The organism is Isoptericola sp. NPDC019693 (assembly GCF_044389085.1).
Taxonomy (GTDB): domain Bacteria; phylum Actinomycetota; class Actinomycetes; order Actinomycetales; family Cellulomonadaceae; genus Isoptericola.
This window is the reverse complement of record NZ_JBIRXP010000006.1, coordinates 282379-337299: the sequence shown is the minus strand read 5'-3', so window position 1 is coordinate 337299 and position 54921 is coordinate 282379. Positions and strand designations below refer to the sequence as shown.

The 54921-nt window shown below is 72.8% G+C and carries 47 protein-coding genes; 19 read left to right on the top strand and 28 right to left on the bottom strand.

All coding sequences use genetic code 11. The annotated features are described in order from the left end of the window. The 4 genes from ACH436_RS18385 to ACH436_RS18370 all read right to left on the bottom strand — a co-directional run. The coding region (locus ACH436_RS18385; protein WP_430561637.1) for a carbohydrate ABC transporter permease at positions 1 to 897 on the bottom strand (897 nt) is incomplete at its 3' end. Then, the gene (locus tag ACH436_RS18380) at positions 894 to 2210 is read right to left on the bottom strand and encodes an ABC transporter substrate-binding protein (protein ID WP_430561636.1); all 1317 of its coding nucleotides are present in this window, start codon (positions 2208 to 2210) and stop codon (positions 894 to 896) included. The genes ACH436_RS18385 and ACH436_RS18380, both read right to left, overlap by 4 nt. A 376-nt stretch (positions 2211 to 2586) precedes the next feature. Further along, on the bottom strand, positions 2587 to 4068 hold the full coding sequence (locus ACH436_RS18375; protein ID WP_430561635.1) for a mannitol dehydrogenase family protein: 1482 nt from the start codon (positions 4066 to 4068) through the stop codon (positions 2587 to 2589). Between the two features lie 78 nt (positions 4069 to 4146). Continuing rightward, positions 4147 to 5151 carry a LacI family DNA-binding transcriptional regulator gene (locus ACH436_RS18370; protein ID WP_430561634.1) on the bottom strand — a complete coding sequence of 335 codons (1005 nt, stop codon included), beginning with the start codon at positions 5149 to 5151 and terminating at the stop codon, positions 4147 to 4149. A gap of 174 nt (positions 5152 to 5325) precedes the next feature. On the opposite strand from ACH436_RS18370, the gene uxaC reads away from it, so the two are divergent. The 5 genes from uxaC to ACH436_RS18345 all read left to right on the top strand — a co-directional run bounded on the left by uxaC (position 5326) and on the right by ACH436_RS18345 (position 13628). Continuing rightward, on the top strand, positions 5326 to 6744 hold the full coding sequence (gene uxaC / locus ACH436_RS18365; RefSeq protein ID WP_430561633.1) for a glucuronate isomerase: 1419 nt from the start codon (positions 5326 to 5328) through the stop codon (positions 6742 to 6744). 113 nt (positions 6745 to 6857) lie between these two features. Continuing rightward, a complete protein-coding gene (locus tag ACH436_RS18360) occupies positions 6858 to 8003 on the top strand; it encodes a mannonate dehydratase (protein WP_430561646.1) in 1146 nt (381 codons plus the stop codon). 91 nt (positions 8004 to 8094) lie between these two features. Beyond that, positions 8095 to 10194: an alpha-glucuronidase gene (locus ACH436_RS18355; RefSeq protein WP_430561632.1), complete on the top strand. Its 2100-nt coding sequence runs from the start codon at positions 8095 to 8097 to the stop codon at positions 10192 to 10194. A gap of 44 nt (positions 10195 to 10238) precedes the next feature. Next, on the top strand, positions 10239 to 11639 hold the full coding sequence (locus tag ACH436_RS18350) for a serine hydrolase domain-containing protein (RefSeq protein WP_430561631.1): 1401 nt from the start codon (positions 10239 to 10241) through the stop codon (positions 11637 to 11639). Between the two features lie 189 nt (positions 11640 to 11828). Then, positions 11829 to 13628: a cellulase family glycosylhydrolase gene (locus ACH436_RS18345; RefSeq protein WP_430561630.1), complete on the top strand. Its 1800-nt coding sequence runs from the start codon at positions 11829 to 11831 to the stop codon at positions 13626 to 13628. 56 nt (positions 13629 to 13684) lie between these two features. Here the strand turns inward: ACH436_RS18345 and ACH436_RS18340 are convergent, their stop codons facing one another. The 6 genes from ACH436_RS18340 to ACH436_RS18315 form a co-directional block, all read right to left on the bottom strand. Then, positions 13685 to 15793 (bottom strand): beta-galactosidase, encoded by a 2109-nt coding sequence (locus tag ACH436_RS18340; RefSeq protein WP_430561629.1) that lies wholly within the window; start codon positions 15791 to 15793, stop codon positions 13685 to 13687. Between the two features lie 23 nt (positions 15794 to 15816). Then, positions 15817 to 16503 (bottom strand): glycosyltransferase, encoded by a 687-nt coding sequence (locus ACH436_RS18335; protein WP_430561628.1) that lies wholly within the window; start codon positions 16501 to 16503, stop codon positions 15817 to 15819. Beyond that, a complete protein-coding gene (locus tag ACH436_RS18330; RefSeq protein WP_430561627.1) occupies positions 16503 to 18059 on the bottom strand; it encodes a xylan 1,4-beta-xylosidase in 1557 nt (518 codons plus the stop codon). The genes ACH436_RS18335 and ACH436_RS18330 overlap by 1 nt, the downstream gene beginning before the upstream one ends. A gap of 82 nt (positions 18060 to 18141) precedes the next feature. Next, a complete protein-coding gene (locus tag ACH436_RS18325) occupies positions 18142 to 19806 on the bottom strand; it encodes an extracellular solute-binding protein (protein WP_430561626.1) in 1665 nt (554 codons plus the stop codon). An 84-nt stretch (positions 19807 to 19890) separates the two neighbouring features. Next, a complete protein-coding gene (locus tag ACH436_RS18320) occupies positions 19891 to 20799 on the bottom strand; it encodes a carbohydrate ABC transporter permease (RefSeq protein WP_430561625.1) in 909 nt (302 codons plus the stop codon). Between the two features lie 5 nt (positions 20800 to 20804). Next, positions 20805 to 21800: an ABC transporter permease gene (locus ACH436_RS18315; protein WP_430561624.1), complete on the bottom strand. Its 996-nt coding sequence runs from the start codon at positions 21798 to 21800 to the stop codon at positions 20805 to 20807. Between the two features lie 264 nt (positions 21801 to 22064). On the opposite strand from ACH436_RS18315, the gene ACH436_RS18310 reads away from it, so the two are divergent. After that, entirely contained in the window at positions 22065 to 23093 is a 1029-nt protein-coding gene (locus ACH436_RS18310) for a LacI family DNA-binding transcriptional regulator (RefSeq protein ID WP_430561623.1), read from the top strand. An 84-nt stretch (positions 23094 to 23177) separates the two neighbouring features. On the opposite strand, the gene ACH436_RS18305 is transcribed toward ACH436_RS18310, so the two are convergent. Both ACH436_RS18305 and eda read right to left on the bottom strand, forming a co-directional pair. Then, positions 23178 to 24284: a sugar kinase gene (locus tag ACH436_RS18305; protein ID WP_430561622.1), complete on the bottom strand. Its 1107-nt coding sequence runs from the start codon at positions 24282 to 24284 to the stop codon at positions 23178 to 23180. 29 nt (positions 24285 to 24313) lie between these two features. After that, complete coding sequence (gene eda / locus ACH436_RS18300) at positions 24314 to 24967, bottom strand: bifunctional 4-hydroxy-2-oxoglutarate aldolase/2-dehydro-3-deoxy-phosphogluconate aldolase (protein ID WP_430561621.1); 654 nt, start codon at positions 24965 to 24967, stop codon at positions 24314 to 24316. A 67-nt stretch (positions 24968 to 25034) separates the two neighbouring features. Here eda and ACH436_RS18295 point away from each other — a divergent pair, with 67 nt between their 5' ends. Next, positions 25035 to 25781 carry an IclR family transcriptional regulator gene (locus ACH436_RS18295; protein ID WP_430561620.1) on the top strand — a complete coding sequence of 249 codons (747 nt, stop codon included), beginning with the start codon at positions 25035 to 25037 and terminating at the stop codon, positions 25779 to 25781. A 65-nt stretch (positions 25782 to 25846) separates the two neighbouring features. Here the strand turns inward: ACH436_RS18295 and ACH436_RS18290 are convergent, their stop codons facing one another. The 6 genes from ACH436_RS18290 to ACH436_RS18265 form a co-directional block, all read right to left on the bottom strand. After that, on the bottom strand, positions 25847 to 26605 hold the full coding sequence (locus ACH436_RS18290) for an SDR family oxidoreductase (RefSeq protein ID WP_430561645.1): 759 nt from the start codon (positions 26603 to 26605) through the stop codon (positions 25847 to 25849). A gap of 100 nt (positions 26606 to 26705) precedes the next feature. Beyond that, complete coding sequence (locus tag ACH436_RS18285; RefSeq protein WP_430561619.1) at positions 26706 to 27455, bottom strand: IclR family transcriptional regulator; 750 nt, start codon at positions 27453 to 27455, stop codon at positions 26706 to 26708. A 51-nt stretch (positions 27456 to 27506) separates the two neighbouring features. Then, positions 27507 to 28346 (bottom strand): 5-dehydro-4-deoxy-D-glucuronate isomerase, encoded by an 840-nt coding sequence (gene kduI / locus ACH436_RS18280; protein ID WP_430561618.1) that lies wholly within the window; start codon positions 28344 to 28346, stop codon positions 27507 to 27509. Positions 28347 to 28390: 44 nt separating this feature from the next. Beyond that, the gene (locus ACH436_RS18275) at positions 28391 to 29695 is read right to left on the bottom strand and encodes a TRAP transporter large permease (RefSeq protein ID WP_430561617.1); all 1305 of its coding nucleotides are present in this window, start codon (positions 29693 to 29695) and stop codon (positions 28391 to 28393) included. A 10-nt stretch (positions 29696 to 29705) separates the two neighbouring features. Further along, positions 29706 to 30209 (bottom strand): TRAP transporter small permease, encoded by a 504-nt coding sequence (locus tag ACH436_RS18270; RefSeq protein WP_430561616.1) that lies wholly within the window; start codon positions 30207 to 30209, stop codon positions 29706 to 29708. Further along, entirely contained in the window at positions 30209 to 31270 is a 1062-nt protein-coding gene (locus ACH436_RS18265; RefSeq protein WP_430561615.1) for a TRAP transporter substrate-binding protein, read from the bottom strand. Before ACH436_RS18265 ends, ACH436_RS18270 begins: the two co-directional genes overlap by 1 nt. Before the next feature lie 161 nt (positions 31271 to 31431). On the opposite strand from ACH436_RS18265, the gene ACH436_RS18260 reads away from it, so the two are divergent. Both ACH436_RS18260 and ACH436_RS18255 read left to right on the top strand, forming a co-directional pair. Further along, entirely contained in the window at positions 31432 to 32436 is a 1005-nt protein-coding gene (locus tag ACH436_RS18260; RefSeq protein WP_430561614.1) for an NAD-dependent epimerase/dehydratase family protein, read from the top strand. A 26-nt stretch (positions 32437 to 32462) separates the two neighbouring features. Continuing rightward, complete coding sequence (locus tag ACH436_RS18255; protein ID WP_430561613.1) at positions 32463 to 33143, top strand: HAD hydrolase-like protein; 681 nt, start codon at positions 32463 to 32465, stop codon at positions 33141 to 33143. Between the two features lie 95 nt (positions 33144 to 33238). Here ACH436_RS18255 and ACH436_RS18250 read toward each other — a convergent pair whose 3' ends face one another. Then, positions 33239 to 35806, bottom strand: coding sequence for an ATP-dependent Clp protease ATP-binding subunit (locus ACH436_RS18250; protein ID WP_430561612.1), 2568 nt, complete (start codon positions 35804 to 35806; stop codon positions 33239 to 33241). Between the two features lie 217 nt (positions 35807 to 36023). On the opposite strand from ACH436_RS18250, the gene ACH436_RS18245 reads away from it, so the two are divergent. Both ACH436_RS18245 and ACH436_RS18240 read left to right on the top strand, forming a co-directional pair. Further along, on the top strand, positions 36024 to 36734 hold the full coding sequence (locus ACH436_RS18245; RefSeq protein WP_430561611.1) for a hypothetical protein: 711 nt from the start codon (positions 36024 to 36026) through the stop codon (positions 36732 to 36734). Between the two features lie 119 nt (positions 36735 to 36853). Beyond that, complete coding sequence (locus ACH436_RS18240; RefSeq protein ID WP_430561610.1) at positions 36854 to 37735, top strand: universal stress protein; 882 nt, start codon at positions 36854 to 36856, stop codon at positions 37733 to 37735. A 28-nt stretch (positions 37736 to 37763) separates the two neighbouring features. On the opposite strand, the gene ACH436_RS18235 is transcribed toward ACH436_RS18240, so the two are convergent. Next, a complete protein-coding gene (locus tag ACH436_RS18235) occupies positions 37764 to 38969 on the bottom strand; it encodes a cystathionine gamma-synthase (RefSeq protein ID WP_430561609.1) in 1206 nt (401 codons plus the stop codon). Between the two features lie 25 nt (positions 38970 to 38994). Beyond that, a complete protein-coding gene (locus ACH436_RS18230; RefSeq protein ID WP_430561608.1) occupies positions 38995 to 40398 on the bottom strand; it encodes a cystathionine beta-synthase in 1404 nt (467 codons plus the stop codon). Positions 40399 to 40454: 56 nt separating this feature from the next. On the opposite strand from ACH436_RS18230, the gene ACH436_RS18225 reads away from it, so the two are divergent. After that, positions 40455 to 41741 carry a threonine/serine exporter ThrE family protein gene (locus ACH436_RS18225; RefSeq protein ID WP_430561607.1) on the top strand — a complete coding sequence of 429 codons (1287 nt, stop codon included), beginning with the start codon at positions 40455 to 40457 and terminating at the stop codon, positions 41739 to 41741. Between the two features lie 16 nt (positions 41742 to 41757). Here ACH436_RS18225 and ACH436_RS18220 read toward each other — a convergent pair whose 3' ends face one another. From ACH436_RS18220 to ACH436_RS18205, 4 genes are all read right to left on the bottom strand, one after another. Beyond that, positions 41758 to 42228: a hypothetical protein gene (locus ACH436_RS18220; protein ID WP_430561606.1), complete on the bottom strand. Its 471-nt coding sequence runs from the start codon at positions 42226 to 42228 to the stop codon at positions 41758 to 41760. Between the two features lie 182 nt (positions 42229 to 42410). Further along, entirely contained in the window at positions 42411 to 43763 is a 1353-nt protein-coding gene (locus ACH436_RS18215) for an oligosaccharide MFS transporter (RefSeq protein WP_430561605.1), read from the bottom strand. Continuing rightward, the gene (locus ACH436_RS18210; RefSeq protein ID WP_430561604.1) at positions 43763 to 44779 is read right to left on the bottom strand and encodes a family 43 glycosylhydrolase; all 1017 of its coding nucleotides are present in this window, start codon (positions 44777 to 44779) and stop codon (positions 43763 to 43765) included. The genes ACH436_RS18215 and ACH436_RS18210 overlap by 1 nt, the downstream gene beginning before the upstream one ends. 206 nt (positions 44780 to 44985) lie before the next feature. Beyond that, the gene (locus ACH436_RS18205; protein WP_430561603.1) at positions 44986 to 45606 is read right to left on the bottom strand and encodes a pentapeptide repeat-containing protein; all 621 of its coding nucleotides are present in this window, start codon (positions 45604 to 45606) and stop codon (positions 44986 to 44988) included. Positions 45607 to 45678: 72 nt separating this feature from the next. Here ACH436_RS18205 and ACH436_RS18200 point away from each other — a divergent pair, with 72 nt between their 5' ends. Together ACH436_RS18200 and ACH436_RS18195 are read left to right on the top strand one after the other, a co-directional pair. Next, positions 45679 to 46260: an alpha/beta family hydrolase gene (locus ACH436_RS18200; RefSeq protein ID WP_430561602.1), complete on the top strand. Its 582-nt coding sequence runs from the start codon at positions 45679 to 45681 to the stop codon at positions 46258 to 46260. Between the two features lie 134 nt (positions 46261 to 46394). After that, positions 46395 to 47687, top strand: a complete 1293-nt coding sequence (locus tag ACH436_RS18195) for an ABC transporter substrate-binding protein (RefSeq protein WP_430561601.1) — start codon at positions 46395 to 46397, stop codon at positions 47685 to 47687. A 92-nt stretch (positions 47688 to 47779) separates the two neighbouring features. Here ACH436_RS18195 and def read toward each other — a convergent pair whose 3' ends face one another. Then, complete coding sequence (def, locus tag ACH436_RS18190) at positions 47780 to 48466, bottom strand: peptide deformylase (protein ID WP_430561600.1); 687 nt, start codon at positions 48464 to 48466, stop codon at positions 47780 to 47782. A gap of 154 nt (positions 48467 to 48620) precedes the next feature. Here def and ACH436_RS18185 point away from each other — a divergent pair, with 154 nt between their 5' ends. Both ACH436_RS18185 and ACH436_RS18180 read left to right on the top strand, forming a co-directional pair. Then, the gene (locus ACH436_RS18185) at positions 48621 to 49349 is read left to right on the top strand and encodes an ABC transporter ATP-binding protein (protein ID WP_430561599.1); all 729 of its coding nucleotides are present in this window, start codon (positions 48621 to 48623) and stop codon (positions 49347 to 49349) included. Beyond that, positions 49346 to 50758 carry an FtsX-like permease family protein gene (locus tag ACH436_RS18180; RefSeq protein WP_430561598.1) on the top strand — a complete coding sequence of 471 codons (1413 nt, stop codon included), beginning with the start codon at positions 49346 to 49348 and terminating at the stop codon, positions 50756 to 50758. The genes ACH436_RS18185 and ACH436_RS18180 overlap by 4 nt, the downstream gene beginning before the upstream one ends. Positions 50759 to 50773: 15 nt before the next feature. Here the strand turns inward: ACH436_RS18180 and ACH436_RS18175 are convergent, their stop codons facing one another. After that, positions 50774 to 51082 (bottom strand): DUF3467 domain-containing protein, encoded by a 309-nt coding sequence (locus ACH436_RS18175; protein ID WP_430561597.1) that lies wholly within the window; start codon positions 51080 to 51082, stop codon positions 50774 to 50776. Further along, positions 51064 to 52293: a benzoate/H(+) symporter BenE family transporter gene (locus tag ACH436_RS18170; RefSeq protein ID WP_430561596.1), complete on the bottom strand. Its 1230-nt coding sequence runs from the start codon at positions 52291 to 52293 to the stop codon at positions 51064 to 51066. The genes ACH436_RS18175 and ACH436_RS18170 overlap by 19 nt, the downstream gene beginning before the upstream one ends. Positions 52294 to 52351: 58 nt before the next feature. Between ACH436_RS18170 and ACH436_RS18165 the strand changes: the two genes are divergently transcribed. The 3 genes from ACH436_RS18165 to ACH436_RS18155 all read left to right on the top strand — a co-directional run bounded on the left by ACH436_RS18165 (position 52352) and on the right by ACH436_RS18155 (position 54877). Then, a complete protein-coding gene (locus tag ACH436_RS18165; protein WP_430561595.1) occupies positions 52352 to 52891 on the top strand; it encodes a helix-turn-helix domain-containing protein in 540 nt (179 codons plus the stop codon). A gap of 101 nt (positions 52892 to 52992) precedes the next feature. Further along, entirely contained in the window at positions 52993 to 54135 is a 1143-nt protein-coding gene (locus ACH436_RS18160; protein WP_430561644.1) for a mandelate racemase/muconate lactonizing enzyme family protein, read from the top strand. Between the two features lie 31 nt (positions 54136 to 54166). Continuing rightward, positions 54167 to 54877: a FadR/GntR family transcriptional regulator gene (locus ACH436_RS18155; RefSeq protein ID WP_430561594.1), complete on the top strand. Its 711-nt coding sequence runs from the start codon at positions 54167 to 54169 to the stop codon at positions 54875 to 54877. Positions 54878 to 54921 lie beyond the last annotated feature (44 nt).

The following is a 54921-nucleotide window of genomic DNA, read 5'->3' as shown; positions in this document are numbered from 1 at the left end:
ACCCACGACGACGACCAGGACCCAGGCCATGGCCGAGGCGTACCCCATGTCGAACTGGGCGAAGCCCTTGATGTACAGGTACAGCGTGTAGAACAACGTGGAGTCCGCCGGACCGCCCGTGCCGCCGGAGATGATGAACGCCGACCCGAACACCTGGAACGCGCCGATCGTCTCCAGCAGCAGGTTGAAGAACAGCACCGGGCTCAGCATCGGGATCGTGATCCGCCAGAACTTGCGCACCGGGCCCGCACCATCCACGGACGCGGCCTCGTACAGCTCGGCCGGGATCTGCTTCAGCCCCGCGAGGAAGATGACCATCGGGGCGCCGAACGTCCACACCGCCAGCAGCACGAACATCGGCATCGTCTTGGACGGGTCACCCACCCAACCCCCGGCCGGCAGGCCGAACAGCTGCTGGATACGGTCCACGATGCCGTCATCGATGAACATCGCCTTCCACACGATCGCGATCGACACCGAAGCGCCGATCAGCGACGGGGCATAGAAGATCGACCGGTACGCCCCCTGACCGCGGTGCTTCATGTTCAGCACCATCGCGACCAGCAACGCCGCCGCCAGCTTGATCGGCGTACCGACCAGCACATAGATCGCCGTGACCTTCGCCGACGTCCAGAACCTGGGGTCCTCGAACAGCTTCGTGAAGTTCTCCAACCCCACCCACGACGGCGGACGGAACAAGTCATAATCCGTGAACGCCAGATACAACGACGCCACCATCGGGAACGCCGTCAACACCACAAAACCCACCAACCACGGCGACAAGAACGCGAACCCCGCACCCGCCTCACGACGGCGCTTGGCCCGCCCCCGCTCGGGGGACGCGTCCTGCGTCCCCCGAGCGGTGTCGAGCGTGGAACCCGAGGTCACCGCAGTCACGACTGCTTCACCGCGCCGTCCGCGAAGGAGAACCACTGCGTGACGAACTCGTCGACGGTGATGTTGCCGTACCCGAGCTCCTCGCCGAGGCGCTTGAACTCCGCCTCGATCTCGCCGAAGCCCTCGACCGGGACCGGCGCCGCCTCGGTGACGACGTCCGCCACGGACTCCTCGTACTGCACGACCTGCTCGTCGACCGAGCCGGGCTCGACGGCCATCGCGTCGATCTGCGCCTGCACGGCCGGGACGCCCTTCGACGTGCCGAAGATCGTGCCGACCTCGGGCTCGTTGATGAGGAAGTCGATGAGCGCCGCGGACGCCTCCGGCTGCTCGGTCTGGGCCGACGCCGACAGGAGCATCGACGGCTTCCAGAACTGGGCAGGGCCGTTCTCGCCGGACGGGATCGGGAGCATCTGGATGTCCTCGCCCGACTCGGCCACGTAGCCGGCCAGGAAGTTGTCCCAGGTGGACTCCGACGCGACCTCGTTGACGTGGAACCCGCCGAGCGGCTCGAGCTGCTTGTTCTTCTGGATCGGGTAGATCGACTCGGCGTCCCGCAGCTCCTGGCCCAGGTTCAGCCACTCGGTCATCTGCGCCTCGTCGAAGTTCAGCGTCCCGTCCTCGCTGAACGGCTCCACACCCTGCTGGACGAGCCACTGCAGGAAGAACCAGAACGTGGCGGTGAAGTCGCCGCCGCCGTACAGGGCCGGGTCCTCGCCGGCGCCCGCCTCGGTGACCTGCTGGATCCACTTGCTGTAGTCGTCCCACGTGTACCCCTCGGCGAGAGGCTCGACGCCCACCTTCTTGAGCAGGTCGGCGTTGTAGAACGTGGCGAGCGTGTTCGTGCTGGTCGGGATGCCGTACTGGGCCCCGTCGATCTGCCCGGACGACAGGAGCGAGTCCTCCACGCCGTCGGTGTTCAGGTTGACGCCCACCTGACCGCCGAGGTCCAGCAGCTGCCCCGTGCCGCCGTACTGGCGCAGGTAGGACAGGTCCATCTGGATGACGTCGGGCAGCGCACCGCCGGCCGCCTCGGTGGCCCGGGCGGTCCAGTAGCCGTCCCAGTCCTGGAACTGGGTCTGCACGGTGATGTTGGGGTGCTTCTCCTCGAAGAGGTCCACCGCCTTCTCGTACATCTCCGCACGGGCGGGCTCGCCCCACCAGGCGAGCGAGATGGTGATGTCCTCGTCGGTGCTCACCTTCTCCGCGGAGCCGGGCTCCGCGGGGTCGGCGCCGCCTCCGCAGGCGGTGAGGGTGAGGGCGACGGCGACCGCCGCCGCGGCCGCGCCGGCGGCCTTCCGCGTGATCCTCATGTGAGCCTCCTCGCTCGTCGATCGTCCACGATCGTCGGCGACGAGGACGCCCCGTTGACCCCTCGTACGGCTGCCGACTGAATCGATAAAACAGGATTCGGTAAGCGTTGTCCAGCCCCGGAGCGTTCCGAGTCTCATCACGATCTCGCAACGAGCCCCGACGTGTTCCCGGGGCGACGTGCCCGCCACGGCCGGCCGGGCCGGTCCCGTCCGCGAACGTGCGGTCGCTCACATCCGGCCGGCAGCCTACGCGGGGGCGCGTCCGCACGACGAACCCGCAGGCGACGACGTCCCCGCGACGCACGAGGCGGCAAGCGGCCCCTCGGACCCCTTGCCGCCTCGTCCCCGTCGGAGGTTCTCCGCCCCCGCGGACCCCTCAGACCCCGGCGAGCACCGGCACCTGGCCCAGCACCGCCTCCACGAGACGCGCGTCCGTGCCGGCCCCCTGGGGAAGCAGGCCGGGCAGCGCCAGCAGCGCTCGCGCGACGTCGCCCGGCGACGCGGCCCCCGCGTCCCCGTCGCCGGCCGCGGCCACGACGTCGGCGAGCTCCTGCGCCCGCGGGTCGTCCACGAGCCGCCCGGCGACCGCCTCCCGGCGCACGACCTCGCTCCATGCCGCCAGCGCGAACGCCGCGCCGGCGGGGACCGCGCCCGCCGCGAGCCGGTCGGCGACGACGCCACCCCACCGGAACGGGATCTTCTGGGTGCCGTCCATCGAGACCTGCACCGTGGTGTGGCCGGTCGCCGGGTTGGCGAACCGCTCCAGCAGCGACTCCGCGTACGCGCGCAGGTCGGCGCCGTCGGGCGGCGTGAGCGTCGGCAGCGCGTCGTCGAGCATGAAGGCACGGGCGCGCTCGTGCAGCACCGGGTCGGTCACGGCCTCCGCGAGCGTGGCGTGCCCCGCCAGCCGCCCCGCGTACGCGAGCAGCGAGTGCGTGCCGTTGAGCAGCCGCAGCTTGGCCTGCTCCCAGGGCGCGACGTCGTCGGTGAACGTCGCCCCCGCCTCCTCCCAGGCCGGCCGGGGGCCGGCGAACCGGTCCTCGATCACCCACTGGCGGAACGGCTCCCCGACGACGAGGCCCTCGTCGCGCGCGCCGAGCTCGCGCTCCACCGCGTCCCGCTGCTCCGGCGTCGTGGCGGGGACGATCCGGTCCACCATCGAGCACGGGAACGCGACGTCCGCCGCGAGCCACGACCGCAGCCCGTCCCCCTGCTCGCCCGGCAGCGCCGCGTCCACCGCCTCGCCCACGAGCCGCTCCAGGACGCGCCCGTTGTCGACCATGTTGTCGCAGGTCAGCACGGTGATCGGCCGCCGCTCCCCCGCCGCCTGCGCGGCCTGCCACCGGGCCGCGAGCCCGCGCACGAGCAGGCCGACCGCCGTCGCCCCCGGGGCGGCCCCGTCGCCGGCGGCGAGGGCGTCGAGGTCCGGGCGCACCCGCCCGACGTCGAGCCCGCCGTCCGCGCCGCGGGCGTACCCCTTCTCGGTGACGGTGAGCGTCACGACGTGCGTCGTGGGCGCCGCGATCGTCTCCAGGACCCGCGCGGTCTCCTCGGCGGGCCACGCGACGTCGAGCACCGCGCCTACCAGGTCGAGCCGCGTCTCGTGGGTGCCCGCGGTGAGGACCGCGTAGACGCCGCCCTGCGGGCGGAGCTGGTCGCGCACGGAAGCCGACCGCTGCGTGACGCCGAGGACGCCCCAGCGGCGGTCCCCCGTCGCGCGGGCGGCCAGCTCCGTGAACACGGCCTGGTGCGCCCGGTGGAACGCCCCGATCCCGAGGTGCACGATGCCCACCTGGTCGGGGGTCACCGGCGCCTCGAGGCGGGCGGGCAGGTGGGAGCGGTGCAGGCGGTCGGTCATGAGTCCCTCCGTGTCCCGGCGGCGGCGCCGGGAGGATGCTTCCGGATCGGTCAGGTCGGTCGGGTGGTCAGTGCCTGGTCAGTGCCGGTCGGCGGCGGCGCGCGGAGGCGCGGTCGACCCGCGCACGACGAGCTCGACGGGGAGCGTCACGTCGTCCTGCGGCGCCTCGCCGTCCTTGCCCGGGCGCGCGAGGAGTCGGTCCACGGCCGCCCGGCCGGAGTGCCGCAGGTCGGTCCGCAGCGTGGTGAGGGGCGGGTCCAGCAGCTCCGCGACGTACGCGTCGTCGCACCCCACCACGGACAGGTCGCCGGGCACGTCGAGGCCGCGCACCCGCAACCGCTCGACCAGGCCCACGGCGACGAGGTCGTTGAACGTCACCACGGCCGTGGCGCGGGAGGCGACGACGAGGTCGGCCGCCGCGTGGCCGCCGGCGACCTGCGGACGGTGCGGCCCGAGCTCGACGAGCTCGACGTCGCCGAGCCGGTCGGCGGCCGCACGGAGCCCGGCGCGGCGCCGCCCGTCCGACCACGACCGGGCGGGTCCGCCCACGTAGGCGACCTTCGCGTGCCCCAGGGCCCGCAGGTGCTCCAGCGCCCGCAGCATCCCGGCCTCGTGGTCGGCGACGACGGACGGCAGCCCGTCGACGTGGTGGTTGACCAGCACCACGGGGCGCCCCGCGAGCGCCTCGACGGTGCGCTCGACGGCGCGCGGCGAGCACAGGACGATGCCGTCGGTCTGCGGGGCCAGGCCGGAGACCGCCTCGGTCTCGAGCTCGGGGTCCTCGTCGGAGTCGACGACGAACAGCCCGACGCCCCGTTCCCGGGCCTGGGCCTGGGCGCCCTTGGCGATCGCCGCGAAGTAGGGGTTGGCGAGGTCGGGCACCACCAGCCCCAGCGCTCCGGAGCGGCCCGCCCGGAGCACGCTGGCGGCGCGGTTGGGCCGGTAGTCGAGCTCCCGCGCCGCGGCGGTCACCCGGTCGCGCGTCGCCGCCGCGACCCGCTGCGGGTCGGTGAGGGCGCGCGAGACCGTCGAGATCGACACCCCGGCCGCCCGCGCGACGTCGTGCACCGTGACCACGACCATCGTCTCCTCGTGCCCTCCGCCCGCACCCGGACGATGCGAACGTTTGCCAGATCGTCGCACATCTGCGGCCTCCGTGTCGCCCCTGCCGCGGGGAAGGTCGGGGATTCCTCGCCCCGGGGTCGGCAGGCTAGGATGCAAACGTTCGCATCCCGTCTCGACGTTGAGGAGCTCCCTGTGAGCGAGCGCTGGACCCTGCACCCCGACCGGGCGCTGCCCGCCGACCCCGGATCCAGGGCCCTGGCCCGGGAGATCTACACCGCGGTCCGGGACCTGCCGATCGTCTCGATGCACGGCCACGTCCCCGTCGAGTGGTTCGCCGACGACGCGCCGTTCGGCGACCCGGCACAGCTCGTCGTCGTGCCGGACCACTACCTCACGCGGATGCTGGTCTCCCAGGGCGAGACGCTGCCCCGGCTGGGCGTCGGCTCCACCGAGGACGAGGCCGTCGAGACCGACCCGCGGGAGGTCTGGCGCCGCTTCTGCTCCGGGTGGAAGCACTTCCGCGGCACGCCCACGCGGTACTGGCTGGAGCACGTGCTCGTCGAGGTCCTCGGGGTCACGCAGCGGCCGTCGGCCGAGACCGCGGACGCCCTGTACGACCAGGTGGCCGCCCGCCTCGCCGACCAGGAGTTCCGCCCCCGCGCCCTGCTCGACACGTTCAACATCGAGGTCATCGCCACGACCGACCCCGCCTGGTCGACGCTCGACGCGCACGCGAAGCTCGCCGCGGACGGCTACGGCGACCGGGTGCTGCCGACCTTCCGGCCCGACCCCCTGCTGCACCTCGACCGCCCGACCTGGCGCGACGACGTCGCGCGGCTGGGCGAGGCGGCCGGCGTCGACGTCACGTCGTACGACCGCTACCTCGAGGCTCTGCGCGCGCAGCGCGAGCGCTTCGTCGCCGCTGGTGCGCGGGCGACCGACCACGGCCACCTGTACGCCGACACGACGCCGCTGGACGACGCCGAGGCCGCACGCCTCCTCGACAAGGCGCTGGCGGGCACGGTGACCGCCGCCGAGGCGCAGGCGTTCAGCGGGCACATGCTGTTCCAGATGGCCGCAATGTCGGCCGAGGACGGCCTCGTGATGCAGCTGCACCCCGGGGTGCTGCGCGACCACGCGACCGCCCCGTTCGCCGCGTTCGGCCCGGACAAGGGCTACGACATCCCCGTGGTCACCGAGTTCACGCGCTCGCTGCGCCCCGTGCTGGACGCGTTCGGCCATCACCCGGGCTTCCGGATGATCGCGTTCACCGTGGACGAGGACGTGTACTCGCGCGAGCTCGCGCCCCTGGCCGGCGTCTACCCGGCGCTGCGCCTGGGCGCGCCGTGGTGGTTCCTCGACGCCCCCGACGCGATGCGGCGGTTCCGCGAGGCGGCCACCGAGACGGCCGGGTTCAGCAACATGAGCGGCTTCGTGGACGACACCCGCGCGTTCTGCTCCATCCCCGCGCGCCACGACCTGGCCCGGCGCGTCGACGCCGGCTACCTGGCCCGGCTCGTCGCGGAGCACCGCCTCGACCTGGACGAGGCGCTCGACGTCGCCGCCGACCTCACCTACCGCCTGCCGCAGGCGGCCTACTCCCGCCCCTGAACCGCTGTGAGCGCGATTTCGGGGACTTTGAGCCGTCGGATTCCCCCCGAAATCGCGCTCACAACGACTGAGGGCGACGACGCACGACGAGCACTTGGAGTCACGCAGTGAAGATGGGTTTCCGCTGGTACGGCGAGGGCAACGACACGGTCACGCTGGACCACGTCCGGCAGATCCCCGGCGTGGAGACGATCGTGTGGAGCCTGCACCACAAGCAGGCCGGGGAGGTGTGGGAGCAGGCGGAGATCGACGCCGAGGTCGCGCGCATCACCGGGCTCTCCGACGAGGCGCGGGCCCGCGGCGTGACGCGGACGCTCGACGCCGAGGTCGTCGAGTCGGTCAACGTCCACGAGTCGATCAAGCTCGGGCGCACCGTCCTGGGGATGAGCCGTGACGAGGCGATCGAGAACTACGTGACGACCATCCGCCGGCTGGGCCGGGCCGGCGTGAAGGTCGTCTGCTACAACTTCATGCCCGTCTTCGACTGGCTGCGCACGGACCTGTGGCACCCGCTGCCCGACGGCTCGACCGCGCTGTTCTTCGAGAAGGCGGTCGTCGACGAGATGACGCCCGAGGGGCTCATCGCCGACATGGCGGCCGGGTCGCACGGCCTCACCCTGCCGGGCTGGGAGCCGGAGCGGCTCGCGGGCTTCACGGAGCTCAACGCCGCGTACGAGGGCGTCACGCACGAGGACATGTACGCGAACTACCGCTACTTCCTCGACGCCGTGGTCCCCGCGGCGCAAGAGGCCGGGATCAGGCTGGGCGTGCACCCCGACGACCCGCCGTTCGACGTCTTCGGCTGGCCGCGCGTCGTCTCGACGCCGGACGACCTGCAGCGCGTGCTGGACCTGCACCCGAGCCCGCACCACGGCCTCACGCTGTGCCTCGGCAGCTTCTCGGCGAACCCGGACCAGGCGCCGCTCGCCGCGGACACCGTGCGGCGCTTCATGGACCGCATCCACTTCACCCACGTGCGCAACATCAAGCACTTCCCGAACGGCGACTTCACCGAGGTGGCGCACCGGGCGTGCGAGGGCGACGTCGACACCACGGGGATCATGAAGGCGTACGCCGAGGCCGGGTACACGGGCTACGTCCGCCCGGACCACGGCCGCCACCTGTGGGACGAGAACACCACCAACAAGCCGCGCCCCGGCTACGGCCTGTACGACCGGGCCCTGGGCATCCAGTACCTGCTCGGCGCCTGGGACGCGTTCCGCTACGCCGCTCCCCAGGCCCCGGGCGACGGACGCTGAGCACGCCCCGCTGAGCACCGCCGCGGGCCGGGCGCGATGCCCGGGCCCGCGGCGGCGCATCACACCCCCACGACCCCGAAGGGACCCGCCGATGCGTTCCGAAATCGTTGTCGATCCCGCGCCGCACGCGGCGTGGCTGCCGGACGGCGCGCTGGCCGCCGTCGGCCGTCGCCGCGTCGCGCTCCGCCTCCCCGACCTGTCAGGACCAGCGCAGGGTCATCCCCGCGCTCGACCTGACAACTCGGCGGAGGTGACCTCGACGCTGCGCACGGAGCTCACGCGCGCGACGTCCGCGCACGGTGGCGCCGTCGTCGACCCGGACGACTCCCCCGACGTCCTCCTCGCCCTCGTGCCCGAGTTGTCAGGGGACGGGTTCCGGTTCGTGCGCGACGACGGCCGGGTCACCGTCACGGCGGCCACGGCGACGGCGCTGCTGCACGGCTGGTTCCACGTCGTGCGGCTCCGCGAGGCGGCATTCACCGGCCCCGATGCCGAGGAGAGCCACGCGCCCGCGTTCGCGCTGCGGGTGCTGGACCACTGGGACAACGTCGACGTCCATCCGGTGATGGGGCAGGTCGAGCGCGGGTACGCCGGCGGCTCGATCTTCTACGCCGACGGCCGGGTGCGCGAGGACCTGTCGCGCGTCACTGCCTACGCGCGGCTGCTCGCCGCGACCGGCGTCGACCGCGTCTGCATCAACAACGTCAACGTGCACGCCCGCGAGGCGCGGCTGCTCACCGACGACCTGCCCGACGTCGCCCGCGTCGCCGCCGCGCTGCGCCCCTACGGCGTGCGCACCCACCTCGCGGTGAGCTTCGCCGCGCCGATGACGCTCGGCGGGCTGCCGACGTCCGACCCGCTCGACGACGACGTCCGCGCGTGGTGGCGCCGCGCTGCGGAGCGCGTCTGGGCCGCGGTCCCCGACTTCGGTGGCTTCGTCGTCAAGGCCGACTCGGAGGGTCAGCCCGGCCCGTTCGCCTACGGGCGCGACCACGCCGACGGCGCGAACCTGCTGGCCGAGGCCGTGGCCCCGCACGGCGGAGTGGTGCACTGGCGGGCGTTCGTCTACGACCACACCCAGGACTGGCGCGACCGCTCCACCGACCGCGCCCGGGCCGCGTACGACCACTTCGCCCCGCTCGACGGGCGCTTCGCCGAGAACGTCGTCGTGCAGGTCAAGCACGGGCCGATCGACTTCCAGACGCGGGAGGCCGTCTCGCCGGTCCTCGCGGGGATGCCCTCCACCCGGCTGGCACTCGAGCTGCAGGTGACGCAGGAGTACACGGGCCAGCAGCGGCACGCGTGCTATCTCGCGCCGTGGTGGAGCGAGAACCTCGGCTTCCGCCCCTGGGGGGAGGACGGGGACGGTACCGCGGTGCGCGACGTCGTCGCGGGCCTCGGCCCCAACGCCTCGGCGGCGGTGGCGTCCGCCGGGGGCGGCGGCATCGCCGCCGTCTCCAACGTGGGTGACGACCGGTTCTGGACCGGGCACCCGCTGGCCCAGGCGAACCTCTACGCCTTCGGCCGGCTGGCGTGGGACCCGACGCTCGACCCGACCGCGATCCTCGACGAGTGGATCGGGCTGACGTTCGCGGGCCCGGACGGCACGGTCCACGCGCGCGTCCGCGAGGTGCTGCACGCGGTCCTCGACGACTCGTGGCGCACGTACGAGTCGTACACCGCGCCGCTGGGCGTCGGCTTCATGGTGCGGCCGGGACACCACTACGGCCCGGACGTGGACGGCTACGAGTACACCCCGTGGGGCACGTACCACTTCGCCGACCGTGACGGCGTCGGCGTCGACCGCACGCGCGCCACCGGCACCGGGTTCACGGGCCAGTACCCGGCCCCGTGGCGCGACGTCTACGAGGACCGCGCGACCTGCCCCGACGAGCTGCTGCTGTTCTTCCACCACGTGCCGTACACGCACGTGCTCCGCTCGGGCGTGACGGTGATCCAGCACGTGTACGACACGCACTTCGCGGGCGTCGAGCGGGTGCGGGAGATGGTCGCGGCGTGGGAGTCCCTGGCCGGGCTGGCTCCCGGCGCCGTCGGGGCCGACCTCCATGCCCGGGTCCGCGAGCGCCTCGCCGAGCAGCTCCGGTCCGCCGTCGAGTGGCGCGACCAGATCAACACCTACTTCCTGCGCAAGTCCGGTGTTGCCGACGCCCGGGGTCGCACGATCTACTGACGCCGGCCCGCCCGCCCCGCCGCCGTACCGAAGGAGCTCCGCCGATGACGACGACCGACCCTGCACGGCACGGCATCCCCCCGCAGGCCGTGCTGGACCTGCTCGACGACCTCGAGCGGCCGGGCCTCGAGCCGCACGCGCTGGCGGTCGCGCGGCGCGGCGAGCCCGTGCTCGAGGCCACCTGGGCGCCCTACCGGGAGGACCTGCCGGGGCTGGTGTACTCCGTGTCGAAGACGTTCACGGCGGCCGCGGTCGGGCACCTGGTCGCGGAGGGCCGGCTGTCCGTCGACGACCTCGCGGGGAAGATCCTCGGGCTGCCCGACCCGACGGGGATCACGGTGCGGCACCTGCTCAGCATGAACACGGGGCACTCGGCCGAGCAGGTCGCGGGGCTCGGGTTCGACTCGGGCGAGCTGCTGGGTACGGTGCCGGACCACGCGCCCGGCAGCCACTTCGTGTACAACTCGCAGGCGTCGATGACGCTGTCGTCGGTCGTCACCACGCTCACCGGGCAGCGGCTGACGGAGTACCTGCGGCCGCGGATGCTCGAGCCGCTCGGGATCGAGGATCCGTGGTGGGTGCCGCACCCGGACGGCGGGCTCCGCATCGACCAGGGCTTCTCGGGCCTGCACCTCACGGTCGGGCAGCTCACGCGGCTCGCCGTCGCCCTGGCCGACGACGGCCGGTACGGCGGTGCGCAGGTCGTCCCGGCCGCCTGGGTGTCCGAGATGCGGCGCGCCTGGTCGGACAACGCCGACTCCCCCGGCGCGACCCACGACTGGGCGCTGGGCTACGGGTACCAGGTGTGGCGCAGCCGCCACGGGTTCCGCGCGGACGGGGCGTACGGCCAGCTCGGCCTCGCGCTCCCGGCGCACGGCCTCGCGATCGGGTACCTCGGCGCGACCCGGGCGACGCACGAGGTGCTCGACGCGTTCTGGCGGTTCGCCGACCGGGTCACGGACGGGCCGCTCGACGCCGACCCGGACGCCGCCGCCCGGCTGGCGGCGCGCCTCGGCGCGCTCGACACGTGGCCGCGGCGTCTCGACGACGACCCGGAGCCGACGCCGTCCGACGTGGTCTCCCCGGTGCCGTGGGTGCTGCACGAGCACGAGGGCGCCTGGCGGGTCGAGGTCGACGGGCACCTGCTCGACGTCGGCGAGGACACGTGGCGCACGCACGTCGTCGACTGGCCGCACCTGCCGCCCGCGGGCGAGCCGTACGGCGCGGGCTCGGTGGCGGACCCGGTGCTCGTCGTGGCGCTGCGGGCGCGGCGGGTCGGTGCCGCCGTGGAGGTGGACGCCGTCGTGCCGACGTCGCCCCACCGCCTCGTGGCCCGCGGCGAGCCGGGCGGGCGCCTCGTCCTGGCGTGGACGACGACGCCGCTGTGGCACCCGGGCCTGTCCACCCTGGCGGTGCCCGGCGCCCTGGCCGCGCCGGTCCGCTGACCCGCCCGCCCGGGCGCCGGCGGCGGTGGACGACGACCGGCGCCTCGGCGGAGCCCCGTAACGTTTCGCGCTCTTGACAGGGCCTCCTCGCGCCCGCGAGGGTTTCGAAGCGCTTCGACACCGCCGTCGACGACGACACCGGCGGACCGGGGCGCGACCACTCACCCGTGCGCGACGAAGGGCACCACCGTGAAACGACCGCTCAGGACGACGCTCACCGCCATCGCGGCCGGCCTGGCGCTGGCCGCCGGGCTCGCCGCCCCGGCCGGCGCCGCACCGGCGCACCCGCAGCACCCGGCGCATCCCGCTCACCCGACGCACCCCGCGCACCCGAAGCCGAAGCCCCCGGGGCACTCGAAGCCGAAGCCCCCAGGGCACCCGGGGCACCCGCACCGCGCCGCCGACGCGGCCGAGACGGTGGCCGCCATGCAACCGGGCTGGAACCTCGGCAACTCGCTCGACGCCGTCGGCGCGGACGAGACCGCCTGGGGCAACCCGCGCGTCACCCCCGAGCTGATCGCCGCCGTCAAGGACGAGGGCTTCCGCAGCATCCGTGTCCCGGTCACCTGGGACGACCACCAGGGCGGGGCCCCGGACTACGCCCTCGACGCGGCGTACCTCGACCGCGTGGAGGAGGTCGTGGACCAGGCGCTCGCCGAGGACCTGTACGTGCTGCTCGACATCCACCACGACTCGTGGCTCTGGGCGAACGCGATGCCCACGGACCCGGACGGCGTGCGCGACCGCTTCCGCGCCACGTGGGAGCAGCTCGCCGAGCGCTTCCGCGACCACCCGTCCGAGCTCCTGTTCGAGAGCCTCAACGAGCCGCAGTTCGCCGGCGTCGACGACGCCCAGGGCGACCTGCTGCTCGACGACCTCAACACCGTGTTCCACGAGGTGGTGCGCGCGTCCGGCGGCGGCAACGACGACCGGCTGCTCGTGCTGCCCACGCTGCACACCAACGCCGGGCAGGAACGGCTCGACGCCCTCGCCGGCACCATCGCGGAGCTCGACGACCCGCAGCTCGCCGCCACCGTGCACTACTACGGCTACTGGCCGTTCAGCGTGAACGTCGCGGGCGGCACCCGCTTCGACGAGACCTCCCGCGCCGACATGACGGGCACGTTCGACCGCGTGCGCGCCACGTTCGTCGACCAGGGGATCCCGGTGATCCTCGGCGAGTACGGGCTGCTGGGCTTCGACCGCCACACCGGCACCATCGAGCAGGGCGAGAAGCTGAAGTTCTTCGAGGAGCTGGGCCACCAGGCACGACAGGCCGGGGTCACGACCATGCTCTGGGACAACGGTCAGCACCTCGACCGCACCGGGTTCACCTGGAGCGACCCCGAGCTGTGGGCGCAGGTGTCGTCGAGCTGGACCACCCGGTCCGGCACGGCGTCCACCGACCAGGTGTTCGTGCGCCCGGACGACGTCACCGCACAGACCGTCACGCTCGAGCCGCACGGCACGACGCTCGAAGGGCTGTTCCTCGACGGCGAGCCGGTCGCGGCCGCGGACGCCGCCGTCGCGGGTGACGAGCTGACCCTCTCGGCGGACTACCTCACGCGGCTGATCGGCGACGGCGCCCACGGCGAGCACGCCACGATCGAGGCGCGCTTCTCGACGGGGGTGCCGTGGCGGATCCACGTGATCGCGGCCGACACCCCCGTGCTCGCGGACGCCTCCGGCACCGTGGGCGGCGGCGTGTCGATCCCGACGCAGTTCCGCGGCGACCGGCTGGCCACCATGGCCTCGGTCTACGCCGACGGCACCGGCGCCGGGCAGCACGGCTGGACCCCGTTCCAGGAGTTCGACGCCGCGTTCGCCCCCGACGAGGCGGCCGGCGCGATCGTGCTGCGCCCGGCCTACCTCGACACCCTGCGCGATGGCGAGCCCGTCTCCCTGACGTTCCACTTCTGGAGCGGCGACACGGTGGAGTACACCGTGACGCGCGACGGCGACGCCGTCACCGGCACCGTCGGGCGGTAGTCCAAAGCTCCGCGAGGTAGTCCGGCTCGACCGGAACTACCTCGCGGAGTCTCGTACTACCTCGGCGGGTGCTCGCGCAGGACGACGACGTCGGTGGGCTCGAGGTGCAGCGTCTCCCCCGCCTCGACGGCGCGGCCGGTGAGCAGGTCGGTGCCCGAGGCGTGCGCGACGACGTCGACGGCCTCGGTCGCGTGGTTCAGCACGAAGGCGAACCGGCCGTGGTCGTTCTCGCGGACCGCGAGCTCGACGTCGGGCGCGTCGGCGTAGGGGCCGACGAGGCCGTGCCGGTCGAGCATCCGGCGGACCACCCACGCGACGCCCGCGTCGTCCAGCGCCGTCGCGACGTACCAGGCCTCGCCGTCCACCCCGTCGCCTTCCTGACCGCCAGCGCCCCCGGGACGGTGGCGCGTGACCGCGGGCGTGCCGGCGTAGAACTCGGCACCGTAGGTACCGACGACCTCCGCGCCCTGCGGCACGAGCACCTCGAACACGAGCGCGGCGTCCGAGACGGCGTCGTCGCCCGCGCCGTCCTTGAGCGTCACCGGGTTGGTGACGCCGGGCTCGGCGGAGTCGGTCTCCTCCACGCGGAGGCCGAACAGCCGTCCCAGCGGGCCGGGGGCGTCCATGAGGAAGGCGTTCGCGTCCTCGTCCGCGCGGCCCGACCAGTACGACGCGAGCACCGATCCCCCGCGTGCGACCACGCCCTCCAGCCGGCTCGCGACGTCGCCCTTGAGCACGTGCAGCATCGGGGCGAGCACGACGTCGTACCGCCCCAGGTCGGCGGTGGCGGGCACGACGTCCACCTGCGCCCCCGCCTGCCAGAGCGCCCGGTAGTAGCCGAGCACCGTGTCGACGTAGCGGGCGTGCCGGTTGAAGCCGTCCGTCATCTCCGCGGCCCACCAGGAGTCCCAGTCGAAGAGCAGCGCGACCCGGGCGGGCGTGCGCGCGCCCAGCACGGCGTCGCCGAGCGCGTCGAGCTCGGCCCCGAGCGCGGCGATCTCGCGGAACGACCGCGTGTCGGTCCGCCCGGCGTGGTCGAGCACGGCGCCGTGGTACTTCTCGCACGCCCCCCGGGACTGGCGCATCTGGAAGTACAGGACGGCGTCCGCTCCGTGCGCGACGGCCTGCCACGACCACAGCCGCAGCACCCCAGGGCGCTTGACCGGGTTGACGTCGCGCGAGGCGGTGATGGTCGGCGTCTGCTCCATCACCCAGAACGGGGCGCCGCCCTTGAGCCCCCGCATGACGTCGTGGGCCAGCGCCATGCGCGCGTGCTCCCGCTGCCCGGGCGGGTAGTTGTCCCACGAGGCGAAGTCCAGGTCGTCGGCCCACCGGTGGTAGTCGATCGGCCGGAACATCCCCATGAAGTTCGTCGTCACGGGGGTCGTCGCGTCGTGCGCGCGGATGCGGGCCTTCTCGTCGCGGAAGTTCGCGAGCATCGCGTCGGACATGAACCGCCGGTAGTCGAGCGTGATGCCCTGGAAGGCGGTGTGGTCCGGCCCGCGCCAGTGCTCGCTGAGCATGTTCGGCGGCACGACCTGCTCCCAGTCGCTGAACGTGTGCGACCAGAACGTGGCGTTCCAGGCGTCGTTCAGCCGCTCAAGGGTGCCGTAGCGCTCCCGCAGCCAGACCCGGAACCCGGCGGCGCACAGGTCGCACCAGCAGCCGCCGTCGAACCCGCCGTACTCGTTGCCGACGTGCCAGGCCACCAGGCCGGGCGTGCCCGCGTACCGCTCGGCGAGGCGGCCGGCCAGCTCCGCGGAGAGCCGGCGGTAGACGGGCGAGCTCGGGCAGGCGTTGTGCCGCTGCCCGTACACGTGGCGCCGGCCCTGGAAGTCGGTCCGCTCGACCTCCGGGTGGCGGTGCGCGAGCCACGGCGGCAGCGCGCCGGTCGACGTCGCGAGCACGATGTCGCGCCCGCCCGCCACGGCGCGCGCCACGACGTCGTCGAGCTGCGCGAAGTCGTAGGTGTCCTCGTCGGGCTGCAGCGTCGCCCAGGAGAAGACGTTGAGCGTCACCGTGTCGATCGACGCGAGGTCGAAGGCGGCGTAGTCCTCCTCCCACACCTCCCGCGGCCACTGTTCCGGGTTGTAGTCGCCGCCGTAGCGGACCTTCGTCCCGGCGGGCAGGCGGGCGGGCGGTGCGGCGCGGTTCTCGGCGGGCACGGATCCTCCAGGTCGGGGACGGGTCAGGCGACGAAACGCTCGCGGACGTCGTCGAGCACGGGCTGCTCGACGCGCAGCAGGAAGGCGAGCCAGGCGGCGGCGACGACGGCGAGCACCAGCTCGCCCGCCACCCACACCACGCCGCCGGCCACCACGAGGAGCGCGAGCAGGCCGACGGTCGCGCGTGGCCGCCGGCCGAGGTAGTAGAGGGACAGCCGGGCCACGTCGCGGGCCCGGAAGGAGAACAGGGAGGCGAGGACCAGCGCCTGCACCGCCCAGAGCAGCACGAGCAGCCCCACCGCGCCCAGCACGACGGCGTAGGCCAGCGAGATCCCCGCCGCCTCGCGGTGCACGACCGACGTGAGGACGACGCCGAGCAGCGCCGTCGCCGGGACCCACAGGCGCAGCGCGTCGAGCCAGCCCAGCCGCAGCCCGCGCAGGAACGTGCGGCCCGGCACGGGCTCGTCGGCGCCGGCCCGCTCGTGCAGCGCGAAGATCCCCGCGGCCAGGAACGGCGCGGCCGGCACGAGGCACAGCGGCACCAGCAGCGCGTTGCCCGTGGACCGGTCCAGGAACGCGAGCAGCACCAGCGTCGGCACGCAGCCCAGGGCGACGAGCACCCCCACGACGACGTACCAGTAGACCCGCGTCGTGATCCGGCCGAGCACGCCGTCCCCGAAGTCGCGGGGAGCGCTCGTCGCGGCCGCCATCAGGCCGCTCCTTCGTCCCGTGCGCCGGGCGCGACGCCGGAGCCTCGACCGAGGATGCGCGCGTCGTCGAGCCAGGGCGGCGTCTCGTCGCGCACCGGGTCGATCTCCACGAGCGTCACCTCGTGGCGGGCGAGGGTGAGCGCGAGCTCGATCCGTCCGCCCGACACCTCGAGCGACGTGTGCGAGCGGCCGGGCACGGACGCCTCGTGCAGCAGGTCGAGCTGGCGCGCCGTCGGCGACGCCGGTCGGCCGAGGTGGCGCCACGCGCTGAACGCGTTGCCCTCCTCCTCGTCGACGCGCGAGCGGTGCACCGACGCCCGGCGCGTCGTCGCGTCACCGGCCGGGACGCTCAGCCGCAGCTCGTGCCGGTCCGGCTCCGCCGTGTCGGCGGTGCCACCCACCGGCTGCCAGGCCAGCACGGTGACGCGGCCCGCGTCGTCGCGCGTGACGAGGTGGTCCGGGCCGCGGTGCAGCACGTGGGTGCCCATGCGGGCCATGAACGCGTAGAGGTGGAACACCGGCTTGCGCAGCTGCCGGTGCCCGAGCATCCCGAAGCCGCCGTGGAAGACCGACGTCGGCACGTTCTCCTCCTCGAAGACGTCGCAGAACGTCCAGTAGGAGAACGAGTCCACCAGGTCGCCGCCCTCCGAGAGCACCGGCGCCAGCGCCGCCGCCTGGTAGGCGGTGTCGTGCACCGGGTTGTCCGGGCGATAGCTGGTGCTGAACTCGGTGACGTGGGCGGGCAGCCCCTCCAGGCGCGTGCCGGCCAGCAGCTTGGCCGGTCGCGCGAACTGGTCCAGCAGGTTCCGCGGGTCCCGCAGGGTCTGGTAGGTGCCGAACGGCACGTGCTGAGCCGGCCCGGTCGTGTAGGCGTGGAACGACACGAAGTCCACCGGCACGTCCCGGCGCTCGACGAACTCCGCGAACGGCTCCCACCACTCGTCCGCACCGGGCGAGATGGCGGGCCCGCCCACCTGCAGCCCGGCGTCGACCTCCTTCACCGCCGCCGCGGTCACCTCGTAGAGCCGGAAGTACGCCTCCTGCGACGCGCCCTGCCAGAAGATGTCGAGGTTCGGCTCGTTCCACACCTCGATCGGCCACCGCCGCACCTCCTCCAGGCCGTAGCGGTCGATCGCATGGCGCACCACCGCCTGGACGAGCGCCGCCCACTCGCGGTGGTCGCGCGGCGGCGTCACGTTGCCCTTCCACCAGAAGACCGTCTGGTCCCCCGACGCGAGCGCCGACGGCATGAACCCCAGCTCGAGGAACGGCCGGATGCCGAGCGCCAGCCACGCGTCGAGGACCTGGTCCGCGTAGGTGAACGCGTACCGGGTGCCGCGGTGGCCCGCCACGTCGTAGGGGCGGTGGATCCCGACGTCGTCGGACAGCAGGCCGTGGCCCCGCACGTAGCGGAAGCCGATCTCCCGCTGCACCACCGCGAGCGACTCCTGGTGGTCCTGGCGCAGCGCCAGGTTGAGGCGGCCGGTGCCGACGCACCGGCGCCAGGCGTCGGACAGGGTGCCGACGGGGTCGGCGGGGACGACGACGAACGTCACGAAGGCTCCCGGGGGTCGCGGTCGGGCGGGTCGGGCGCACGACGGCGCCGCCGCCGGGAGTCCCGGCGGCGGCGCCGCGGCGTCACTTCTGGCGGGCCAGGGCGGTGTTGACCGTCTCGACGAGCTGCGTGGCACCCAGCCCCTCGATCTCGGCGACGTACGCGTCCCACTCGTCGAGCGAGCGCTGACCGGTGATGAACCCGGCCGTCGCGGACTGGACGGCGTCCTTGAGCTGCGTGTCGAGCAGCGAGTTCTGCTCCAGCTCCATCTCGTTCAGGCGAGGGGCCGGGGCCACCGGCAGCACCTCCTTGGAGTCGAGCACGGACCGGGTCCACTCCTTGACCTCGTCCGACATCACGGACTCGAGCAGGTCCTGCGTGGAGCCGTTCGCCAGCAGGAACACCCCGTTGCTGTAGCCGAAGTCGGTGTTGAGCTTCTTCGGCGCGCCCGCGTTGATCGCGTTCCAGCTGATGTCGTCGTTCAGCGTGCGGGTGCCGTCCGAGCCCTTCGAGTACGTCTCGCCGTCCACGCCCCACTGGGCGAACTCGATGCCCTCGTCGGAGTAGTACTGCCAGTCGACGTACTGCAGCAGCGCCTTGAAGTACGGCTGCTCGGCCGCCTTGCTGGAGATCATCAGGCCGCTGGAGAGCTGGCTCGCGGCGAGGTTGCTGCCCGACGGCCCGCCCGGGATGGTCAGCAGGCGGGTGGTGATGTCCTTGCCGCCGTCCTTGATCGCCGTGCGGTACGCGGTGATCTCCTGCGTGTTGCTGGAGACGGCGGCGGACTTGCCGGAGACGAACTTCTGGCGGGCCTGGTCGTCGGACTGGGTGATCTCCGGGTCCATGACGCCCGCGTCGACCCAGCCGTGCACCGTCTCGAGGAGCTGCTTGTAGGCGTCGCTCGTGCCGTTGAAGACGTACTCGCCCGCCTCCTGGTCGTACCAGGTGTTGTTGTAGCCCCAGCCGCCCGAGGCGCCGTAGTTCGGGCCCATGACGTTGAGCAGCGCGCCGAGCGTGGTCACGTCGGTCCAGCGGTCGGAGAACGCGTAGTCGAGGCCGGGGTTCGCGTCCTTGACCTTCGCGAGGTCCTCGGTGAACTCGTCCCAGGTGGCCGGGTCCTCGGTGATCCCGGCCTTCTTCCACATGTCGTCATTGATCATGACCGTGTACTGGACGTCGGGGATCTCCCGCAGGCCGGGCAGGATGTAGTACTTGCCGTCGTCCTGGCGCAGGTTGTCGATCTCGTCCTGCAGGCCCCAGTCCTCGACCTTCTGCGCGAAGTTCGGCATGTACTCGAGGTAGTCGGACACCGGCAGGATCGCGCCGCCCGAGACGAACTGCGTCTCCTGGCCGGGGTAGGTCACCGGCATGAGGTCCGACGCCTCGCCGGACCCGATGAGCAGCGCCTTCTTCTGGTCCCAGTCGGCCAGCGGCACGTCGGTGCGGTTGAACGTGACGTTCCGGTCGGCCTCGAGGTGCTGGAAGACCGACCAGTCGTCCTGCACCTCGTAGTCCGGGTGGTCGCGGTACATCAGCGAGAACTCCACCGGCTCCGTGGCCTTGAACGACGTGCCCGCCGCGAAGTCCTCCATCGCCCCGACGGAGTGCTCCGCGTCGATGGTCGCGGCGGCGCCCTCGGTGGCGCCGTCGCCGCCGTCGTCGCCCCCGCTGCCGCAGGCCGCCAGGCCCAGGGCCAGGGTCGTCAGCGACGCGGCCGCGACGGCCGCCCGCATCCGGGTGTTCCTCATGTCTTCTCCTCGTGTGACGAGCGTCGTCGCTCTCGTGCGGGATGTGATCTGTGCAGTGCGGGTGTCGTCGGCCGGCCCGGCCCGTCAGCCCTTGACGGAGCCGAGCATCACGCCCGAGACGAAGTACCTCTGGATGAACGGGTAGAAGCAGATGATCGGCAGCACGGTGAGCAGCATCGTCACGGACTGGATGTTCGCGCCGATCTGCACGGCGTCCTGCGTGGGGTCGGCCGCCGGCGACGCCGCGGCGATCATGTTCCGCAGGTAGACCGTGACCGGGAACAGCTCCTTCTGGTCCAGGTACAGGAAGGCGTTGAACCACGAGTTCCACAGGCCGACGGCGTAGAAGAGCGTCATCGTCGCGAGCACCGCCTTGGACAGCGGCAGCACGATCCGGAAGAAGATGCCGTACGTCGTGAGGCCGTCGATCGCGGCCGCCTCCTCGAGGTCGTTCGGGAAGTTCTCGAAGAACGACTTCATGACCAGGAGGTTGAACACCGAGATCGCACCGGGCAGGACGATCGCCCAGAGCGTGTTGCGCATCCCCAGCACGTCGGCGACGAGGATGTAGTTCGGGATCAGGCCGCCGCTGAAGAACATCGTGAAGACCGCGATGCCGATGAAGAAGGTGCGGCCCTTGAGGTGGCGGCGGCTCAGCGCGTAGGCGTACGGGGTGGTGAGCGCCATCGAGACGAACGTGCCGACCACCGTGTAGACGACCGTGTTCTTGTAGTTGGTCCAGAACATCGCGTCGCCCATGACGTACTGGAACGTCTCGATGTTGAACCCCCGCGGCAGGAGGTTGACCTCGCCGGCGGCGATGAAGCCCTCCGACGAGAACGCCTTCGCCACGAGGTTGACGAACGGGTACAGCGTCACGGCGCACACGATCAGCAGCGCGACGATGTTGGCCACCGAGAAGGCGCGGTACCCGGGCGTGTCCTTGACGGTCGTCGCCTCGGTCCGGACGGCGGCGAGATCGGGGGTGGGCATGCCGGTCACCACAGCGAGGCTCCAACCGTGCGGCGCGAGACGAAGTTCGCGGTGAGGACGAGGGCGAGGCCGATGAGCGCCTCGAAGAGGCCGATCGCCGTGCCGTAGGAGAACTGGGCCGACTGGATGCCCACGCGGTACAGGTACGTCGAGATGACGTCCGCCGTGGAGTAGATCAGCGGGTTCTGCAGCAGCAGGACCTTCTCGAACCCGACCGCCATGAAGGAGCCGATGTTGAGGATGAGCAGCACCATCATCGTGGGGCGGATGCCCGGCAGCGTGATGTGCCAGGTCTGCTTCCAGCGGTTCGCGCCGTCGATGCGCGCCGCCTCGTAGAGCTGGTCGTCGACCGTCGTCAGGGCGGCGAGGTAGAGGATCGTGCCCCAGCCGACGGTCTGCCAGACCTCGGAGCTCACGTAGATCGTGCGGAACCAGTCGGGCTGCTGCATGAACGCGATCGCGTCGCCGCCGAACGCCTGCACGACCTGGTTCACCGTGCCGCTGACGGCGGTGAGCTGCAGCACCAGGCCCGCGACGATGACGATCGACATGAAGTGCGGCAGGTAGGAGATCGTCTGCACGATCTTCTTGAAGCGCCGCGAGCGCAGCTCGTTGAGCATGAGAGCCAGGACGATCGGCAGCGGGAAGCAGATCGCCAGCGTCAGCAGGCCCAGGATCACGGTGTTCCAGAACACCTGCCAGAACTGCTGGTTGTGGATGAACATGTCGAAGTAGTAGAAGCCGACCCACTCGTCGCCCAGCGGGCTGCCCCCGGGGCGGAAGCGGCGGAACGCGATGACGTTCCCGATCATCGGCACGTACTTGAAGATCAGGAAGAACAGCACCGGCAGGAGGACGAACGAGTACAGCCGCCAGTCCTTGCGCAGCGCCTGGCGCCACGTGGTGCGCGTCCGCCGCCGCGGTTCGCCCCGCGGTGGTGGTGACGACGGTCCGTCGTCGATCGGTGGGACGGTCACCACCGTCCCTGCGGCCTGCGCCATGAGTCCCCCAGCCCGTCACGTCGTCGTGCGGTCCGCCGGTCGCAACCTCGCGCCGACGTCCGAAACTTTCGTCATTGAAAACGTTCTCCAACTGCGGCTGAGATTAGGGGGCGGCTTCGGTGATGGTCAAGCACCCCGCCGATCACGGTCTGATCACGGCACCCTGACAGAGCATCGGCCGGCCCTGCGTCGTGTACGGTCGAGCCGAAAGTTGCGGCCGATCGTGCGGAACGAGCGCGATGCCGTGCGCCGACAGGACGGACGATGAGCACCTCCACCCCGCAGGGCCCCGCCCCGACGATCGCCGAGATCGCTCGGGAGCTCGGCGTGTCGGCGCCCACGGTGTCGAAGGTGCTGAACGGCAGGACGGACGTCGCGCCGGCCACCCGCGACCGGATCGAGGCCGCGCTGGAGCGGCACCGGTACCGCCGTCGCCGGGTCGCGGCGCCGCCGGTCGGCGCCGGGCTGGTCGACCTCGTCTTCCACCGGGTCGGCTCGGCCTGGTCCACGGAGATCATCCGCGGCGTGGAGGACGCCGCCGCGGCCGCCGGGGTGAGCGTCATCCTGTCCGAGCTGGGCGGCCGGCACCGTCCGCCGTCCACCTGGCTCGAGACGACGCTCTCCCGCCCGCCCCTGGGCGTGCTGCTCGTCGCGGCCGGCCTCAGCGCGTCGCAGCGGCCCCGGCTCACGACGCGGGGCATCCCGTACGTCGTCATCGACACCGACGGCGAGCCCCCGCCCGACGTGCCGACGGTCGGGTCGGACAACTGGAGCGGGGGGCTCGCGGCGACGCGGCACCTGATCGAGCTGGGGCACCGGCGCATCGCCGCCATCTCGGGTCCGGGCAACATGCTGTGCGCCCGCGCGCGGCTCGACGGCTACCGCACGGCGCTCGAGGAGGCAGGGATCGGCTTCGACCCCGCGCTCGTGCGGTCGGGCAACTTCGAGGTCGAGTCCGGCTACCGGTCGGGCAGCGAGCTCCTCGACCTGCCCGAGCGCCCCACCGCCGTCTTCGCCGGGTCGGACATGCAGGGCATCGGCCTGCTGCGGGCCGCGCAGGAGCGCGGCGTCTCCGTACCGCGCGACCTGTCCGTCGTCGGGTACGACGACCTGCCGCTCGCGACGTGGACCGCGCCCGCGCTGACCACCGTCCGCCAGCCGCTGCTCGAGATGGCGACCACCGCCACCCGCCTGCTCCTCGAGCTCGCACGCGGCGAGTCGCCGATGGCGCGGCGCATCAACCTCGCCACCGCGCTCGTCGTCCGGGAGTCCACCGCTCCCCCGCCGAGGTAGTCCAAGACCCCGCGAGGTAGCGCGAAGCCCCGCGAGGTGGTGGACTGGACCACTACCTCGCGGGGCTCGGCACGACCTCGGCGGTCAGCGCTGGACGCGCGCGCTGCCGCCGCCGGCCAGCTTGGCGACCTCGGCGAGGGTCGCCGTCGTCGTGTCGCCGGGCGTGGTCATGGCGAGCGCGCCGTGCGCGGCGCCGTACTCGACGGCCTGCTGCAGCGAGTCGAGCTCCATCAGGCCGTACGCGAGGCCGGAGGCGAACGAGTCGCCACCGCCGACGCGGTCGAAGATCTCCAGGTCGGCGCGGTGCGTGGCCTCGACGAAGCCCTCCGCCCGCGACCAGGCGATGGCGCCCCAGTCGTTGACCGAGGCCGACTTCACGCCGCGCAGCGTCGTCGCGATGACCTGGAAGTTCGGGTACGCCTCCGCGGCGGTGCCGATCATGGCGCGGAAGGCCCCGGTGTCGAGGTCGGTGAGGTTCTCGTCCACGCCCTCGACCTCGAAGCCGAGCGAGGCCGTGAAGTCCTCCTCGTTGCCGATCATGACGTCGACGTGGTGCGCCAGACGGCGGTTCACCTCGCGGGCGCGCTCGACGCCGCCGATGCCCTTCCACAGGGAGGGGCGGTAGTTGAGGTCGTAGGACACGACCGTGCCGTGCTTCTTGGCCGCGGTCATGGCCGCCTCGGCGACGTCGGCGGCGGACTCGGACAGCGCGGCGAAGATGCCCCCGGTGTGCAGCCAGCGCACCCCCGAGCCGAACAGGGCGTCCCAGTCCACGTCCTCGGGCCGCATCTGCGCGATCGCGGTGTTGCCACGGTCGCTGACGCCCACGGCGCCCCGCACGCCGAAGCCGCGCTCGGTGAAGTTGAGGCCGTTGCGCACGCTGCGCCCGATGCCGTCGTACTCGCGCCACTGCACCCAGGAGGTGTCGAGGCCGCCGGTGAGCATGAAGTCCTCGACGAGGCGGCCCACCTCGTTGTCGGCGAGCGCGGTGACGATCGCGCCGCGCAGGCCGAACGCGCGGCGCAGGCCGCGGGCCACGTTGTACTCGCCGCCACCCTCCCAGACGTCGAACGAGCGGGTGGTGCGCACGCGGCGGTCGCCCGGGTCGAGGCGCAGCATGACCTCGCCGAGCGCGACGGCGTCGTACCGGCACTCGGCAGCGGGGCGGGTGGTGATGGAGGGGTTGGACATCGTGTCTCCTTGCTGGCTGTCGGGCCTGCTCAGGCGGGCTGCGCGAGGGCGACGGCCTCGGCGGTGCGGCGGGTGATCTCGGCCCAGTCGCCGGCGGAGACGAGGGACTTCTCCACCATCCACGACCCGCCGACGGCGAGCACCGGCGCGAGCCCGAGGTAGTCGCCGAGGTTGGCGGCGCTCACGCCGCCGGTGGGCACGAAGCGCAGGCCCGGGAAGGGTGCGGAGAACGCCTTGATCGCGGCAGGTCCGCCGACGACGGACGCGGGGAAGAGCTTGACGACGTCGATGCCGAGGTCGAGCGCGGCCATGATCTCGCTGGGGGTGGCGACGCCGGGCAGCACGGGCACGCCGTGCTCCTGCGCGCGGCGCACGACGGCGGCCGACAGCCCGGGCGACACGATGTAGCGCGCCCCCGCGTCGACGACGGCGTCGACCTGGTCGACCGTCGTCACGGTGCCCGCGCCCACGACGACCTCGGGCTGGGTCCGCGCGACGGCGCGGATCGCGTCGATGCCGCCGGCGGTGCGCAGGGTGATCTCGGCGACGGGGAGGCCGCCGGCGACGAGCGCGTCGGCGAGTCGTGCGCCCTCGTCGGCGCCGTCGACCACGACGACGGGCACGAGGCGATGGGCACCGAGCGCGGCGACGACGTCGCCGGCCGGGGTCGAAGGGGAAGACATCCTAGCTCCGTTTCGCTATGGTGAACGTACGTTGTTCACTACGGAACACCATAGAGGACCGGCACCGATGACCCAACCCCCCAGCCCGCTCGGCAGCGTGGACAAGGCCCTGCTCACCCTCGACGCGCTCGCCCGTGCCGGCGCGGGCGGGGTCGCCCTGGCCGACCTCGCCTCCGAGGTCGGCGCGAACAAGTCGACGCTGCACCGGACGCTCGCCGCGCTGCGCCACCGGGGGTACGCCGACCAGCGGCCCGACGGCGCGTACACGCTGGGCCCCGCCGTGCTGTCCCTCGGCGCCGCCTACCTCGCCGAGGACAACCTGCCCGGCCTGCTGCGGCCGGCGCTGGAGGTGCTCCGCGACGAGGTCGACGAGCTCGTGCACCTCGGCACGCTCGCCGGTCAGGAGGTCGTCTACCTCGACAAGGTCGAGCCGCAGCGGCCCCTGCGCGTGTGGTCCGCCGTCGGGCGCCGCATCCCCGTCGCCACGACGGCACTGGGCCGCGCGCTCCTGGCCGCGACCCCGGACGCCGGCGCGGAGCCCGGGGGCGACGGCACGCCCGACGCCACCCTGCGGGCTGCCCTCGCGGCCGCCCGGGAGCGCGGGTACGCCACCGAGACCGAGGAGAACGAGCCCGGTATCGCGTGCGTCGCCGTCGCGCTGCTGCGCGCGGGCCGCCCGGTCGCTGCGGTCAGCATCACCGCACCCGTCGAGCGCATGACCGGCGCCGCCCGCGACGCCCGCGTGGCCGCGCTGCGCGAGCTGCTGCCGACCGTCCTCCCGACCGGGCTGACGCTCCCGACCCCCTCGACGTAGCGACGGGTCGCCGTCCCGCACCGGGACGGCGACCCATCGCTACCTCGACGCGATCCGTTCCCGGCTCAGCGCGCCAGCCAGCCGCCGTCGACGGGGATGATCGCGCCGTGCACGTAGTCCGACGCGGGCGAGGCGAGGTACAGCACCGCCCCGGCGATGTCCTCGGGCGCGGCCCACCGGCCCGCGGGGATGCGGGCGAGGATCTCGGCGTTGCGCTCCTGGTCGGCGCGCAGCGCGCCGGTGTTCGCGGTGGCCACATAGCCCGGCGCGACGGCGTTGACGTTGACGCCGCGGCCCGCCCACTCGTTGGCCAGCGCCTTGGTCAGGCCCGCGAGCGCCGACTTGGACGCCGTGTACCCCGGCACGTTGACGCCGCCCTGGAAGCTCAGCATCGACGCGGTGTTGACGATCTTGCCGTGCCCGCGGGCCAGCATGGCACGACCGACCTCGCGCGAGAGGGTCCACGCGGACCGCAGGTTCACCTCGAGCACGTGGTCGAAGTCGGTGTCCGGGTGCTCGGCGGCCGGGGCGCGGCGGATGGTGCCGCCGTTGTTGACCAGGACGTCCACCTCACGCTCGACGAGCGTCGCGGCCAGGGCGGCGACGGCGTCGCGGTCGGACAGATCGGTCGCGACCGGGGTGAACCGGCGCCCGGCGGCCTCGACGGCGCGACGGGCATCCGAGTCGCCCTCCGGCATCGTCGTACTGACACCGATCACGTCGGCGCCCCCGCGGGCGAGGAGCGTCGCGATCGCGAGGCCGATGCCCTTGCTGGCGCCCGTCACGGCGGCGGTGCGGCCCTCGAGGCTGAACAGGCGCGCGATGGCGGGGTCCAGGCCCGGCTGGGCGAGGGGTCGGTCGGTGGTGCTGGTGCTCACGTGTCTCGTTCCTTCGTCGGGCCCGGGACGGGCGGGGCGCTGGGCCCTACCGGTCGCCCCCGAGCGCGTGGGTGATGTCGGCGGCCGTCTTGTGCAGGTCGTCCGCCATCGCGGCGAGCTGGCCCTCGGTGTGCTCGAGGGCGAGCGAGGAGATCGACAGGCCGTAGTTGGAGTGGCCGGAGTGGTCGCGAATCGCGGTGCCGATGCACACCACGCCCGGCACGTTCTCCTCGCGGTCGAACGCGTACCCGTCGCGGCGGATGTCCGCCAGCTCGGCGCGCAGGTCCTCCAGAGTCGCGAGGCTGCGCGCCGTGCGGCGCGGCAGCCCGGCGCGGTTGACGAACCGCTCGACGGCGTCGTCGTCGAGCCGCGCCAGGATGGACTTGCCGATCGCCGAGGTGTGCAGCGGGATCGACGCCCCGACGCGTGACGGCATCCGGTACGGCTTGTCGGAGTCGGTGCGGACCAGGTAGATGATCTCGTCGCCGCTGCGCACGCCGACGTGCACCGTGCACTGCACGCGGCGCACGAGGTCGTCGACGTACGGCTGGACGATGGTCGAGACGTCCACCCGGTCGTACGCCGCCCCCGCCAGGGACAGGATCTTCGGGCCGGGCACGTGGGTCCCGCCGTCGGCGACCCGGATGAAGTCCCGGTCGACGAGCGTGGCGAGGATGCGGTGCACTGTCGCCTTGGGCAGGTCCACCGCCGCCACGATCTCGCTGAAGCGCCCGTGCGTCATCGCCGCCTCGAGCACCAGCAGCGTCTTCTCGCTGGCCGTCGTCGCCTCGCTCATCGACCGTTCCTCCTCGTCCCTGCGCGTCCGCGCGTCCTCAGCGCATCCTCGTCAGCGCATCGTCGCGACGTCGAACCCGTCCATGTCGTCGAACGATTGGTTCTCGCCGGCCATCGCCCACACGAAGGAGTATGCGGCGGTACCGACGCCGGAGTGCACCGACCAGCTGGGCGAGATGATCGCCTCGCGGTCCGCGACGACCATGTGCCGCGTCTCGGTGGGCTCGCCCAGCAGGTGCACGACGCGCGCGTCGGCGGGCAGGTCGAAGTACAGGTAGCACTCCGTGCGCCGGTCGTGGGTGTGCGCAGGCATGGTGTTCCACATGCTGCCCGGGTGCAGCGTCGTGACCCCCATGACCACCTGGCACGACCGCACCCCGTTCTCATGGATGTACTGGTTCAGCGTGCGCCGGTTGGACGTGACCTGGTCGCCGAGCTCGCGCACGGTGCCCTGCCCGGGCTCGACCAGCGTGGTCGGGTACGCGGTGTGCGCCGGCGCGGAGAAGAGGTAGAACCGGGCGGGCCCCGTCTCCCCCGCCGCGTCGTCGGACGCGAGCACGACGTCGGCCGCGCCCCGCCCCACGTACAGGCACGCGCCGTGCGTGAGGCGGTGCTCCGTGCCGTCCACCGTGATCGTGCCCGGACCGCCCACGTTGACGATGCCGGCCTCGCGGTGCTCGAAGAACCGCTCCGAACGGATCTCCGGGTAGCCCGGCAGGGTCAGCGGCGCGGACACCGGGCTGATGCCGCCCAGCACCACGCGGTCGTGGTGGGTGTAGACCGTGCGGACCTCGTCGTCGACGAACAGGTCGGGCACGAGGTAGCGGTCCCGCAGGTCCTGGGTGGTCATGCCCGGGATCTGCTCCGGGGCGGTGGCGTAGCGCTGTTCCATGGGAACCTCCGAATCGGTGGTGGACGGTGGGACGGGCATCGCGATCAGGCGAGCCCGAGCAGCCCGGGCAGCCAGAGCGACAGGACCGGCGTCATGGCCACGACGAGCAGCAGGAGCACCAGACCGACGAAGAACGGGACCAGGCGCCGCATGACGCTCTCGATGGACATGCCGGACACCCTGGCACCGACGAACAGGACGGGCCCGACGGGCGGGGTGATCGTGCCGATGGACAGCGCGAGCACCATGAAGATGCCGAAGTGCACGGGGTCCATGCCGAACGCCGTGACCACGGGCAGGAAGATCGGCGCGAAGATCAGCACGGCCGGCGTCGGGTCCATGAAGCACCCGATGACCAGCAGCAGCACCACGATGAGCACGATGAGCACGTACGGATTGGTGCTGACGGCGAGCAGGGCGTCGGTGACCATCTGCGGGATCTGCGCGAACGACATCACCCACGACATCACCGCCGAGACCCCGACGAGGAACATGACGATCGCCGTCGTCCGGCCGGACTCGAGCAGGATCTCGCCCAGATCGCGCACCTTGATGGAGCGGTACACGAACGACAGGGCCAGCGAGTACAGCACGGCGATGCACGACGCCTCGGTGGGGGTGAAGACGCCCGCCAGGATGCCGCCGATGACGATGACGATGAGCAGGAGGGCCGGCAGCGCCTCGCCCGCCACCTTGAGCTTGGCGGGACCCGACAGCCTCTCGGTCACGCGCAGCTCGGGCCGTTTGCGTGCGTACAGGTGCACGATCACCATGCAGACGGCGGCCCACAGGATGCCGGGCACGTAGCCGGCCACGAACAGCGCCGCGACGGACGTGCTGGACACGAGCGAGTACACGATCATCAGGTTGCTGGGCGGGATGATCATGCCGGACGGCGCGGACGCGATGTTGGTCGCGGCGGCAAAGTCCTTGGGGTAGCCCTCCTTGGCCTGCAGCGGCCCCATCGTCGAGCCGACCGCGGCGACGGCGGCCACCGCCGATCCGGACACCGAGCCGAACATCGCGTTCGCCGCGACGTTGGTCTGCGCGAGCGACCCCGGGGCGCGGCCCACGAGCATCTTGGCGAAGTTGACGAGCCGCAGCGCGATCCCGCCGTTGTTCATGATCACGCCGGCGAGCACGAAGAACGGGATCGCCAGCAGGGAGAAGTTGTTGACGCCGCGGAACATCTGCTGCGCGGACGTGAGGAGCCCGTTCTCGAAGCCGAGCACGGTGATCGCGGCGAGCGCCGACGACGTGCCGACGGCCACGGAGATCGGGATCCCCAGCGCGAGGAGGGCGAGGATCCCGACGATCAGGACCAGCCCGGCGATTGCTGCCACCTCCATGTGAGCCCCCTCAGACTGCGTCCGGCTCGCCGTCGGTCGCGGCGTCCTCGACGCCACGCACGACGGCCACCAGGTGGTAGACGGTGTAGAAGAGCACGAGCACGCCCGAGATCGGGAGCACCAGGTAGAGCCAGCCGACCATCAGCGGGAGGCTGGGGACGTCCTGCGTCCACGTGAGCTGCGCGAGCTGCCAACCGCCGTAGACGAGCACCAGGCCCGCGAACGCGAACGTCACGACCTGGCTGAGCACGGCGGCCGCACGCTGCAGGTGCTCGGGCGCCTTGCGCACCAGGAAGTCGACGGCGATGTGCCCGCGCTCGCCGAACACGAGGGCGGTGCCGAAGAATGCCAGCCACACGAACAGGTACTTGGCGAGCTCCTCGGACCACACGCTGGGCGCCGACAGCACCTGGCGGGTGAAGACCTGCCACGCCACGACCAGCACGAGACCGGCCAGGAGCAGTACGCACAACCAGCGCAGCACGACGTCGAGGCCGTTCTTGACGCGCGTCATCACTCCTCCTCCGCCATCTGCTCCGCGACCGCGCGGGTGCGGTCGTAGAGGTCGCGCGACGTGGGCGTGGTGAGCTTCTCGTCGAGCAGCGGGGCGACGGCCTCGCGGAACGGCTCGACGTCGGGCGAGTTGAACTCGGCGCCGGCCTCCTCGGCGGCCTGCTGGCTCTGGGTCATGACCTCGGTCGTGAGGCGGCTCGACTCGTCGTAGGCCGTCTGGAGCTCCTCGAGGAACACGCCGCGGTCGGCCTCCGACATGGAGTCGAAGGTGTCCGGGTTGGTGATGAGGTAGTCCGGGATCATGAGGTGGTTCGTGTACGAGTAGTACGGCGCGACCTCGTCGTGCTTGAGGTTGCGGTAGATCGACTCGTTGTTCTCGCCGCCGTCGATGACGCCGGACTGGATCGCGGTGTAGACCTCGCCCTGGCCCATGGGCGTGCCGACGCCGCCCATGAGATCCATCATCCGGCTGTTGGTGTCGGTCTCCATGACGCGGATCTTGAGGCCGGCGAGGTCCGCGGGCGTCTCGATCGGGTGCGCGGAGGTGTAGACGCTGCGCACGCCGGCGGAGAACCCGCCGAGCACGCGGATCCGCTGACCCTCGAGCGACGCGTACAGGTCGCCGGTGATGGCCGGGTCGTTGAGCACGGCCTCCTGGTGCGCCTGGGAGTCGTACACGTACGGCATGTTCAGGGCCACGAAGTCCGGGTTGATGTTCTCCAGCAGCGACCCGGCCACGAGGGCGAAGTCGACCGCGCCGGACTGCACCAGCTCGACGGTGTCCTTCTGCGCGCCGAGCGTCTCGTTCGGGTACACCTCCACCGCGTAGCGGCCGTCGGTCCGCTCCGCGAGCCGCTCCCCCAGCCTTGTCAGCGCCACGGCCTCGGGCTGGTCGGCGTTCTGGTTGAAGGCCACCTTGAAGACGCGCTCCGCCTCCGGCGCACCTGCGCCGTCGGACGCCGCGCTCCCCGCCGCCGCCGTCGTGAATCCTGCACCGCAGGCGGTCAGCGCCACCGCCACGAGCGCCGCAGACCCCGCTGCGGCCAGTTGTCTGAGCCTCATCGCCCCCTCCTTCTGCTCCTCGTCGAGCGAGACACCCGCGGTGCCTCATGGTCCGTCACACGGAACTCAGTTCTGTAGTACGGAACCAGTTGCCGAGGCTGCCTGTCAAACCGCGGGCCCGGCGAAGGTCTCTGCGGCATGTGGCCGGGCACGATGTCCTCATGAGCACACGCAACCCCCTGGATGTCCTGTTCATCGGCGGCTCCGGCGTCATCAGCGCCGCGAGCGTCACCCGCGCCGTCGCCCTCGGGCACCGGGTCACGGTGCTCAACCGCGGCACGTCGACGACCCGGCCGCTGCCGCCCGAGGTCGAGACGCTCGTGGCGGACGTGACCGACGACGACGCCGTCGACGCCGCGCTCGCGGGCCGGGAGTTCGACGTCGTCGCGCAGTTCCGCGCGTTCCGGCCGGACCACGTGGCGCACGACGTCGAGCGGTTCACGGGGCGCGTCGGGCAGTACGTGTTCATCTCCTCCGCGTCGGCGTACCAGACCCCGCCGCAGCGGCTGCCCGTCACCGAGTCGACGCCGCTGCGCAACCCGTTCTGGCAGTACTCGCGCGACAAGATCGCCGGCGAGGACGTGCTGGTCCGCGCGTGGCGGGACCGTGGGTTCCCCGCGACGATCGTGCGGCCGTCGCACACCTACGACCGCACGCTGCTGCCCACCACCGGCGGCTGGACCGATGTCGCGCGGCTGCGGGCGGGGAAGCCCGTCGTCGTGCACGGGGACGGCACGTCGCTGTGGACGCTGACCCACACGGACGACTTCGCCGTCGGCTTCGTGGGCCTGCTCGGCCACCCCGCCGCGGTGGGCGACACCTTCCAGATCATGGGCACGCACGCCCCGACGTGGGACCAGGTCTACCGGTGGCTCGCGGCCGCCGCGGGCGTGGACGAGCCGGAGCTGGTGCACGTCGCCTCCGAGACGATCGCCCGCGTCCTGCCCGACGTCGGGCCCGGCCTGCTCGGCGACAAGGCCCACTCGATGGTGTTCGACTGCGCCAAGCTGCGCGCCCTGGTGCCGGAGTTCGGCACCACGGTCACCTACGACCAGGCCGCCGTCGAGCAGGTCGCCTGGTACGACGCGCACCCCGAGGCGCAGCGGGTGGACGGCGCCCTCGACGCCGCGTTCGACCGCCTCGTCGCGCACGCCCGCGCCGTCTGAGGCCGGGCGCCACGTAGCCTGCTCCGGTGACTCGAAGCCCCTCCCCGCTCGTCCTGCTCGACCTCGACGGCACGCTCACCGACTCCGCTCCCGGCATCGTGGCGGGCATCCGGCACGCCTACGGCGCGCTCGGCCTGCCCGTGCCGGACGACGCCACGCTGCGCTCCTTCGTCGGCCCGCCGATCACCGACTCCTTCCCCGCGCACGGGGTGCCCGCCGACCGGGTGGACGAGGCGGTGCGCGCCTACCGCGAGGTCTTCGCCGCGGGCGGGATGTACGACAACCGGGTCTTCGACGGCATCCCGGACGTGCTCCGCGCCCTGCGGGCCGCCGGCTGCACGCTCGCCGTCGCGACCTCCAAGCCCGAGGTGTACGCGAGGCCCATCTGCGACCGCTTCGGGATCACCGACCTGGTCGACGGCGTCTTCGGCGCGCCGCTCGACGAGGGCACGTCGACCAAGGCCGACGTCATCGCCAAGGCGCTCGCCGCACTGGGCCGTACGTCGCCCGTCGACCCCACCGACGGGCCGGTGCTCATGGTCGGCGACCGCGAGCACGACGTGCACGGCGCGGCCGAGCACGGCATCGCGTGCGTCGGCGTCACCTGGGGGTACGCCGCGCCCGGCGAGCTCGCCCAGGCCGGCGCCGTCGTGCTGGTGGACGACGTCGCCGACCTCGCCGACGCCGTCCTGTCCCGCCTCCGCTGATCCCCGACGAGTGGCGCGAGCACGACGAAGGCCCCGGACCCTGTGAGGGGTCCGGGGCCTTCGTCGTCGACCGTCAGGCCGGTGGGTTCAGCGCGTCACTCCGCGCCGGCCTGCATCTGGCCGGTCGGGGGCAGGTCGTGCACCGCGACGCCGGTGGGGGCGTCGAGCGCCGCCGCCGCGCCGACCGAGACCGGCCCGCGCTCGTGCTCGCTCTTCGGCACCCCGCGGAAGCTGAACTCCCCGAGAATGCCCTCGCCCTCGCCGTCGACCAGCACGAGGTCGCCGGCCTTGAGCTCGCCGAACAGGATCTTCTCGGACAGGGTGTCCTCGATCTCCCGCTGGATCGCCCGCTTCAGCGGACGGGCGCCGAGCACCGGGTCGTAGCCCTTCTCCGCCAGCAGGTTCTTCGCCGCGGGCGTGAGCTCGATGGCCATGTCCCGGTCGCGCAGACGCTTGTCCAGCTTCGCGATCTCCAGGTCGACGATCTCGATGATCTCGTCCTGCGAGAGCTGCGGGAAGACCACCACGTCGTCGACACGGTTGAGGAACTCCGGCCGGAAGTGCTGCTTGAGCTCCTCGTTGACCTTCGCCTTCATGCGCTCGTAGGAGGTCACCAGGTCACCGCCGGCGTTGAAGCCGGTCTGGACGCCCTTGGCGATGTCCCGCGTGCCGAGGTTGGTGGTCATGATGATCACGGTGTTCTTGAAGTCGACCACCCGGCCCTGCGAGTCGGTCAGGCGACCGTCCTCGAGCACCTGCAGCAGCGAGTTGAAGATGTCCGCGTGGGCCTTCTCGACCTCGTCGAACAGGACCACCGAGAACGGCTTGCGCCGCACCTTCTCCGTGAGCTGGCCGCCCTCGTCGTAGCCGACGTACCCGGGGGGCGAGCCGAACAGCCGCGACACCGTGTGCTTCTCCGAGAACTCGGACATGTCGAGCTGGATCAGCGCGTCCTCGTCCCCGAAGAGGAACTCGGCGAGCGCCTTGGCCAGCTCCGTCTTCCCGACACCCGTGGGGCCGGCGAAGATGAACGAGCCACCGGGACGCTTCGGGTCCTTGAGCCCGGCACGCGTGCGACGGATCGCCTGGGACAGCGCCTTGATGGCCGTGTTCTGGCCGACGACCCGCTTGTGCAGCTCGTCCTCCATGTGCAGGAGCTTGCTGGACTCCTCCTCGGTGAGCTTGACGACCGGGATGCCGGTCGACATGGCCAGCACCTCGGCGATCAGCTCGTCGTCGACCTCCGCGACGGAGTCGAGGTCGCCCGACTTCCAGGCCTTCTCCTTGTCGGCACGCTGGGCGGTGAGCTGCTTCTCCTTGTCCCGCAGCCCCGCGGCCTTCTCGAAGTCCTGCTCGTCGATCGCCGACTCCTTGTCGCGGCGCGCCTCGGCGATCTCCTCGTCCAGGGCCTTGAGCTCCGGCGGCGCCGTCATGCGACGGATGCGCAGGCGCGCGCCCGCCTCGTCGATCAGGTCGATCGCCTTGTCCGGCAGGTACCGGTCGTTGATGTACCGGTCGGCGAGCTGCGCGGCGGAGACCAGCGCGGAGTCCGTGATGGACACGCGGTGGTGCGCCTCGTAGCGGTCGCGCAGGCCCTTGAGGATCTCGATGGCGTGCTCGAGCGACGGCTCGTTGACCTGGATCGGCTGGAAGCGGCGCTCCAGCGCCGGGTCCTTCTCGACGTACTTGCGGTACTCGTCGAGCGTGGTCGCGCCGATGGTCTGCAGCTCGCCGCGGGCCAGCATCGGCTTGAGGATGCTGGCGGCGTCGATCGCGCCCTCGGCGGCGCCCGCACCGACGAGCGTGTGGATCTCGTCGATGAACAGGATGATGTCGCCGCGGGTGCGGATCTCCTTGAGCACCTTCTTGAGGCGCTCCTCGAAGTCACCGCGGTAGCGCGACCCGGCGACCAGGGCGCCGAGGTCGAGCGTGTAGAGCTGCTTGTCCTTCAGCGTCTCGGGCACGTCGCCGCGCACGATGTCCTGGGCCAGGCCCTCGACGACGGCCGTCTTGCCGACGCCCGGCTCGCCGATCAGCACGGGGTTGTTCTTGGTGCGGCGGCTCAGCACCTGCATGACGCGCTCGATCTCCGTCGAGCGGCCGATGACCGGGTCGAGCTTGCCCTCGCGCGCGGCCTGGGTGAGGTTGCGGCCGAACTGGTCGAGGACGGCGGAGCCGGACGGCTGGCCCTCCTGCGGGCCGCCGGCGGCCACGGGCTCCTTGCCCTGGTAGCCGCTCAGCAGCTGGATGACCTGCTGGCGCACCTTGTTCAGGTCGGCGCCCATCTTGGTGAGCACCTGCGCGGCGACGCCCTCGCCCTCACGGATGAGGCCGAGCAGGATGTGCTCGGTGCCGATGTAGTTGTGCCCGAGCTGCAGCGCCTCGCGGAGCGACAGCTCCAGCACCTTCTTGGCGCGCGGCGTGAACGGGATGTGCCCGCTCGGGGCCTGCTGGCCCTCGCCGATGATCTCGGTGACCTGCGTGCGCACGCCGTCGAGCGAGATCCCCAGCGACTCCAGGGCCTTCGCGGCGACGCCCTCACCCTCGTGGATGAGACCGAGCAGGATGTGCTCGGTACCGATGTAGTTGTGGTTGAGCATCCTTGCCTCTTCCTGAGCAAGGACGACCACCCGACGGGCTCGGTCGGTGAATCTCTCGAACATGTGCTGCTCCCTCACGAGCGGCGTTACCTGCACCCCGTCGGATTGACGGCTACAGCCTGACCGCTACGACTCTATGCGCTCCCAACTCACCGACACCCCTCGGTAAGCCCATGTTCGCCAGGGGCGTGACGGCGTGCCGGATTGCCAGCCGCGGGCAGACCGGTCCAGGCTCGGGGAAAGGCGGTCGCCGCCGCAGAGGTCCACCCAGGGGGTACCGATGGACGAGATCGAGCAGCAGCCGGGAGCCACGGGCGGGTCAGGGCGCGACGCGAGCCGGCGGGCCTGGAACGGGGACGACGCCCGGCTGGCGCAGTTCTCCGGGCTCCTCGGCGAGGTGCACGACCCGCTGACCTGGGGACTCGACCTGGAGGACGAGTCGCTCACCGGGCACGCGGGCTCCGACGACCCCACGTCCGAACGGTTCGTGCGCGCCTACCGGTCGTTCACGGGCGAGGCGCTGGAGGTCGAGACGCTGCGCGTCCGCGTGCCCGACGACGACGTCGAGGACGTGGTGCGCGCCGCGTGCAGCGGTGCGCTCGCCGCCCCCCTGCACGCCGACATCGCCGCGCCCGTCGAGCCCGCAGGGTCCGACGCCGCCGATGCCGCCGACACCCCTGACGCGCCCACCGCCTCCGCAGCCCCCGGGCCGGACTTCGCGGACTCGTTCCAGGACTACCGCAGCGCGATGCGCGCGCTGGTCGCGGAGGTCGACGAGGCGTCGCTGACGACCGGGACGTTCCTCGTCGACGGCGAGGACACGGACTGCGTGCGCGTCACGGCCCGCGAGACCAGCGCCGTCTACGTGGCGGCCGCGGACCGTGCCCTCGTGGTCACCGGCCCCGCCGACCTCGTGGACCGGGTGGAGGTCGTGACCCGGCCCGTGGACGCCCTGCTGTCGGGGCGCCGTCGTGCTGACGGCGGCGCGTGATCGACGTCCCGTGACCTCGCCCTGACGGGTGACCGCGCCCGACCTATGCTGCACACCAGGGCCGTCCCGCGGGTCGTGGCGGGGGCGGCGGACGCACGACGAGAGAGTCGGGGTGGCCGATGCGCGGCATCGTGGTCGGGGTCAACGGTTCGGTCGAGTCGGACGAGGCGCTGGACTGGGCGCTGCGGGAGGCCGCCACGGCCGCCGTGCCGCTCACCGTGGTCATGGTCGCGGCGGGCGCCGGCAAGGGCGCGGACGCCGCCGCGCACGAGGCCGCGCTCGCGCCGGTGCGCGAGGAGGCGCAGGGGCTGCTCGACGCGGCCCGCGCCCGCACCGGTACCGACGTGGACGGGAACGTCGCGGCGCTGCCCGGCCCGGCGGCCGACCGGCTGCTCGAGCTCGGCGCGGACGCCGACATGCTGGTCCTCGGCCGCAGGCGACGGGGGCGGCTCGGCCGGGCGGTCCTGGGCTCGGTCTCGACGGCGGTCGTGGAGCACGCGGTCGTGCCCGTCACGGTGGTGCGGCACGGCAACCCGGCAGGCCCCGACGGCGAGGAGGACGTGCCCGCCGAGGAGACGCCGCGCATCGTCGTCGGCGTCGACACGTCGGCCCCGAGCGTCGCCGCGCTGCGGCACGCGTGCGAGGTCGCGGGGCGGACCGGGGCGTCGATCGACGCCGTCTTCGCGTGGCAGATCACGACCCTCGCGCCCCTGCCGGGGTCGTGGGGGTGGGCGCCGCCCGTCGACGACTACGAGAAGTTCGCCGCCGACTCGCTCGCCGAGGCGGTCCGGGCTGCCGGAGTCACGCTGCCGCCCGAGCGGCTGCAGCGCCGGGTGGTGCACGGCCAGGCCGCCAAGCAGCTCGTGCTCGCGGCGCAGGGCGCCGAGCGGCTCGTCGTCGGGGCGCGCGGCCTCGGCGGCTTCGACCGGCTGCTGCTGGGGTCGGTGAGCCGTCAGGTGCTCGACTTCGCGCCCTGCCCCGTCACCGTGGTGCGCGGCTGACGCCGTCCCGCCCCTCCGGCCGGGCCGCTCAGGCGAGCGCCTGCTCGAGGTCCGCGACCAGGTCCTCGACGTCCTCGATCCCGACGGACAGGCGCACGAGGTCGTCGGGCACCTCGAGCGACGTGCCCGCCACCGAGCCGTGCGTCATCCGGCCGGGGTGCTCGACCAGCGACTCCACCCCGCCCAGCGACTCGGCCAGCGTGAACACCCGCGTGCGGGAGCACAGGTCCAGCGCCTTCGCCTCGCTGCCGACCCGGAACGACACCATGCCGCCGAACCCGCGCATCTGGCGGGCGGCGACGTCGTGGCCCGGGTGGGACGCGAGCCCCGGGTAGAGCACCGCGGTCACGGCCGGGCGCCCGGCGAGGAAGTCCGCCACCGCCGCGGCGTTCGCCTGGTGCCGGTCCATCCGGACGGCGAGGGTCTTGAGCCCGCGCAGGGTCAGCCACGCGTCGAACGGGCCCGCGACGGCACCCGAGGAGTTCTGGTGGAAACCGACGGCGCCCGCGACGTCGTCGCCGCCCGCCGGCGACTCGAGCCCGCCCGGCAGCCGGGCGCCCGGCGCGACCACGAGCGCTCCCCCGACGACGTCGCTGTGCCCGCCGACGTACTTGGTCGTCGAGTGCACGACGACGTCCGCCCCCAGCGCGATCGGCTGCTGCAGGTACGGCGTGGCGAACGTGTTGTCGACGACGAGCAGCGCGCCGGCGTCGCGCGCGACGCCGGCGAGCGCCGCGACGTCGCTGATGCCCAGCAGCGGGTTGGTCGGCGTCTCGACCCACAGCACCTTGGTCTCGGGCCGGACGGCGGCCCGCACCGCCTCGACGTCGGACAGGTCGACGGGCGTGTGCGCGATCCCCCACGGCCCGAAGACCCGCGCGATCAGGCGGTAGGTGCCGCCGTACGCGTCGTCGGGCACGATCACGTGGTCGCCCGGGCGCAGCACCGCGCGCAGCAGCGTGTCCTCCGCGGCCAGGCCCGAGGAGAACGCGAAGCCGCGGTCTCCCTGCTCCGCCGCCGCGAGCGCCTCCTCGAGCGCGGTGCGCGTCGGGTTGGCGGAGCGGGAGTACTCGTACCCGCCGCGCAGGCCGCCCACGCCGTCCTGCTTGTACGTGGAGACCTGGTGGATCGGCGGCACGACGGCGCCGGTCGTCGGGTCCGGGTCCTGGCCCGCGTGGATGGCCCGCGTCGAGAAGCCGAACGTCGTCCAGTCGGGGTGCTCGCTGTGGCTCACCCGGCCAGCGTACGCACGGGCGTCGTCATCGGCCCGCGACGAACCCGAGAAGGTCGTGGCGGGTGAGCACGCCGACGGGGTCGCCGTCCTCGACGACGAGCAGCGCGTCGGCGTCGGTGAGCGCGGCGCGCACGGCCTCGACGCCCTCGCCCGCGCCGATGAGCGGCAGCCGGTCCTGCATGTGCGCGTCGACGCGGTCCGCGAGGGACGCCCGGCCGGCGAACACCGCGTCGAGCAGCGCCCGCTCGGTCACCGCGCCCGCCACCTCGCCGATCTTCACGGGCGGCTCGGCCCCGACCACGGGCATCTGCGAGACGCCGTACTCGCGGAGGATCTCGATGGCGTCGCGGACCGTCTCGCTGGGGTGGGTGTGCACGAGGTCGGGCAGCCGCCCGTCCTTGGCGCGCAGGACGTCCCCCGCGGTGACGCCCTCCTCGTCGGGCAGGAACCCGTACGAGCGCATCCACGTGTCGGAGAAGATCTTCGACAGGTAGCCGCGCCCGCCGTCGGGCAGCAGCACGACGATCACGGCCTCCGCCGCGGCCGCGGCGTCCTCCTCCTCGAGCCGGCGTGCGAGGCGCAGCGCCGCCTCGACCGCCATCCCGCACGAGCCGCCCACCAGCAGCCCCTCCTCGCGCGCGAGGCGGCGCGTCATCGCGAACGAGTCTGCGTCGGTGACGGCGATGACCTCGTCCGGCACGGTCGGGTCGTAGGCGCCGGGCCAGAAGTCCTCGCCGACGCCCTCCACCAGGTAGGGGCGGCCGTCGCCGCCGGAGTAGACCGAGCCCGCCGGGTCGGCGCCGACGACCCGCACCGGGCCGCCGTCGGCCCGATCCGCCGAGACCTCCTTGAGGTAGCGGCCGGTGCCCGTGATCGTGCCGCCCGTGCCCACGCCCGCGACGAAGTGCGTCACGCGGCCGTCCGTGTCCGCCCAGACCTCGGGCCCGGTGGACTCGTAGTGGGACAGCGGTCCGTTCGGGTTGGCGTACTGGTTGGGCTTCCAGGCGCCGTCGATCTCCTGCACGAGCCGGTCGGAGACGGAGTAGTAGGAGTCGGGGTGGTCGGGCGGCACGGCGGTGGGGGTCACGACGACGCGCGCCCCGTACGCCCGCAGCACGTCGCGCTTGTCCTCGCTCACCTTGTCCGGGCAGACGAAGACGCAGTCGTACCCCTTGCGCTGGGCGACGAGCGCGAGGCCCACGCCGGTGTTGCCCGACGTCGGCTCGACGATGGTGCCGCCGGGTCGCAGCTCGCCGGACGCCTCCGCCGCCTCGACCATCTTCAGGGCGATGCGGTCCTTCACCGACCCACCGGGGTTCACGTACTCGACCTTGGCGAGGATCGTCGCGCTCAGGCCGTCCGTGACACGGGTGAGCCGGACGAGCGGGGTGTGCCCGACGAGCTCCGAGATGTGCTCCGCGTATCTCATGTGCCGATCATGCCCCCGGCGCGCGCCCCGCGACACCGCCCGCCGATAATGGGCCGGTGGGCGCGACTCCCGACCTTCCCGCCGACCCTCATGACGGCACGGAGCCGGAGCTGGTGCGCCGCTCCGGGGTGGTCCTGCGGGTGGGACGGCTCTCCCTGTCGGCGGGCACCGGGTCGTACCGGGTCAAGGCGTCGATGGCGCGGGTCGCCCGGGCGCTCGGCATCGAGCGCCACCAGGCGCACGTGACGCTCACGGAGATCACGACGACGTCGCACCGCGGCGCGAGCTTCCGCACCGAGGTCACCGAGGTGCGGTCCGTGGGCATCGACGCCGACCGCCTGCGCGCCCTGGAGCGGCTGGGGCAGGACGTCGAGCGACGCCGGTCGGTCACCGTCGAGGAGGTGGACCGCGAGCTCGACCGGATCCAGTCCACCCCGCCGCTCTACCCGACCGTCGTCAACGCCCTGTGGGCCGCCCTGGCGTGCGCCGCTTTCGCCTTCCTCAACGACGGCGGGCCGGTGGAGGTCGTGGTGGTGTTCCTCGCCGCGGGGCTCGGCCAGCTGCTGCGCCGCATCCTGCTGCACCGTGGGCTCAACCAGTTCGGGGTGACGATGCTCGCCGCCGCGCTCGCGAGCCTCGCGTACGTGGCGTTCCTGGCCGCGCTGGACGCCGTCGGCGCCACGACCACCAACCACGAGGCCGGGTACGTGTCCGCCGTGCTGTTCCTCGTGCCGGGGTTCCCCCTCGTCACCGGGGCGCTCGACCTCGCGAAGCTCGACTTCTCCGCCGGCATCGCACGCCTCACCTACGCCCTGATGATCCTCACCTCGGCCGCGCTGTCGGTGTGGGCCGTCTCGACCGTCGTGGGCCTCGCGCCCGTGCCGGCCGACCCGGTCGCGCTCGACGAGGGCGTGCGCCTCGGCCTGCGGCTGGTCGCGAGCCTGCTCGGCGTGCTCGGGTTCGCGCTCATGTTCAACAGCCCCTGGGGCATGGCCCTGGCCGCCGCGTCGATCGGCATGGTCGCGAACACGGGGCGGCTCTGGCTCGTCGACGCGGGCGTGCCCGCCCAGGCCGCGGCCGCGGGGGCGGCGCTCGTCGTCGGCCTGCTCGCGGCCCTCGTCGCGCCGCGGATGAACGTCCCGCGCATCACCGTCTCGGTGCCGGCCGTCGTCATCATGGTGCCCGGCGCCGCCGCCTACCGGGCCATCTACTACGTCTCCAACGGCGACACGACGCAGGCGCTGGCCTACGCCGTCGACGCCGGGCTCGTCGTCGCGGCGCTCGCGATCGGGCTCGCGGTGGCGCGGATGCTCACCGACCGGGCGTGGAGCTTCGAGCGCTGAGGCCCGGCGCGCGGGCTCAGGCGCGCGCGGCCCAGGCGGCGAGGCCGAGGGCGACGGCGTCCTCGGCGAGCGCGGCCGGCAGGTCCGGCCACCCGCGGCGCGCGAACGCCGCGCGCCACGCGGCGCCCACCCCCGTGCCGACGACGCCCCCGACGGCGCCCACCGCGGCGGCAAGGGCGACGGAGCCGGGCGCGGCGTGGTGGCGCAGCGCGAGGAGCAGGCCCCCGACGGCGCCGCTGCCCGCCCGCGACTCCGGGCCCGGACGCTCCAGGCGGCTGGGCGTGCCGGGCAGCTTGTCGCCGACGATCTCCCCGGCGACGGCGAGGCCCGCCACCAGGCGGGCGGTCGCCGCCGGCCGGCGCAGGCGGTGGGTGGGCAGCCGGTGCGCGGGGGGCGGGCCGAGCAGCGGGGCCGCGACGCCGAGGGAGGCGCGCGACCCCGCGGCGACACCCAGCGCCAGGGCTCGGATGGCGAGCGGAGCGGTCATGGGCTCACCCTGGCACCGGATCGCCGGTTCCGCCGAGGTAGTTCCGAACCTGCCGAGGTAGTTCGAAATCCGCCGAGGTAGTTCCAGGTCCGCCGAGGTAGTTCCGAAACCACAGAGGTAGTCCGTGGTCCCCCGAGGTGGACTACCTCGGGGGACCACGGACTACCTCGGCGTGGAGTGCGTCAGCGGGTCTCGGACGTGGGCTGCTCCGCCGGGTTGGCGGACACCACCGGGAAGGTGCCGTCGGAGAGGGCGTACTTGCGGTCGTCACGCATCAGCAGGCTCGCGACGATGGTCACGGCGATGACCACGATCCCCATGACGATGTACGAGTTGCCGAAGCCGATGGCGTCGTACGACAGGCCGAAGGCCCAGGAGAAGATCACGATGCCGATCTGCTTCGCCATGTTGAAGCCCAGCATGTATGCGGTCGCGGAGATCCGGACGTCGAACATGCGGGTCAGATACTTCATCACCGAGATGAGCATGAGCGGCATCTCGATGGCGGCGAGCAGGCGCCACACGATCAGCATCTCGGTCGAGGTGAAGAACGCCGAGCCCAGGACGCGGACGACGAGCACGAGGCCGAAGAGCAGCAGGCCGTTCTTCGCGCCGATCTTGTTGATGAGGAACGGCGTCGCGATCATGACGACGGCCTCGGCCAGGATCTGCACGAACACGACGCGGGAGAACAGCACCTGCGAGTCGATCGTGCCGTTGACGAACTGCGCGAAGTAGTTCGGGAACTGCTGGTCGAACACGTCGTAGAGGGCCGCCGTGCCGAACATCAGCACCATGAAGCCGACGAAGGATCGGTTGGTGAGCAGCTCCTTGACGGTCGACATGTTGACCCGGGCCTTAGTCTCCTCGCCGGCCGGGTCACCGCCCACCGCGGCATACCCGGCATCGCCCGGCTTCGGGGTCTTTGCCACGAAGAGGAGGACGCCCAGCACCAGCGCCGAGAACGTGCCGGCCCACCAGATGTTGTTCGGGTTCGACGCCCAGATGAAGCCGCCCACCAGCGACGCCGTCGCACCGGCCACCGAGCCGAACAGGCGCACGTGGCCGTACTCGAAGCCGTTGGCGCGCGAGTTGCGCTCGTTGAACGTCTCGACGATCCCGACACCCGCGTTGAGAGTCAGGGAGAGGAAGACACCACCGACGATCGCGCCCAGCACCTGGTTCGCGTTGACGATCGGGGTGAAGACGAAGGCGAAGAACGGACCCATCATCGCCCCGACGAGGACGACGAACGCGAAGAGGTTCTTGCGGAAGCCCAGCTTGTCCTGGATGAAGCCGTAGAACGGCTGCAGGCAGAACGCCGTGAAGGCCATCACCGAGTTGAGCAGGCCGATGTTCCCGTGGGACATGCCCGCCTCGGTCTCCAGCCAGCGGCTGAGGAACGTGAAGGCGAGCTGCCAGATCGCGAAGTAGAAGAAGAACAGTCCGCCGAAGTTCCAGAAGGCGGGCTTCTTCAGCGAGTCCCGCGCGCGCGGCTTCGCGGGGGCATCGGGCGTCGCGGGGGTGGTGCTCATCAGAAGGCTCCGTCGGCGGGGAGGACCTCGGTGGAGGTGGGGGTGGGGCGGGTGTCAGGCACGGGCGTCCCCCACACGGGGTTGCCGTCCGCGTCGAAGGGCAGCACCTGGGCGCGGGCGTGCCGGTTCGGGTCCCACAGCGGGTCGCCGGAGATCTCGGTGTAGGTCCGTGCGTGGTAGACGAGCACGGGGTCGCCGTCAGGCGTCTCGGTGAACGAGTTGTGGCCCGGGCCGTACTGCCCGACAGACGGGTCGGAGACGAAGACGGGCTCGGGGCTCTTCGTCCACGACGCCGGGTCGAGGAGGTCGGCGCCGGCGTCGGCGGTGAGCAGGCCCATCGCGTAGTCGATGCCGGTGGCGGCGCCGGAGTAGGTGAGGAAGACGCGGCCGTTCCGCACGAGGACCGAGGGGCCCTCGTTGACCCAGAACCCCTTGATCTCCCAGTCGTACTCCGGGCGCGTCAGCTCGACGGCCGGGGTGGCGAGCGTCCACGGGTTCGCCATGCGGGCGATGTACAGGTTGGAGTGGCCGCGCACGGTGAGGTCCTGCTGCGCCCAGACGAGGTACTGCTCGCCGTCGAGCACGAAGCTCGTGGCGTCCAGCGCGAAGGACTCCCAGCCGGTGTCCACCTTCCCGCGCTCCACCCACTCGCCCTCGAAGGGGTCGTCGGCCGTGTTCTCGATGACGAAGACGCGGTGGTTGAACGTCTCGTTCTCGCTCGGCGCGTCCACCGTCCCGTGGTCGACGGGGGCGGCGGCGTAGTAGATGTACCAGGCGCCGTTGACCCGGTGGATCTCGGGGGCCCAGATGAGCTGCGACTGCGGACCGGCGGCGTGCCGCTCCCAGACGGTGACCTCCTCGGCCTTCTGCAGCTCCTCGAGGCGGTCGGCGCGGCGGAGCACGATGCGGTCGTACCGCGGGTGCGAGCCGGTGAAGTAGTAGGTCCCCTCGTGCCGAAGCACGCACGGGTCGGCGCGCTGCAGCACGATCGGGTTGACCGTGACCTGGTCCGTCATGGGTTTCTCGTCCTCCGGTGTCCTGCACTGGTCCGGCAGAGTGCAGCGGGTGCTGCCCCACAAGAAAATGTAAACGATGTAAACCGATCCGCGCTGTGACCTCGGAGACGCCTTTCCCACGAGCCGCGCCATGACCAGGAAGAAAGTGTCGGGGGTGTGACGAGTTCCACGGCGAGCACGGCCACCGGGCCGGCGGCCACCGGCCGTCAGGGCGTGACGACGACCCCCAGGGCCTCGGCCAGGACCACCGCCTGCGCGGGGTCGATCACGGCGCCGGCGAGCCGCGCGACGCGCGGGTCGAGGGCCGACAGGTCCGTCCCCTGCAGGACGGCGCCGCGCAGGTCGACGTCGCCCAGCTCCGCGCCCGAGAGGTCCACGCCGATCGCCGTGGCCCCGGACAGCCGGGCGCCGACCAGGTCGGCCTCGCGCATCCGCAGCCCCTCGAGGTGCACGCCGTCCATCGCCGCCCGGTGCAACGTCACGAACGACCAGTCACCCCGCTCGGCCCGCAGCAGGTCGAACCGGCAGTCGTCGAAGCGGGACCCGACGAGCTTGCAGCCCTCGAACGACGCGTCGAACAGGTTGGTGCGGCTGAAGGTGCACCCGGTGAACGCGCAGTCCCGCCACGCCGAGGCGTTGAGCCGCGCCCCGCGGAACGTGCACTCCTCGAACGTCGCGCCGGTGGCCGTCACCTCCGTGAGGTCGACGTCCACCAGCTCCACCCGCTCCAGCGTGACGCCGGACAGGTCCCGCCCGTACCAGTCCTCACCCCGCACGGTGCTGCCCGGCTCGACGACCTCCGGACCCGTCCCCTGCTCGCCGCTCATCCCCGGACGCTATCCGCCCCCGCCGACAGCAGTCCCTCCGCACTACCTCGGCGGGCGGGTGACACTGGACCCGTGCCCGACACGACGACGCCCCGAGGCCTGATCCTGACGCCCGGCGCGGGCGCGAGCCGCGACCACCACACGCTCGTGGCGGTGGAGCAGCGGCTGGCCGCGCTGGACCCGCCCCTGCCCACGGAGCGCGTGGACTTCCCGTACCGGCTGGCGGGCAAGCGGATGCCGGACCGGCCGCCCGTCGCCGTCGCGCACCTGCGCGCCGAGGCGGAGCGGTTCGCCGGCGCGCTCGGCGTCGGCACCGACCGGCTGTTGCTGGGCGGGCGGTCGTACGGCGGACGGATGTGCTCGATGGCGGTGGCCGAGGGCCTGCCCGCCGCGGGCCTCGTGCTGCTGAGCTACCCGCTCCACCCGCCGGGCAAGCCCGAACGCCTGCGCGTCGAGCACTTCCCCGACCTCACGGTGCCCGTGCTGTTCGTCTCCGGCGACCGCGACCCGTTCGGCAGCCCCGATGAGCTGGCCGAGCACGCGGCGGCCGTCCCCGGCCCCGTCACGACGGTCACCCTGCCCGGCGCGCACGACGTGCGCGGCAAGGACGACGACGTCGCGGCCGCCGTCGCGGACTGGGCGCGCACGCTCTGACGCCCCACCGTCCGCACGCGCGTGTCCACCGATGCGCGCTTTTGTCCGCTCGCGCTCGGCGCGGTCCCTGCGCCTGCCAGCATCGGTCCCGTCACGACCGTCGACCGACGGCACATGTGTGCAAGGAGGCCCTCATGTCCACGAGAAAGCTCCGACGCCCCGGCGTCGCGATCCTCGCCGTCGGCGCCCTCGCGGCGCTCGGCGCCTGCAGCGGCGGCGACGCCTCGGGCGACGGCGGCGAGGACGTCACCCTCACGTTCGCCTGGTGGGGCGACGCGTCCCGCGCCGAGCGGTACGAGAAGGCGATCGACCTCTACGAGGAGAAGAACCCGAACGTCACGATCCAGTCGTCGTACGCGTCGTTCGCCGACTACTGGACCTCCCGCAACACGGAGGCGGCGAGCGGCAGCCTCCCGGACGTGTTCCAGATGGACGTGACGTACCTGTCGCAGTACGGCGGAACGGGCCAGGTCGCCCCGCTCGACGAGTTCGTCGAGGACGGGACGATCGACATCTCCACGTTCCCGGAGACCGTCATGCCGGCCGCCAAGGTGGACGGCAAGCTCGTCGGCATCCCGACCAGCACCGGCGGCATCGCGAACTTCTTCAACACCGGGCTCTTCGAGGAGCTGGGCGTGGACGTGCCCGAGGGCGACCTCACCTGGGACGAGTACGACGCCGTCCTGGCCCAGGTCGGCAAGGCCGGGGCGGACCGGGACCCGCAGGTGAGCGGGTCGACCCAGTACACCCAGATCTGGACCGTCTTCGAGATCTGGCTCGCCCAGCAGGGCAAGTCGCTCTACACCCCGGACGGCGCGCTCGGCTTCACGGAGGCCGACCTCACCGCGTGGTGGGAGCGGGCCACGCCGCTGTTCGAGGACGACGGGTTCATCGACCCGAAGCGGCAGGAACAGCTCAACGGCGCGGACGTGCTGGGCTCCGGCGTCACGGCCAGCGAGCTGAGCTTCTACAACTTCCTGGTGCGCTTCTCGGAGGGCAGCGCGGGCGCCGAGTTCGCGATGACGCTGCCGCCCGCGGACGACCCGGGCAACCGCGGCCTCTACCTCAAGCCGTCGCTGGAGCTGTCGATGTCGGCGAGCTCGGAGCACCCGCAGGAGGCGGCGAAGTTCATCAACTTCATCGCCAACGACCCCGAGGTCAGCAAGGAGTTCGGCCTCTCCCGCGGCGCCCCGGTCTCCCAGCCCGCCCTCGACGCGCTCGAGGTGGACGGCCTGGACCAGCAGATCCTCGACTACTGGGAGCAGCTCTCCGAGGTCGCCGGCGACACTCCCCCGCCGCCGCCCGAGGGCGCCGGCGCCGTCGAGGTCGAGTTCACGCGCATCGCGCAGGACATCGGCTTCGGCAGCACGAACCTGGACGACGGCGTCAAGGAGTTCTTCTCCATCGCGCCGGGCATGCTGGGCTGACGCCCCGCAACCGCAACGAGCGTGCTGACTTTGTCCTCGAACCAGTGGTTTGAGGACAACGTCAGCACGCTCGTTGCGTTCGGGGGGCCGGTTCAGCGGCCGCCCGCGGGCGTCTCCGGGTACTCGGCCGGCTTCTTGCCCAGCTCGACGGCGAGCTCGCGCCGCCCGGCGAGGATGTCGGCCCGCTCTTCGTCCCGCTGGCGCAGGGCGTCCGCCTGGAGCTCCGGCGAGAGGTGGTCCCAGTACAGGGTGCCGTCGAGGTGCTGGGCCTCGTGGATGAACGCCCGGGCGAGGAACCCCCGGCCCGTGAGCTGCACGGGCCCGCCGTGCTGGTCGACGCCGCGCACCGTGGCGGCGCCCGGCCGCTCCAGCGGCTCGTACGCACCCGGCACGGACAGGCAGCCCTCCTCCTCCGTCTCCGGCTCGGCGTCCGCGTCCGTCTCGAGCACCGGGTTGACCACGTGGCCCACGTGCCGGTCGCCGCGCTCGTCGGTGACGTCGTAGACGAACAGCCGGAGCCCGACGCCGACCTGCGGCGCCGCGAGGCCGACGCCCTCGGCGTTCTCCATCGTGGCGAACATGTCGTCGATGAGGCGGGCGAGCTCGGGGGTGGAGAACTCTTCGACGGTCGCGGCCGGCGTGTGCAGCACCGGCTCGCCGATCTCCGTGATCCGCAGCACGCGGCCCCGCGCCGCCTCCGGCGCCTGCGCCGGGTACGGGTCGGCGGGCTCGCCCAGCAGGTACGTGGTGGGCCGACGACGACCGAAGCTCCATGCCATGCGAGAAAGCCTAGGCGAGCGCGACGGGCACCCGCGCCCGGCCGCCCTCGGGGGTCCCCCGGAGGCACGTCATACCCCAGGTGGACCCCGGCGGGGGCGGAATCCGCTCGTGGTCCGACGCGACCGGCGCCCCGCCGCGGGCACGGTAGGTGGCATGACACCTCTGCTGAGCGCACGCGGACTGACGATGCAGTACCCCGGCGGGGTCACGCCCGCCCTGGACGGCGTGGACCTCGACATCGCCGCGGGCGAGTCCGTGGCGATCATGGGTGCGTCCGGCTCCGGCAAGACGACGCTGCTGCACTGCCTCGCGGGCATCCTGCGGCCGACGGCCGGGTCCGTGACGTTCGCGTCGGGGCAGGGCCCGGTTCGGGTCGAGTCGCTCGACGACGCGGCCCGGTCGCGGCTGCGGCGCGAGGAGCTCGGCTTCGTGTTCCAGCAGGGCCTGCTGCTCGACGAGCTCACGGCGCTGGAGAACGTGGCCGTGGCCCGGATGCTCGCGGGCGTGCCGCGCGGGCAGGCCGAGGCCGAGGCCGCGCAGTGGTTGCAGTACCTGGGCCTCGCGGGCCTGGAGCAGCGGCGCCTCGGGGAGCTGTCGGGCGGCCAGGCGCAGCGCGTCGCCATCGCGCGCGCCCAGGTGACCGGCGCCCGGCTGATCTTCGCCGACGAGCCCACCGGCGCCCTGGACTCCGCCACCTCCGTCGAGGTGCTCGACCTCCTCCTCTCGGCCACGGTGCAGGGCCGCACCCTGGTCGTCGTCACGCACGACGCCGACGTCGCGCGCCGCTGCGCGCGCACCGTCGTCCTCCGCGACGGGCGGGTCGTCTCCGACACCGCCGCCCCCGCCATGCCGGCCGCGCCCGCCGCCGAGGTGTCGCGATGACCGCCACCGCGCCGGCGCCCGCCCCGCCCGCCGTGCCGGGCGCACGACCGGCCGGAGCCCTCGCGACCGCCGTCCACCTCGCCCCGCTGTTCCGGCGGCGGCGCGACGGCGACCGCCTGGCCACCGCGCTGCCCGTGGCGAGCTTCGCCGTCGTCACGGCCCTGCTGCTCGTGGTGCTGGGCGGCGCGCAGGCCTTCTTCGGCTGGGACGACGACCTCGCGCCCACGTACGAGTCGCTCGCCGTCATCGCCGTCGTGCTGCTGGTCGTGCCGCTCGCCACGGTGGGCGCGTCCGCGGCCCGGCTCGCCGCCCGACGCCGCGACGAACGGCTCGCGTCCCTGCGCCTGCTCGGCGCGACCACGGGCACGATCACCGCGCTCACGGTGCTCGAGGCCGCCGTGACCGCGCTGGTCGGCGCGGTGCTCGGCGTCGTGCTCTACGCGGTCCTCGCCCCGCTCGTGGGCCTGCTGCACTTCCGCGGCGAGGCCCTGGGGGCGCAGATGTGGGTGCCGTGGTGGTGGCTGCCGCTCGCCGTCCTGGTCGTCACGCTGCTGGCCGCGGCGAGCGCCGTCGTCGGGCTGCGGGCCGTGGTCGTGACGCCGCTCGGCGTCCGGACGCGGCAGAAGGCAGGGACCGCGCACTGGGTCCGCGTCATGATCGCGGTGGGCGTGCTCCTGCTCGGCGTCACCGTCATGGCCGTGGGGCTGCAGGTGTTCGGGGAGCTGGGCGGGGTCGTCGCGATCGTCACCGCGATGGCGATGGTCTTCGGCGGGATGCTGCTCGCCCTCGACGCCCTGGGCCCGTGGTTCGTGCGCGTCCGGGCGCGGCGCCAGGCCCGCAAGGCGCAGACCGTTCCGCGGCTCCTGGCCGCGCGCATGGTGCTCGAGGACCCGAAGGGGGCCTGGCGGCAGGTCAGTGGCGTGGCGATGACCAGCTTCGTCGGCGTCTTCGGCGCCGTCGGGCTCGCCATGGCCAGGATGACCCCCACCGACGGGATGGACGCGAGCGAGCGCTGGCTCATGCAGGACGTCTCGACCGGCGTGCTCGTCACGGTGGCGGTGTCGTTCCTCATGGTCGCCTGCTCGGTGGGCATCAACCAGGCCGCCTCGACGCTCGACCGCGCGGCCGTGCACGTCTCGCTCGACCGCCTCGGCGTGCCGCGAGACGTGATGACCGAGGCGTCGCGCCGGGCCGTGATGTCGGCGCTGTGGATGGTGGCCGGCGGGTCGGCGCTGTGCGCGGCCGTGCTGCTCTTCCCGCTGGTCGGGATGGCCATCTTCGTGAACCCCGTCGCGATCGTCACCGCGCTGGCCGTCTTCGCGCTCGGGTTCCTCGCCGTGCGGGGTGCGGCGGCGCTCAGCGCCCGCCTCGTGCCGGGCATCCTGGCCCGGCCCGAGCGGGCGCTCTGACCCGCGCGCCCGCGGTCAGGAGGCGCCGCCGGTCTTCTGGCCCGTCTCGCGCTCCCAGGCGTCGAGCTGCTGCGTGAGGGCGCGCGCCAGCTCGAACACCTGCGCCGGGGGGATCCGCACGCGCGAGACCACCCGCCCCGGCACCACGCGGCCGGTGACCGCCCCGGACTCGGGGTCGGTCACCGGCTGCGGCGGCTTCGTGGCCGCGACGAAGTCGATGACGAACGACGTCGACGTGTGCCACAGCGACGCGAAGTCCGCCGGGACACCGCCCTCCATCTCGGTGGGGACGTCGATCTTGAACTTCACCTCGTTGCTCGCCATGGCCACCACTGTCGTCCTCCTGCGACGCGGACGCCACCACCCCGGGCGCCGCGCGGTGACCGCGTGGTCAGCAGCGCCCAGACCGCGAGGCCCACGACCAGAGCCCAGAAGGCGGACCCGACGCCGAGCACGACGACGGGGCTCGCCGCCGTGAGGAACGTGGCCGTCGCCGCGACCCGGTGCGGCTCCTCGCGGAGGGCGGCCGAGAGGGCGGCGCCGAGGGTGGTGAGCAGCGCGAGGCCCGCGACCGTCTCGAACACCCCGGCCGGGGCGGCCGCGACGAGCGCCGTGACCACCGGTGACAGCACCGCGAGCACGAGGTACGCCCAGCCGGCGCTCTGCGTCGCGACCCAGCGGCGCGCCGGGTCGGGGTGCGCCTCGGCCGACGCCGGGAGCGCCGCCGTGATGGCGGCGAGGTTGACCGCGTGCCCGCCCGCGAACGCCGCCGCGACCGTGCCGGCTCCCGTGACGAGCAGCGTCTCGCGCCACGGCACGGCGTAGCCGAAGGAGGCCAGGACGCTGACCCCGGGCACGTTCTGCGACGCCATCGTCACGACGTACAGCGGCAGCGCGATCCCCACGACCGCGGGCAGCGTCAGCTCCGGCGCCGTCAGGGCGAGGCCCGGCGGGCGCAGCGCGAGCGTCCCGTCCCCCGCACCGACCGCCACCAGGACGACGGCGACGGCGAGCACGAAGGCGGCCGGGGTGGCCCATCGCGGCGCCAGGCGCGCCAGGAGGAGCCACAGGACGATCACCGGCGCCACGAGCAGCGGCGCGGCCGCGACGGCGACCAGCGGCTCCAGGCACAGCGAGAGGAGCACCCCGGCGAGCATGGCCTGGGCCACGGGCACGGGGATGGCGGCGACGAGCCGGCCGAGCGCGGGCCACGCCGCGGTGAGGCCGATCAGGGCTCCGCACACCAGGAACGCCCCGACGGCGGCGGGCCAGCCGCCGGAGACCGCACCCGCGCCCACGAGGACGGCCGCGCCCGGGGTGGACCATGCCAGCGTGAGGGGCGCGCGATGGCGGCGGCTGAGCCAGATCATCCCGAGGCCCTGGGCGACGCACAGCACGAGGAGGCCGGACGCCGCCTGCTCCGGGGTCGCGCCGACGGCCGTCAGGCCGGCCACCACGACCGCGAACGAGCTGGTGAAGCCGACCAGGGCGGCCACGATCCCGACGCCGACGGGCTGCGCGAGCGAACGTTCCACGAACGGAACGGTAGGCCGCCGCAGGCTCGTTCCGCAAACAGAACACTAGGATGGCGCCGTGCGATCCGCCGAGCTCTCCGCGCTCATCGGCGAGCGCCTCACGTCCGCCCGCGCCGTCCGAGGCCTCTCGCTCGGGGCCCTCGCCCGCGCCGCCGGGATCGGCAAGGGGTCGCTGTCCGAGATCGAGGCCGGGGCGCGCAACCCGAACCTGTCCACCCTCTACGCCCTCGCCGGAGCCCTCGACGTCCCGATGTCGTGGCTGCTCGCCGAACGCGCGGGCGCGGAGGTGTCCTCCCCCGGCATCCGCACGCGGCTCTTGGCGGCCACCCAGGCGGACGAGGTCACAGTGGAGGTCTTCGCCCTGCACCTCGACCCGGGCCCGATGCACCGTTCCGAGGCGCACGGGGCCCACGTCACCGAGCACCTGCTGGTCACGCGGGGGCGCGCCGAGGTGGGCCCCCTCGACGCCGCCGTCGAGCTCGGCGTCGGCGAGTCCCTGCAATGGCGCGCCGGCTCCAGGCACGGGTACCGCGCGCTCGACGACGCGCCCGCCGAGGCCGTGCTCACGATGTGGTGGCGCCCCGCGGAGAACAACTAGTCATACAGGTTAGCGACTTGTATGCTCGCATTGCCGGCGGGAACGGTCCCGCGGGCGGCCGTCACCGCGGCCCGCAGACGCGAGGGAGCGCCATGCCGACCATGCCGACCCAGCACTACCAGCCCGACGCCATCCGCTCCGTGCAACTGTCGACGCTGACGCTGCCGCTGGCCACCGCCATCTCGGACGCCAAGGTCTTCACGGGCCGGCAGAAGCCCATGACGGAGGTGGTGTTCCTCGTCGCCGAGATCACCACGGAGCAGGGCTTCGAGGGGCTCGGCTTCTCCTATTCCAAGCGGGCGGGGGGCCCGGCGCAGTACGCGCACGCCAAGGAGGTCGCCGACACCGCGATCGGCGAGGACCCCAACGACATCGCCAAGCTGTACACCAAGCTGCTGTGGGCGGGGGCGTCCGTCGGGCGCTCGGGCGTCGCGACGCAGGCGCTGGCCGCGATCGACATCGCCCTCTACGACCTCAAGGCGAAGCGCGCCGGCCTGCCGCTGGCCAAGCTGCTCGGCGCGCACCGCGACTCGGTGCGCACGTACAACACCTCCGGCGGCTTCCTGCACGCGAGCATCGACGAGGTCAAGGACCGCGCGTCGCAGTCGCTGGCCGACGGCATCGGCGGCATCAAGATCAAGGTCGGCCTGCCGGACACCCGCGCCGACCTGGCCCGCGTCGAGGCGGTGCGCGAGCACCTCGGCCCCGACGTCCCGCTCATGGTCGACGCCAACCAGCAGTGGGACCGCACCACGGCGCTGCGCATGGGCCGCCGCCTCGAGCCGTTCGACCTCGTGTGGATCGAGGAGCCCCTGGACGCCTACGACGCCGAGGGTCACGCCGCCCTGGCCGCGGCCCTGGACACCCCCGTCGCCACCGGCGAGATGCTCGCGTCGGTGGCCGAGCACGAGCGGCTCATCGCCGCCCGCGCCTGCGACATCATCCAGCCCGACGCGCCGCGGGTCGGCGGCATCACGCAGTTCCTGCGCCTGCTCACCCTCGCCGACCAGGCCGGCCTGGACCTCGCGCCGCACTTCGCGATGGAGATCCACCTGCACCTGGCCGCCACGTACCCGCGCGAGCCGTGGGTGGAGCACTTCGACTGGCTCGACCCGCTGTTCGAGGAGCGCCTGGAGACGAAGGACGGCCGGATGCTGGTGCCGGACCGACCCGGCCTGGGCGTCACCCTCACCGGGCAGGCGCGCGCCTGGACGACGGACAGCGTGCTGGTCGGCTCGCGGTGACCACCGTGCGCGCGGGTGGAAGCATGGGCGCATGCCCCCGACCCTGAGCGGCGCCCTCGTCGCGACGCTGCGCCGACGGATCGTCGAGGGCGACATCGCCCCGGGAGAGAAGCTGCCCAGCGAGGCCGCGCTCGCCGTCGAGCACCAGGTCAGCCGCACCGTCGTGCGCGAGGCGATCGCGCGCCTCAACCTCGAGGGCCTGGTGCACACCCGGCGCGGCAGCGGCAGCTACGCCCTGGCGCCGCCCGCCGGGGACGGCGAGGACGTGCCGGTGGCGCGCTCGCTCGAGGACCGGCTCGGCCTGGTCGACTTCCGGCTGGGGGTGGAGACGCAGGCCGCCGCCCTGGCCGCGGAGCGCCGGTCGGACGCCCACCTCGACGCGCTCGCCGTCCGGCTGCGGGACCTCGACGGCGCGCAGGGGCACCCGGCGACGGCGATGCAGCACGACTTCGCGTTCCACCGGCTCGTCGCGGAGGCGGCGCAGAACCGGTACCTCCTGGACGCCCTCGACCGGCTCGGCCCGCAGATGATCGCGATGCCGCGCGGCCGGCTGGACCGTGCCACCGGCCCCGGCAGCGGCAGCGACGACGGCGCGCCCGCGCGGTTCGCCGCCGTCGTGCAGGAGCACCGGGCGATCCTCGACGCCCTGGCCGACCGGGACGCGCTCGCCGCCGCCGCCGCGATGCGCGTGCACCTGGCCGGCTCCCGGCGCCGGCTCCTGGCCGAGGCCGGCGGCGACTGACCGTGAGAACGGTCATCCGTTCCGAGATCGGTCCGGATGCGGAC

Excerpts from the sequence above, each read along its gene's own strand:
- ACH436_RS18270 (WP_430561616.1), bottom strand. The coding sequence starts at position 30,209 with ATGACGCGCGTCAAGAACGGCCTCGACGTCGTGCTGCGCTGGTTGTGC.
- ACH436_RS18245 (WP_430561611.1), top strand. The coding sequence starts at position 36,024 with ATGGACGAGATCGAGCAGCAGCCGGGAGCCACGGGCGGGTCAGGGCGC.
- ACH436_RS18265 (WP_430561615.1), bottom strand. The coding sequence starts at position 31,270 with ATGAGGCTCAGACAACTGGCCGCAGCGGGGTCTGCGGCGCTCGTGGCG.
- ACH436_RS18375 (WP_430561635.1), bottom strand. The coding sequence starts at position 4,068 with ATGACCGACCGCCTGCACCGCTCCCACCTGCCCGCCCGCCTCGAGGCG.
- ACH436_RS18370 (WP_430561634.1), bottom strand. The coding sequence starts at position 5,151 with ATGGTCGTGGTCACGGTGCACGACGTCGCGCGGGCGGCCGGGGTGTCG.
- ACH436_RS18320 (WP_430561625.1), bottom strand. The coding sequence starts at position 20,799 with ATGCCCACCCCCGATCTCGCCGCCGTCCGGACCGAGGCGACGACCGTC.
- ACH436_RS18310 (WP_430561623.1), top strand. The coding sequence starts at position 22,065 with ATGAGCACCTCCACCCCGCAGGGCCCCGCCCCGACGATCGCCGAGATC.
- ACH436_RS18355 (WP_430561632.1), top strand. The coding sequence starts at position 8,095 with ATGCGTTCCGAAATCGTTGTCGATCCCGCGCCGCACGCGGCGTGGCTG.
- ACH436_RS18285 (WP_430561619.1), bottom strand. The coding sequence starts at position 27,455 with ATGAGCGAGGCGACGACGGCCAGCGAGAAGACGCTGCTGGTGCTCGAG.
- ACH436_RS18240 (WP_430561610.1), top strand. The coding sequence starts at position 36,854 with ATGCGCGGCATCGTGGTCGGGGTCAACGGTTCGGTCGAGTCGGACGAG.
- def (WP_430561600.1), bottom strand. The coding sequence starts at position 48,466 with ATGGCATGGAGCTTCGGTCGTCGTCGGCCCACCACGTACCTGCTGGGC.
- eda (WP_430561621.1), bottom strand. The coding sequence starts at position 24,967 with ATGTCTTCCCCTTCGACCCCGGCCGGCGACGTCGTCGCCGCGCTCGGT.
- ACH436_RS18315 (WP_430561624.1), bottom strand. The coding sequence starts at position 21,800 with ATGGCGCAGGCCGCAGGGACGGTGGTGACCGTCCCACCGATCGACGAC.
- ACH436_RS18215 (WP_430561605.1), bottom strand. The coding sequence starts at position 43,763 with ATGAGCACCACCCCCGCGACGCCCGATGCCCCCGCGAAGCCGCGCGCG.
- ACH436_RS18185 (WP_430561599.1), top strand. The coding sequence starts at position 48,621 with ATGACACCTCTGCTGAGCGCACGCGGACTGACGATGCAGTACCCCGGC.
- ACH436_RS18155 (WP_430561594.1), top strand. The coding sequence starts at position 54,167 with ATGCCCCCGACCCTGAGCGGCGCCCTCGTCGCGACGCTGCGCCGACGG.
- ACH436_RS18275 (WP_430561617.1), bottom strand. The coding sequence starts at position 29,695 with ATGGAGGTGGCAGCAATCGCCGGGCTGGTCCTGATCGTCGGGATCCTC.
- ACH436_RS18205 (WP_430561603.1), bottom strand. The coding sequence starts at position 45,606 with ATGAGCGGCGAGCAGGGGACGGGTCCGGAGGTCGTCGAGCCGGGCAGC.
- ACH436_RS18305 (WP_430561622.1), bottom strand. The coding sequence starts at position 24,284 with ATGTCCAACCCCTCCATCACCACCCGCCCCGCTGCCGAGTGCCGGTAC.
- ACH436_RS18295 (WP_430561620.1), top strand. The coding sequence starts at position 25,035 with ATGACCCAACCCCCCAGCCCGCTCGGCAGCGTGGACAAGGCCCTGCTC.
- ACH436_RS18210 (WP_430561604.1), bottom strand. The coding sequence starts at position 44,779 with ATGACGGACCAGGTCACGGTCAACCCGATCGTGCTGCAGCGCGCCGAC.
- ACH436_RS18160 (WP_430561644.1), top strand. The coding sequence starts at position 52,993 with ATGCCGACCCAGCACTACCAGCCCGACGCCATCCGCTCCGTGCAACTG.
- ACH436_RS18260 (WP_430561614.1), top strand. The coding sequence starts at position 31,432 with ATGAGCACACGCAACCCCCTGGATGTCCTGTTCATCGGCGGCTCCGGC.
- ACH436_RS18350 (WP_430561631.1), top strand. The coding sequence starts at position 10,239 with ATGACGACGACCGACCCTGCACGGCACGGCATCCCCCCGCAGGCCGTG.
- kduI (WP_430561618.1), bottom strand. The coding sequence starts at position 28,346 with ATGGAACAGCGCTACGCCACCGCCCCGGAGCAGATCCCGGGCATGACC.
- ACH436_RS18360 (WP_430561646.1), top strand. The coding sequence starts at position 6,858 with ATGGGTTTCCGCTGGTACGGCGAGGGCAACGACACGGTCACGCTGGAC.
- ACH436_RS18325 (WP_430561626.1), bottom strand. The coding sequence starts at position 19,806 with ATGAGGAACACCCGGATGCGGGCGGCCGTCGCGGCCGCGTCGCTGACG.
- ACH436_RS18335 (WP_430561628.1), bottom strand. The coding sequence starts at position 16,503 with ATGGCGGCCGCGACGAGCGCTCCCCGCGACTTCGGGGACGGCGTGCTC.
- ACH436_RS18230 (WP_430561608.1), bottom strand. The coding sequence starts at position 40,398 with ATGAGATACGCGGAGCACATCTCGGAGCTCGTCGGGCACACCCCGCTC.
- ACH436_RS18220 (WP_430561606.1), bottom strand. The coding sequence starts at position 42,228 with ATGACCGCTCCGCTCGCCATCCGAGCCCTGGCGCTGGGTGTCGCCGCG.
- ACH436_RS18250 (WP_430561612.1), bottom strand. The coding sequence starts at position 35,806 with ATGTTCGAGAGATTCACCGACCGAGCCCGTCGGGTGGTCGTCCTTGCT.
- ACH436_RS18380 (WP_430561636.1), bottom strand. The coding sequence starts at position 2,210 with ATGAGGATCACGCGGAAGGCCGCCGGCGCGGCCGCGGCGGCGGTCGCC.
- ACH436_RS18195 (WP_430561601.1), top strand. The coding sequence starts at position 46,395 with ATGTCCACGAGAAAGCTCCGACGCCCCGGCGTCGCGATCCTCGCCGTC.
- ACH436_RS18180 (WP_430561598.1), top strand. The coding sequence starts at position 49,346 with ATGACCGCCACCGCGCCGGCGCCCGCCCCGCCCGCCGTGCCGGGCGCA.
- ACH436_RS18175 (WP_430561597.1), bottom strand. The coding sequence starts at position 51,082 with ATGGCGAGCAACGAGGTGAAGTTCAAGATCGACGTCCCCACCGAGATG.